The 57,039-nt window shown below is 71.2% G+C and carries 52 protein-coding genes (1 of these 52 cut by a window edge); 35 read left to right on the top strand and 17 right to left on the bottom strand.

Annotated elements, in window-relative coordinates:
* Positions 1-101: 101 nt before the first annotated feature.
* Positions 102-1,103 carry a CPBP family intramembrane glutamic endopeptidase gene (locus D458_RS0103150; protein ID WP_017585274.1) on the top strand — a complete coding sequence of 334 codons (1,002 nt, stop codon included), beginning with the start codon at positions 102-104 and terminating at the stop codon, positions 1,101-1,103.
* On the opposite strand, the gene D458_RS0103145 is transcribed toward D458_RS0103150, so the two are convergent.
* Positions 1,094-1,585 carry a GtrA family protein gene (locus tag D458_RS0103145; protein WP_017585273.1) on the bottom strand — a complete coding sequence of 164 codons (492 nt, stop codon included), beginning with the start codon at positions 1,583-1,585 and terminating at the stop codon, positions 1,094-1,096. The two genes, D458_RS0103150 and D458_RS0103145, sit on opposite strands and share 10 nt — an antisense overlap.
* Positions 1,586-1,782: 197 nt before the next feature.
* On the opposite strand from D458_RS0103145, the gene D458_RS0103140 reads away from it, so the two are divergent.
* Entirely contained in the window at positions 1,783-2,958 is a 1,176-nt protein-coding gene (locus D458_RS0103140) for a 5-(carboxyamino)imidazole ribonucleotide synthase (protein ID WP_040702075.1), read from the top strand.
* Positions 2,955-3,488, top strand: a complete 534-nt coding sequence (gene purE / locus D458_RS0103135) for a 5-(carboxyamino)imidazole ribonucleotide mutase (RefSeq protein ID WP_017585271.1) — start codon at positions 2,955-2,957, stop codon at positions 3,486-3,488. The genes D458_RS0103140 and purE overlap by 4 nt, the downstream gene beginning before the upstream one ends.
* A 100-nt stretch (positions 3,489-3,588) precedes the next feature.
* Here purE and D458_RS0103130 read toward each other — a convergent pair whose 3' ends face one another.
* Complete coding sequence (locus D458_RS0103130; protein WP_017585270.1) at positions 3,589-4,158, bottom strand: TetR/AcrR family transcriptional regulator; 570 nt, start codon at positions 4,156-4,158, stop codon at positions 3,589-3,591.
* A gap of 69 nt (positions 4,159-4,227) precedes the next feature.
* Between D458_RS0103130 and D458_RS0103125 the strand changes: the two genes are divergently transcribed.
* Positions 4,228-5,823 carry an MFS transporter gene (locus D458_RS0103125; RefSeq protein WP_017585269.1) on the top strand — a complete coding sequence of 532 codons (1,596 nt, stop codon included), beginning with the start codon at positions 4,228-4,230 and terminating at the stop codon, positions 5,821-5,823.
* Between the two features lie 113 nt (positions 5,824-5,936).
* Positions 5,937-7,304, top strand: a complete 1,368-nt coding sequence (locus D458_RS32830; protein ID WP_083936220.1) for an HNH endonuclease signature motif containing protein — start codon at positions 5,937-5,939, stop codon at positions 7,302-7,304.
* Between the two features lie 802 nt (positions 7,305-8,106).
* Here the strand turns inward: D458_RS32830 and D458_RS0103110 are convergent.
* The 4 genes from D458_RS0103110 to D458_RS0103095 all read right to left on the bottom strand — a co-directional run bounded on the left by D458_RS0103110 (position 8,107) and on the right by D458_RS0103095 (position 12,768).
* Entirely contained in the window at positions 8,107-8,808 is a 702-nt protein-coding gene (locus tag D458_RS0103110; RefSeq protein ID WP_017585267.1) for a TNT domain-containing protein, read from the bottom strand.
* Positions 8,809-8,921: 113 nt separating this feature from the next.
* On the bottom strand, positions 8,922-10,253 hold the full coding sequence (locus D458_RS0103105; protein WP_017585266.1) for a UDP-glucose dehydrogenase family protein: 1,332 nt from the start codon (positions 10,251-10,253) through the stop codon (positions 8,922-8,924).
* Between the two features lie 267 nt (positions 10,254-10,520).
* Positions 10,521-11,231 carry a hypothetical protein gene (locus D458_RS0103100; protein ID WP_017585265.1) on the bottom strand — a complete coding sequence of 237 codons (711 nt, stop codon included), beginning with the start codon at positions 11,229-11,231 and terminating at the stop codon, positions 10,521-10,523.
* Between the two features lie 22 nt (positions 11,232-11,253).
* Positions 11,254-12,768, bottom strand: a complete 1,515-nt coding sequence (locus D458_RS0103095) for an LCP family protein (protein WP_017585264.1) — start codon at positions 12,766-12,768, stop codon at positions 11,254-11,256.
* A gap of 284 nt (positions 12,769-13,052) precedes the next feature.
* Here D458_RS0103095 and D458_RS0103090 point away from each other — a divergent pair, with 284 nt between their 5' ends.
* The 4 genes from D458_RS0103090 to D458_RS0103075 all read left to right on the top strand — a co-directional run bounded on the left by D458_RS0103090 (position 13,053) and on the right by D458_RS0103075 (position 16,576).
* On the top strand, positions 13,053-13,292 hold the full coding sequence (locus D458_RS0103090; RefSeq protein WP_017585263.1) for a TM2 domain-containing protein: 240 nt from the start codon (positions 13,053-13,055) through the stop codon (positions 13,290-13,292).
* A 153-nt stretch (positions 13,293-13,445) separates the two neighbouring features.
* The gene (locus D458_RS0103085) at positions 13,446-14,453 is read left to right on the top strand and encodes a glycosyltransferase family 2 protein (protein WP_017585262.1); all 1,008 of its coding nucleotides are present in this window, start codon (positions 13,446-13,448) and stop codon (positions 14,451-14,453) included.
* Between the two features lie 105 nt (positions 14,454-14,558).
* Positions 14,559-15,464 (top strand): DUF4429 domain-containing protein, encoded by a 906-nt coding sequence (locus D458_RS0103080; protein ID WP_017585261.1) that lies wholly within the window; start codon positions 14,559-14,561, stop codon positions 15,462-15,464.
* Between the two features lie 23 nt (positions 15,465-15,487).
* Positions 15,488-16,576, top strand: coding sequence for a DUF4429 domain-containing protein (locus D458_RS0103075; RefSeq protein ID WP_017585260.1), 1,089 nt, complete (start codon positions 15,488-15,490; stop codon positions 16,574-16,576).
* Positions 16,577-16,585: 9 nt separating this feature from the next.
* On the opposite strand, the gene D458_RS0103070 is transcribed toward D458_RS0103075, so the two are convergent.
* Together D458_RS0103070 and D458_RS0103065 are read right to left on the bottom strand one after the other, a co-directional pair.
* Complete coding sequence (locus D458_RS0103070; protein WP_017585259.1) at positions 16,586-17,374, bottom strand: glycerophosphodiester phosphodiesterase; 789 nt, start codon at positions 17,372-17,374, stop codon at positions 16,586-16,588.
* 32 nt (positions 17,375-17,406) lie between these two features.
* The gene (locus D458_RS0103065) at positions 17,407-18,159 is read right to left on the bottom strand and encodes an IspD/TarI family cytidylyltransferase (RefSeq protein WP_026118947.1); all 753 of its coding nucleotides are present in this window, start codon (positions 18,157-18,159) and stop codon (positions 17,407-17,409) included.
* Between the two features lie 358 nt (positions 18,160-18,517).
* On the opposite strand from D458_RS0103065, the gene D458_RS0103060 reads away from it, so the two are divergent.
* From D458_RS0103060 to D458_RS36670, 9 genes are all read left to right on the top strand, one after another.
* Positions 18,518-19,363, top strand: a complete 846-nt coding sequence (locus D458_RS0103060; RefSeq protein ID WP_017585257.1) for an ABC transporter permease — start codon at positions 18,518-18,520, stop codon at positions 19,361-19,363.
* A complete protein-coding gene (locus D458_RS0103055; protein ID WP_017585256.1) occupies positions 19,363-20,274 on the top strand; it encodes an ABC transporter ATP-binding protein in 912 nt (303 codons plus the stop codon). The genes D458_RS0103060 and D458_RS0103055 overlap by 1 nt, the downstream gene beginning before the upstream one ends.
* Positions 20,275-20,475: 201 nt before the next feature.
* On the top strand, positions 20,476-21,210 hold the full coding sequence (locus D458_RS0103050) for a hypothetical protein (protein WP_026118946.1): 735 nt from the start codon (positions 20,476-20,478) through the stop codon (positions 21,208-21,210).
* Complete coding sequence (locus D458_RS0103045; RefSeq protein ID WP_026118945.1) at positions 21,207-21,908, top strand: DUF5941 domain-containing protein; 702 nt, start codon at positions 21,207-21,209, stop codon at positions 21,906-21,908. The genes D458_RS0103050 and D458_RS0103045 overlap by 4 nt, the downstream gene beginning before the upstream one ends.
* Before the next feature lie 33 nt (positions 21,909-21,941).
* Entirely contained in the window at positions 21,942-22,673 is a 732-nt protein-coding gene (locus D458_RS0103040) for a phosphocholine cytidylyltransferase family protein (protein ID WP_017585252.1), read from the top strand.
* Positions 22,674-22,678: 5 nt separating this feature from the next.
* The gene (locus D458_RS0103035; RefSeq protein WP_017585251.1) at positions 22,679-23,728 is read left to right on the top strand and encodes an iron-containing alcohol dehydrogenase family protein; all 1,050 of its coding nucleotides are present in this window, start codon (positions 22,679-22,681) and stop codon (positions 23,726-23,728) included.
* Positions 23,706-24,476 (top strand): CDP-alcohol phosphatidyltransferase family protein, encoded by a 771-nt coding sequence (locus tag D458_RS0103030; RefSeq protein ID WP_017585250.1) that lies wholly within the window; start codon positions 23,706-23,708, stop codon positions 24,474-24,476. Before D458_RS0103035 ends, D458_RS0103030 begins: the two co-directional genes overlap by 23 nt.
* A 294-nt stretch (positions 24,477-24,770) precedes the next feature.
* On the top strand, positions 24,771-25,601 hold the full coding sequence (locus D458_RS0103025) for a glycosyltransferase (protein WP_193374592.1): 831 nt from the start codon (positions 24,771-24,773) through the stop codon (positions 25,599-25,601).
* Positions 25,602-25,629: 28 nt separating this feature from the next.
* Complete coding sequence (locus D458_RS36670; protein ID WP_017585248.1) at positions 25,630-25,932, top strand: hypothetical protein; 303 nt, start codon at positions 25,630-25,632, stop codon at positions 25,930-25,932.
* A gap of 248 nt (positions 25,933-26,180) precedes the next feature.
* Here the strand turns inward: D458_RS36670 and D458_RS32825 are convergent, their stop codons facing one another.
* The gene (locus D458_RS32825) at positions 26,181-26,678 is read right to left on the bottom strand and encodes a MarR family winged helix-turn-helix transcriptional regulator (RefSeq protein ID WP_026118944.1); all 498 of its coding nucleotides are present in this window, start codon (positions 26,676-26,678) and stop codon (positions 26,181-26,183) included.
* 169 nt (positions 26,679-26,847) lie between these two features.
* Between D458_RS32825 and D458_RS0103010 the strand changes: the two genes are divergently transcribed.
* The 6 genes from D458_RS0103010 (at position 26,848) to D458_RS0102985 (ending at position 32,572) form a co-directional block, all read left to right on the top strand.
* Positions 26,848-28,014 (top strand): PP2C family protein-serine/threonine phosphatase, encoded by a 1,167-nt coding sequence (locus D458_RS0103010; RefSeq protein WP_017585246.1) that lies wholly within the window; start codon positions 26,848-26,850, stop codon positions 28,012-28,014.
* A gap of 82 nt (positions 28,015-28,096) precedes the next feature.
* Complete coding sequence (locus D458_RS0103005) at positions 28,097-28,969, top strand: STAS domain-containing protein (protein WP_017585245.1); 873 nt, start codon at positions 28,097-28,099, stop codon at positions 28,967-28,969.
* A 21-nt stretch (positions 28,970-28,990) separates the two neighbouring features.
* Positions 28,991-29,407, top strand: coding sequence for an STAS domain-containing protein (locus tag D458_RS0103000; protein ID WP_017585244.1), 417 nt, complete (start codon positions 28,991-28,993; stop codon positions 29,405-29,407).
* A complete protein-coding gene (locus D458_RS0102995; protein ID WP_017585243.1) occupies positions 29,404-29,841 on the top strand; it encodes an anti-sigma regulatory factor in 438 nt (145 codons plus the stop codon). The genes D458_RS0103000 and D458_RS0102995 overlap by 4 nt, the downstream gene beginning before the upstream one ends.
* Entirely contained in the window at positions 29,838-30,884 is a 1,047-nt protein-coding gene (locus tag D458_RS0102990; RefSeq protein ID WP_017585242.1) for a SpoIIE family protein phosphatase, read from the top strand. The genes D458_RS0102995 and D458_RS0102990 overlap by 4 nt, the downstream gene beginning before the upstream one ends.
* Entirely contained in the window at positions 30,881-32,572 is a 1,692-nt protein-coding gene (locus D458_RS0102985) for a PP2C family protein-serine/threonine phosphatase (RefSeq protein ID WP_026118943.1), read from the top strand. Before D458_RS0102990 ends, D458_RS0102985 begins: the two co-directional genes overlap by 4 nt.
* Positions 32,573-32,627: 55 nt before the next feature.
* Here D458_RS0102985 and D458_RS0102980 read toward each other — a convergent pair whose 3' ends face one another.
* The 4 genes from D458_RS0102980 to D458_RS0102965 all read right to left on the bottom strand — a co-directional run bounded on the left by D458_RS0102980 (position 32,628) and on the right by D458_RS0102965 (position 38,071).
* On the bottom strand, positions 32,628-33,233 hold the full coding sequence (locus tag D458_RS0102980) for a malonic semialdehyde reductase (protein WP_026118942.1): 606 nt from the start codon (positions 33,231-33,233) through the stop codon (positions 32,628-32,630).
* A 171-nt stretch (positions 33,234-33,404) separates the two neighbouring features.
* Positions 33,405-34,571 carry a glycosyltransferase gene (locus tag D458_RS0102975; RefSeq protein ID WP_026118941.1) on the bottom strand — a complete coding sequence of 389 codons (1,167 nt, stop codon included), beginning with the start codon at positions 34,569-34,571 and terminating at the stop codon, positions 33,405-33,407.
* A gap of 268 nt (positions 34,572-34,839) precedes the next feature.
* Positions 34,840-36,210, bottom strand: coding sequence for a nucleotide sugar dehydrogenase (locus tag D458_RS0102970; RefSeq protein WP_017585238.1), 1,371 nt, complete (start codon positions 36,208-36,210; stop codon positions 34,840-34,842).
* A 112-nt stretch (positions 36,211-36,322) separates the two neighbouring features.
* The gene (locus tag D458_RS0102965) at positions 36,323-38,071 is read right to left on the bottom strand and encodes a glycosyltransferase family 4 protein (RefSeq protein ID WP_026118940.1); all 1,749 of its coding nucleotides are present in this window, start codon (positions 38,069-38,071) and stop codon (positions 36,323-36,325) included.
* A 239-nt stretch (positions 38,072-38,310) separates the two neighbouring features.
* Here D458_RS0102965 and wecB point away from each other — a divergent pair, with 239 nt between their 5' ends.
* The 3 genes from wecB (at position 38,311) to D458_RS0102950 (ending at position 43,583) form a co-directional block, all read left to right on the top strand.
* Positions 38,311-39,420: a non-hydrolyzing UDP-N-acetylglucosamine 2-epimerase gene (gene wecB / locus D458_RS0102960; RefSeq protein ID WP_026118939.1), complete on the top strand. Its 1,110-nt coding sequence runs from the start codon at positions 38,311-38,313 to the stop codon at positions 39,418-39,420.
* Positions 39,421-39,528: 108 nt separating this feature from the next.
* Positions 39,529-41,283, top strand: a complete 1,755-nt coding sequence (locus tag D458_RS0102955) for a hypothetical protein (RefSeq protein ID WP_017585235.1) — start codon at positions 39,529-39,531, stop codon at positions 41,281-41,283.
* Between the two features lie 107 nt (positions 41,284-41,390).
* On the top strand, positions 41,391-43,583 hold the full coding sequence (locus D458_RS0102950) for a glycosyltransferase (protein WP_017585234.1): 2,193 nt from the start codon (positions 41,391-41,393) through the stop codon (positions 43,581-43,583).
* Positions 43,584-43,774: 191 nt separating this feature from the next.
* Here D458_RS0102950 and D458_RS0102945 read toward each other — a convergent pair whose 3' ends face one another.
* Complete coding sequence (locus D458_RS0102945) at positions 43,775-45,061, bottom strand: sensor histidine kinase (protein WP_017585233.1); 1,287 nt, start codon at positions 45,059-45,061, stop codon at positions 43,775-43,777.
* A gap of 65 nt (positions 45,062-45,126) precedes the next feature.
* Positions 45,127-45,795 (bottom strand): response regulator transcription factor, encoded by a 669-nt coding sequence (locus tag D458_RS0102940; protein WP_017570862.1) that lies wholly within the window; start codon positions 45,793-45,795, stop codon positions 45,127-45,129.
* A gap of 442 nt (positions 45,796-46,237) precedes the next feature.
* Here D458_RS0102940 and D458_RS0102935 point away from each other — a divergent pair, with 442 nt between their 5' ends.
* Together D458_RS0102935 and D458_RS36015 are read left to right on the top strand one after the other, a co-directional pair.
* Positions 46,238-46,819 carry a hypothetical protein gene (locus D458_RS0102935; protein ID WP_017585231.1) on the top strand — a complete coding sequence of 194 codons (582 nt, stop codon included), beginning with the start codon at positions 46,238-46,240 and terminating at the stop codon, positions 46,817-46,819.
* A gap of 175 nt (positions 46,820-46,994) precedes the next feature.
* Positions 46,995-47,546, top strand: a complete 552-nt coding sequence (locus D458_RS36015) for a hypothetical protein (protein WP_017585230.1) — start codon at positions 46,995-46,997, stop codon at positions 47,544-47,546.
* A gap of 96 nt (positions 47,547-47,642) precedes the next feature.
* On the opposite strand, the gene D458_RS0102925 is transcribed toward D458_RS36015, so the two are convergent.
* Positions 47,643-49,796, bottom strand: a complete 2,154-nt coding sequence (locus tag D458_RS0102925) for a bifunctional metallophosphatase/5'-nucleotidase (protein WP_017585229.1) — start codon at positions 49,794-49,796, stop codon at positions 47,643-47,645.
* A 382-nt stretch (positions 49,797-50,178) separates the two neighbouring features.
* On the opposite strand from D458_RS0102925, the gene D458_RS0102920 reads away from it, so the two are divergent.
* A complete protein-coding gene (locus tag D458_RS0102920) occupies positions 50,179-50,670 on the top strand; it encodes a hypothetical protein (protein ID WP_017585228.1) in 492 nt (163 codons plus the stop codon).
* Here the strand turns inward: D458_RS0102920 and D458_RS0102915 are convergent.
* Positions 50,655-51,746, bottom strand: a complete 1,092-nt coding sequence (locus D458_RS0102915; protein ID WP_017585227.1) for a serine/threonine-protein kinase — start codon at positions 51,744-51,746, stop codon at positions 50,655-50,657. The two genes, D458_RS0102920 and D458_RS0102915, sit on opposite strands and share 16 nt — an antisense overlap.
* 159 nt (positions 51,747-51,905) lie before the next feature.
* Here D458_RS0102915 and D458_RS0102910 point away from each other — a divergent pair, with 159 nt between their 5' ends.
* The 5 genes from D458_RS0102910 to D458_RS0102890 form a co-directional block, all read left to right on the top strand.
* Complete coding sequence (locus tag D458_RS0102910; RefSeq protein ID WP_017585226.1) at positions 51,906-52,988, top strand: hypothetical protein; 1,083 nt, start codon at positions 51,906-51,908, stop codon at positions 52,986-52,988.
* Positions 52,985-53,851, top strand: a complete 867-nt coding sequence (locus tag D458_RS32820) for a hypothetical protein (RefSeq protein WP_017585225.1) — start codon at positions 52,985-52,987, stop codon at positions 53,849-53,851. Before D458_RS0102910 ends, D458_RS32820 begins: the two co-directional genes overlap by 4 nt.
* Before the next feature lie 81 nt (positions 53,852-53,932).
* Positions 53,933-54,346, top strand: coding sequence for an MmcQ/YjbR family DNA-binding protein (locus D458_RS0102900; RefSeq protein ID WP_017585224.1), 414 nt, complete (start codon positions 53,933-53,935; stop codon positions 54,344-54,346).
* 19 nt (positions 54,347-54,365) lie between these two features.
* Positions 54,366-56,654 carry an SF1B family DNA helicase RecD2 gene (recD2, locus tag D458_RS0102895; protein WP_017585223.1) on the top strand — a complete coding sequence of 763 codons (2,289 nt, stop codon included), beginning with the start codon at positions 54,366-54,368 and terminating at the stop codon, positions 56,652-56,654.
* A 296-nt stretch (positions 56,655-56,950) separates the two neighbouring features.
* A protein-coding gene (locus D458_RS0102890; RefSeq protein WP_017585222.1) for a (deoxy)nucleoside triphosphate pyrophosphohydrolase crosses the window boundary here: on the top strand, positions 56,951-57,039 show its 5' end (the start). The gene runs 340 nt beyond the window's last position; the window shows 89 of its 429 coding nt (coding positions 1-89); its start codon is at positions 56,951-56,953; its stop codon lies beyond the right edge, outside the window.

The raw sequence follows: 57,039 nt of genomic DNA, 5'->3' as shown, positions 1-57,039 counted from the left end.
CCTGGGCCTGGCCGCCCGGCGGGGCGAGGTCGACCCCGCCCGGCGGGCACCCCGCGCTGACCCCGGACCCGTCGGTGTGGGCTTGGCCACCACCGCGTCCGGTGCGGTCGAGCCAGTTCGCCTGCGCGGAGATCCCCGAAGGTGAGTCCTATCACAGGCTCGCCCGGACCCCGCGCTTCCGCTGGTGGGTGTTCCCGCTCTCGCTCCTGGTCTTCACGGTCCTGCTGTTCTTCCTGTGGGTCGGCGTCCTGGTCGTGATGACGATCGTCGCGATCCTCGGCGGCAGCGGTCTGGCCCCCGACTCGGTCCGGGTGGGGGAGATCGCCGGACTGGCCTTCGGACTGTCGGCCATCGCACTGCTCGTACCGGTGACACTCTTCGTGGTCCGCGTGGTGCAGTGGCGCCGGACCGGCGCGCTGTTCTCCGTCGCGGGCCGGATGCGCTGGCGCTGGCTGGCCCGCTGCGTGTTCACCGCGGCGGTCCCCCTCACCGCGGGCGCCATGCTGCTCCTGGTCCTGTCCGGCGGTACGCCCGCCGACGGCCCGGTCTCCGTCAACTACGGGAGCGCCGAGGCCCTCGCGGCGGCGGTGCTCGTGATCGTGCTCCTGGTGCCGTTCCAGTCCGCGGCCGAGGAGATGACCGTGCGCGGGCTGGTCATGCAGCTCGTGGGATCGCTCGGATCACCCGGCGGCGACAGCTCCTTCGCCCGGGTGCTGCGCTCGCCGTGGCCCGCCGTCCTGGCGGGCGGGACCCTGTTCGCCGCCCTGTACGCGTCCACCCACCCGGGGCACCTGTGGGCCACGGTGTCCCTGGCCGTCTTCGGCCTGGGCATGGCCTGGCTGACCTGGCGTACCGGCGGCCTGGAGGCCGCGATCGGCCTGCACGTGGTCAACAGCCTCGTCCAGCTCTCCCTGTGCGCCGTCGAGGGCCGCCTGTCCGAGGTCGGCACGGGCGTGGTGATCGGCAGCGGCCTGCCGGTGGGCACCAACACCCCGACGACCCTGGTCCTGACGGTCGTCCAGGTCGGCCTCTACCTGCTGCTGGTCACGGGCCTGGCCCGCCGACACGGCGTCGCCCGCCGCAGCGCCACCACTCAGCCCTGAGTCCGGGGCACCCCGTCGCCCTCGGGGACGCCGTCCCCCGCTTCCGTCTCCGGCTGCGGAGGGAAGACCCAGGTGCGGTAGGAGAAGAAGCGGAACAGGGTGCCCAGGCCGACCCCCACGACGTTGCCGGAGATGTTCTGCGCGAGGGCGCCGTCGAGGCCGAGCACGTAGAGGGAGAAGGCCTGGCAGCCCACCTGGACGAGCATGCCCACGCCGTTCATCACCAGGAACAGGAAGGTCTCCCGGCCGTAGCCGGTACGGGCCCGGTCGCCGAAGGTCCAGAACCGGTTGCCGACGAAGGCCACCGCGATCGCGCACAGGGTGCCCAGCACCTGCCCGGTCATCACCTGCACGCCGCCGGCCCACAGCAGGTTGGTCGCGATCAGCTGCACGGCGTAGGCCACGGCGCCGACCGAGCCGAACTTGCCGACCTCGGCGGCCAGCCCGGCCAGCCGGGGGCGTCGGGAGAGGAACTCACGCATGGCCTGAGCCTTCCGGTCCTGGTGGGGGTCGCGGCGGTGGGGGAGTGGGCCTTGAGGCCGACGCACCCGCACGCTCTAGACTCTAGCCGGGGGCTTCGACAGACACCCCGGCCGCGGGTTCCGAGCCGAACGGCCAGGGTCCGCCGTGCGCGGATCCGCCCCGCATCCGCGGTTGACGAGCATTGAGTTGAGGAACTGTGAGCGAGCGTAACCGCATCGTCCCCCGCGTGGGAATGGTGGGCGGAGGGCAACTCTCCCGGATGACCCACCAGGCGGGCATCGGCCTGGGAGTGGACTTCTCCGTCCTGGCCGCCGACCCCGCCGACAGCGCGGCCCTGGTCTGTGGTGACGTCACCCTCGGCGACGACCGCGGGTTGGACGACGTCCTGGCCTTCGCCAAGGCCCACGACGTGGTCACCTTCGACCACGAGCACGTGCCCGAACCGGTCCTGCGGGCCGTGGAGGAGGCGGGCGGGCTGCTGCGCCCCGGCCGCGACGCCCTCCGCTTCGCCCAGGACAAGCTGCGCATGCGCACCCGCATGGCCGAGCTGGAGGCCCCCTCACCGCGTTGGCGGGCGGTGACCACCCTCGACCACGTCACCGGGTTCGCCGAGGGCGCCGAGGGCGAGGCGGGGACCGGCTGGCCGGTCGTGCTCAAGGCCGCGCGCGGCGGTTACGACGGCAAGGGCGTGTGGGTCGTCGACGGCCCCGAGGAGGCCCGCGAGGTCGTGGACCGCGCCGCCGCGGAGGAGGTGCCGCTCCTGGCCGAGGAGAAGGTGGACTTCAGCCGTGAACTGGCCGTCCAGGTGGCGCGTTCCCCGCACGGCCAGGTCGCCGTCTACCCGGTCGTGGAGACGGTGCAGCGCGGCGGGATCTGCCACGAGGTGATCGCCCCCGCGCCGAACCTGTCCGAGACCAAGGCCCTGCGCGCCCAGCAGCTGGCCATCGAGATCGCCCAGGCCCTGGACGTCACCGGTGTGCTGGCGGTAGAGCTGTTCGAGACCGCCGACGACGTGGTCGTCAACGAGTTGGCCATGCGCCCGCACAACTCCGGTCACTGGAGCATCGAGGGTGCCCGGACGTCCCAGTTCGAGCAGCACCTGCGCGCGGTCCTGAACCTGCCCCTGGGGTCGCCGCGCACCAACGCCCCCTACACCGTCATGGCCAACCTGCTGGGCGGTGAGGACCCCGACGTCTACCGCCGCTACCTGCACGTCATGGCCAAGGATCCCGAGGTGAAGGTGCACTTCTACGGCAAGGACGTGCGTCCGGGCCGCAAGATCGGGCACGTCACCGTGATGGGTGACGACCACCAGGACCTGCTGGAGCGTGCCCGCGACGCCGCCGGCTATCTGCGAGGAGATCAGAAGTGACCGAGAACAAGCCCGTGGTGGGCATCGTGATGGGTTCCGACTCCGACTGGCCGGTGATGCGCGACGCGGCCGAGGCGCTGAAGGAGTTCGGGGTCCCCTTCGAGGCCGACGTGGTCTCAGCGCACCGCATGCCGAACGAGATGATCGCCTACGGGACCGAGGCGGCCGGGCGCGGCCTGAAGGCGATCATCGCCGGCGCGGGCGGCGCGGCCCACCTGCCCGGGATGCTGGCCTCGGTCACCACCCTGCCGGTGATCGGCGTTCCCGTCCCGCTCAAGTACCTGGACGGCATGGACTCGCTGCTGTCCATCGTGCAGATGCCCGCCGGGGTCCCCGTGGCCACGGTCGCGGTGGGCGCGGCCCGCAACGCCGGCCTGCTGGCGGTGCGCCAGCTCGCCGCGCACGACCCGGAGCTGGCCGAGCGCATGGCCAAGTTCCAGGAGGAGCTCAAGGAGCAGGCGCACGCCAAGGGTGAGCGACTGCGCCGCGAGGTGTCCGACAGCGGCTCGACCATGGGCTTCGGTTTCTAGGACCGCCTGATCGGCCCCCGGGCCCCGGTGCCGTCGGCGCCGGGGCCCGGTCGTTTCCGCCCGTCCGCTTCCGGGGCGGGGCGCCGTGCGGGATCCGGCTTCAGTGTTCGGCCAGGAGGGTGCGCATACCCTCCATCGCCTGGTCGACGGTGGGCAGCGCGTCGGGGTCGATGAGGTACTGGAGCACGTATCCGGTGACGGCGTTGTAGATCGTCGAGCCCAGCCCGGTGACGACGTCCGGGGCGACCTGGTCGGAGGGCACTCCCAGGACCAGTGCGGCCAGTTCGCGGCGCCCCTCGCCGATCCCGGCCCGCAGCGCCGCGCGGACGTCCTCGTCGAACTGCGCCTGGGCGAAGGCCTGGACACTCGCCACCAGGAGGTCGCGCTGGTCGGGGAGGGTCGCGAACAGCGCCGTGAGCAGGACCCGGGCCCGTTCCTCGGGGCTCTCGGTGACGGCCTCCCGGACGGCCTTCTCGAAGACGTCGCCCCAGTCGCTGGTCGCTTCGAGGACCGCGGTGTTCATGAGGTTGTCCTTGGATCCGAAGTGGTATCCGATGGACGCCAGGTGCGCGCCCGAGGCCGCGGCGATGTCCCGGGCGGTGGTCTTGCTGTAGCCCTTCTCCGCCAGGCACTTCTTCGCGCCCGCCAGCAGGTCCTCACGTTGGCTCATGCGCACACCCTAGCATTTTGACGTACGTACATATTGACGGCCGATTTGTACGCACGTACGATCAAACACATGGACAAGACCACCCCACATGCCGCACCCGAACGCGCCACCGGCCGCACCTGGATCGGGCTGGCGCTGCTCCTGATCCCCGCGCTGCTGGTCTCCATGGACCTGTCGGTGCTCTTCGTCGCCGCGCCCGCCATCACACAGGACCTCGACCCCAGCGGTACCCAGTGGCTGTGGATGATGGACGTCTACGGCTTCGTCCTGGCCGGACTGCTCATCACCATGGGCAGCCTCGGCGACCGGATCGGCCGCAAACGACTCCTGCTCGTCGGCGCCCTGGCCTTCGGAGCCGCCTCCGCGCTGCTGGCCCTCGCCACCAGCCCGGAGCTGTTCATCCTCGGCCGCGCGCTGCTCGGTATCGGCGGCGCCACACTCGCCCCGTCCACGCTCTCGCTCATCCGGGCCCTGTTCACCGACCCCGCCCAGCGCCGCTCCGCCATCGGCCTGTGGACCGTCGCCTTCACCGGCGGCGCGGTCATCGGCCCGATCATCGGGGGCGTGCTGCTGGAGTTCTTCCGCTGGGGCTCGGTCTTCCTGATCAACCTGCCGTTCATGGCCCTGCTGCTCCTGGCCGCCCCGTTCCTGCTGCCGGAATTCCGCAGCCCCGCGAAAGCCTCCTTCGACCTGCTCGGCTCGGCGACCTCGCTCGTCGCGATCCTCAGCCTGGTCTACGCCGCCAAGCGCCTCGCCGAGTACGGCGCGGACGGAACCGCCGTGTCCGCCCTCGTCGCCGGGGCGGCGTTCCTCGCCGTCTTCGTCCTGCGTCAGAGGAGCGCTCGCAACCCGCTCATCGACGTCTCCCTGTTCACCCGGCCCGCCTTCGCCGCTTCGGTCACGGGCAACACCGCCGTCGCCTTCGCGATGGCCGGCCTGGGGCTGCTCGCCTTCACCTTCCTCCAGGTCGTGCACGGGCTCAGCCCGCTGACCGCCGCCCTGTACGCCCTGCCCACCATCCTCGGCACCGTCCTCGGAGCGACCTTCGCGGGCCTGCTCGCCGACCGCGTCCGCCCCGCCCCGCTCATGGGCCTGGGACTGGCTGTGGGAGCCGTGGGCTTCACGATCGTCGGCACGGTCGGCACCGGCGGTGGCGCGGTCCCCTTCCTGGCGGGATACGTCGTGGTCACCTTCGGCATCGGGGTGGTGGCGACCCTGGCCAACACCCTGGTCCTGGCCACCGCCCCGCCCGAGCGCGCCGGGGCCGCCGCCGGGGTGTCCGAGACCAGCACCGAACTCGGCGCGGCCCTGGGCATCGCCACCCTGGGAACCATCGCCACCTCGGCCTACCGCTCCGGCATGGAACAGAACCTGCCCGGTGCGGGCGACGCCGCCCTCGAAACCGTCGCCGGAGCCGCCGCCACCGCCGACCACCTCCCGGGCCCCGAAGCCGCGGCACTCCTGGACACGGCCTTCACCGCCTACACCTCCGGCATCGCCGCCGCCGCCCTCACCGGCGCGGCGGTGCTCGCCGGGGTGACGGTCCTGGCCCTGGTCGCCCTCCGGAGACTGCCGCCCGGAACCGAGACCCCGGCCCACGGCGATGCCGCGGCCGGCCACACGTCCCAGCGAAACAGTGACCCTTTGTTTAACACGCCGGAGTGACCTTTTTCGAGTTATCCACAGGCCCCGAGCGGGCTATTTTCGGGAGAACCGGCAATAGTTTCATATCCCTCAAGGAAGATCCTTTTCCAGGGCTGAATCCATACAATGGATCCATGACTTCTTCTCAGGCGTACGGCAGCGGAAAGGCGGGCGACGCGCCCGCTGTGGCCGCGATGCGCCACGCCGCCGAAGAGGTCACCCAGCTCATGGACGAGGAGCTGTCGGTCGGGGCTGTGGCCGGGATGCTGGACGTCACCTGCGAGTTGTGGGACCTGATGGACCAGTGCAAACTCCGCGTCCTGCTGCGCCTGGCCCGGATCCACGCCTCGGGCGACCTCGCCGAGGTCGGGGGACAGGGAACGCTGGCCCGGTGGATCACCCACGCCCTACGGGTACCCCAGCGCGAAGCCTACGCCCTGGCCGTGCTCGCCCAGTTGCTTTTCGGGGACAAGCTTCCCGAAACGCGCAAAGCATTGGACGCGCACTCCCTTTCCGTGGGGGAGGCCGCCACGATCGCGAAAGCGGTGGAGCGGGCCACCAAAAACCGCGACAAGCGCAAGTTCGAGGACGCGGACCGGTTCCGGCAGAGGATGGACGCCGGAATCATGGCCGCCAAGAAGAACAACCCGACGCTGTCCTCGAACGAACTGCTGCGCACGGGCCGGGACGTGGCGGCCGAGCTCGACCCCACCCGGGTGGAGGACCAGCACAGGAAGGCCTACGACAACCGCCGCGCCGATCTGGCCCGTACGTTCGAGGGCTCCTACTACCTGCAGACCTGGGGCCCGGACGCGGACGCCGAACTGATCGAGAAGGCTCTGGCGGCGTTCAGCAAGCCGCACGACTCCGACAAGCCCGAGGTGTCCAAGGCCGAGCGGGTCTATGACGGGTTCATGGCCATGGTCAAGGCCGCCCTGGGTCACCAGAACTGCACCAAGCCCCCGGGCCCGCTGGCGATGATCAACATCACCGTGCCGTTGGACGTGTTCAACGGCCGGCGCAAGGCCCGCGCCGAGGCCGCCGCTGCCCAGGACGGGAAGCCGGGTTCACCCGGGTTCGCGACCACCCAGGACGGCCAGGTGATGGCGATGGAGGCGGTGTGGAAGATGGCCCCGGACAGTGTCCTGCGCCGGGTCATCACCGACCCCACCTCCGGCAAGCCCCTGGACGTGGGGCACGGGGTACGCAGCGCACCGGAGCAGATCCGGACCGCGGCCAACCACGGCCACACCACCTGTGCCTGGGCGCAGGGGTGTGACGTGCCCATCAGCGGCACCGAAGCGGACCACATCCACTCCTACTCCCGGGGCGGGAAGACCAGCGCAGACAACATCCAGCCGCTGTGCTCCTTCCACAACCGGCTCAAGTACCGGCGGGAGAAGAACCCGCACCGCACCAAGTGGAACGGCCGCCCCCGCCGCCGACCCCCGGATCCGGACCCGCCCCCGGACGCCCCACCGGACCCAGCGCCCCGGGAATGAGAGCCAAATCCTCACCCCGCCGAGCCCACCCGAGAGGAGGCCGTCCATGCCCACCGCTCCGAACCTCCACCATCCCTGCCCCTGCGACACGCGTGCCGGTGCGCGCGGGTGTGGAGATCCTGCTGTCTTCGCCGCTGCTTTTTCGTTGCCCACTGTGATCAGCCGCGACACGAGACCCGGTGTGCGCGGGTGTGGAGATCCTGCTGTCTTCGCCGCTGCTTTTTCGTTGCCCACCGCGACCGGCCGCGACACGAGACCCGGTTCGCGCAGGTCTGGGGACCCTGCTGTCTTCGCCGCTGCTTTTTCGTTGCCCACCGCGACCGGCCGCGACACGAGACCCGGTTCGCGCAGGTCTGGGGACCCTGCTGTCTTCGCCGCTGCTTTTTCGTTGCCCACCGCGACCGGCCGCGACACGAGACCCGGTTCGCGCAGGTCTGGGGACCCTGCTGTCTTCGCCGCTGCTTTTTCGTTGCCCACCGCGACCGGCCGCGACACGAGACCCGGTTCGCGCAGGTCTGGGGGAGCTCGGCCCTTCGCCGCCGCTTTCCGTTGCTCACCTTGATCGGCCGCGACACGAGGTTCGGTCTGCGCAGGGCTGGAGGAGCCCGGGCTTTCGCTGCCGCTTTTCCGTTGCCCACCGCGACCGGCCGTGCCCCGGCCGGTCGTCGATCATCGACCGGGTCCGCCGGCTCGCCGGAGAGGGTCTGTAGCCCCAAGCTGCGTGGGTTCAGGACGGCTTTCTCGACGAGCTGGCGGACCGGGTGAGCTGGAGTCGCGCCCATCGGGCGCTGTTCACGCAGGGCTAGGCGCTCAGTTCGTAGCCCTCGGGCAGGACGCATTCCTCGGTGGGGCGCTGGTCGAGGTAGCCCCACTCGAGAAGGTCGTTGACCGGGACGTAGCCGTCTCCTTCGGCCTCGGGAACCTCCTCGGCCGGGACCAGGAGCTGCTCGCCGCCGCCGGGCTGTTCGAAGTGCGGGGCGATCGGGCCCACCCACGCGGAGACCGGCTGCGCGACCTCGTAGCAGTTGTAGTTGTGCTCGGCGCCGTCCGGCCAGGTGTTCAGGGAGTTCGGCGGGAGCGCCCGCTGCTCGTAGGGGGCGCCCGCCGGGGCCAGGAACGAACCCCACGGGGAGCCGAAGCGGTCCAGCATCCAGCCCTCGGGAAGCTCCTGGAGCTCCTTCAGCGGCTGGCCGTCGACCACCACGAAACCGTCGTGCTCGGGGTAGTCCCAACTGCCATCGACGGTCCACCAGCGGTCCAGGAACTCGACGGGGGAGAGGCCGCCGAACCGGTCGTACCCCTCGACCAGACTGCCCACCGGGCCGTCCTCGGGCAGCTCGGCCGGGCCGAGGCGGGTGTCGCCGCACAGGTAACGCTCCAGGTCCTGCGCGCTGGGCGGCGGGACCAGCACCGGGCACTCCGAGACGGTCTCGGCGGCGGTGGCCGGGCTCGCGGCCATCAGCAGGAGGAGAGCGGTACCTGCCAGCACGGAAAACTTCAGCATCGGACTCCGTTCATTTTGACTCAGGGTCAGTAAATGATTACGGAGAGAAGTTAATCATGTGCGTGCGAAAACGGCCGCCCCTCGCGGAGCGGCCGTTCATGAGTCAACGAGGGTTACTGGCGTCCGAGAGCGCGGTAGGTCCAGCCGGAGGCGCGCCAGTAGGTCGGGTCCAGGGCGTTGCGGCCGTCCACGATGCGCTTCTGCGCCACCACTGTGGCCAGCTCCTCCGGGTTGGCCTCGCGGAACTCCGCCCACTCGGTGAGCAGCAGGACCACGTCGGCACCGCGGGCGGCGTCCAGCATGGAGGTCGCGTAGTTCAGCTCGGGGTGCGCCTCGCGGGCCCGCTCCAGGGCCGCGGGGTCGTAGACGGTGACGTGCGCGCCCAGGGAGGCGATGGTCGAGGCCACGTCCAGGGCGGGCGAGTCGCGGATGTCGTCGGAGTTCGGTTTGAACGCCGCACCCAGGACCGTCACCGTGCGCCCGGCGAAGTTGCCGCCGATCAGCTGACGGGCGATGTCGGTCGTACGCGCCCGGCGGCGCTGGTTGATCGCGTCCACCTCGCGCAGGAAGGACAGCGCGGGCTCCACACCGAGTTCGTCGGCGCGGGCCATGAACGCCCGGATGTCCTTGGGCAGGCAGCCGCCGCCGAAGCCCAGGCCGGGGCCGAGGAACTTGCCGCCGATGCGGTCGTCGTAGGACAGCGCCTCGGCCAGCTGGATGACGTCGGCGCCGGCGACCTCGGACACCTCGGCCATGGCGTTGATGAAGGAGATCTTCGTGGCCAGGAAGGCGTTGGCCGACACCTTGACCAGCTCGGCGGTCTGGAGGTCGGTGACCAGGAACGGGACGCCCTCGTCGACCTGCTGCTGCCAGAGCGCGCGGACGGCCTTCTCGACGCGGGGGGAGTCGGTGCCGATCACGATGCGGTTGGGCCGCAGTGTGTCCTCCACACCGAAGCCCTCGCGGAGGAACTCCGGGCTCCAGCCGAGCTCGGCCTCCTCACCGATGGGCGCGAGCGCCGCGAGGCGGGCGGCCAGGGTGGCGGCGGTGCCCACCGGAACGGTGGAACGGCCCACGACCACGGTCGGTCGGGTCAGGTGGGGGGCGAGGCTGTCGATCGCCGCGTTGACGTACTTCAGGTCCGCGGCGCCGGACTCGTCCCGCTGCGGGGTGCCCACGCAGATCAGGTGCAGGTCGGCGAACTCGGCGACCTCCGCGAAGTCCGTGGTGAAGTGCAGCCGACCGGTCTGGAGGCTCTCGGTCAGCAGTTCGTCGAGCCCGGGCTCGTAGAAGGGGACCTTGCCGGAGCGGAGCAGGTCGATCTTGGCCTCGTCGACATCGAGGCCGATGACCTCGAAACCCAGCTCGGCCAGGCAGGCGGCCGTAGTGGCGCCGAGGTAGCCGGTTCCGATGACGGATACCCGCATGCGTTCCGCTTCGACCACTGGTGTTCCTTCCTCGCTTCCGCACGCGCCTCGTGTGCTGGTGTGCCCGCTCATGACGGATCACATCCCGCAGGAGGGCAGAAAACGGACATGGTTCGGCCGACGGGTTGTCCGTGGGGGACGGTGCATCACCCTACGCGTCGGGGTCTGGCGCGTGACCGAACAACACGTGAACAGTCAGGCGCACAGGTTACCGGCGAGTGGGAGGCGGTCCGCACCGGGGGAGGAGTCTCCGTGTGCCGTCCCGCGGCCAGGGGAACCCCGCGCTCAGTACCTGCCGTCGCCGAACGACGGGGTGTGGCCGGGGTCCTCGTCCACCGGGGTCCACACGGCGCCGGTCTCACCGCGACGAAACGGTCTCGTGGTCTTGTTCGGATCGTCATACTCGCGCACCGGTGAGGTGGGCGGGGGTACGTCCGGAACGGTGTCGCCCACCGGGCCGCCGTCGTTCCAGGGCCGGTCCGGTCCGGAGAGGGTGGCCGGTTCGCCGCCGGGCAGCCCGTCCCGCTCCCGGTAGTCCTCGCGGCTGGCGCTCGCCACCACGCGCTCCCGGGGCGGGGCGCCGAGCGGTCCGATGTCGTTCGCGGACCGCCAGCGAGTCGGCAGTGTCGCCGAACCCAGCAGCAGGACGCCCAGGGGCAGGGCCACACCGAGCCCCGCGCCGTCCGGGTAGAGGAAGACCTCGTCGTTGATCCAGTACAGGGCCGCGCCCATCGACTCCGGTGAGAGGACCGGCCACAGGCACAGCGCCACCAGCAGGAGCCCGGAAGCGCCCGCCACCAGCGGTGACAGCCTCGAAGCCACCAGATAGGCGCCAACGACCCCCACCAGGCACAGCACCACCACGGACAGCACCGTCGTCACGCTCACATCGCCCTGAGTGATCTTCGGGAAGAGGTCGGCCGACCAGGCGACGCCCACCCACAGCACGGGGGCGAGGGCGATACCGGCGAGCAGGCCGACCAGGTGGCGGAGCACGCGAACCCTTCCTTCGCGGGGATCACCCGCAGATGTTGTCCTCGGCGGTCGTGGTGGCCGGGTCGGTGTCGGCGGAGGGCTCCTCCTCCGGTTCCACCTGGGCCTCCTGGACCTCGGGGGCGTTGAACGTGGTGTAGTTGAATCCGATCACGACCTGGAGGCCGTCGTCCAGGGTGCCGTCCTCCACGGTCTCCGCACCCGGGAGCGTCTCGGCGAGGTACTCGGCGGCCCGCTCCTGACCCGGACCGTACCTGACCTCGGTACCGGCCACGTCCCGGCTGCTCCAGTTCTCCGCGCCGTCCGTGACCTCGAACCCGGCCGCGGCCAGCTGGTTGTCCAGCTGAGCTCCCAGGCCCGGGGTGGCCGTGCCGTTGAACACCCGCAGGCTGATGTCGCCCGGGACCGGATCGGCGTCCTCCTCCGCGCCCGTCTCGTCCTCGCGCTCCGGTTCCACCAGCGGGCGGTCGGCGTTGATCGCCGCGAACATCTCCCGGGAGGCCGTCTCGTCCCACAGCAGGGCGACGTCGCCGCGCGGGGTCCAGTGCTCCATGTCGGCGATGGGCACCTGGGCGAAGGTGACCTCACCCAGGTCGAGGTTGCGCATCTGGTAGGCGAGGTCGTTGATGGTGCTGGTGTCCAGACCCTCGTCCACGGTCACCGAGGACAGCGCGCTCTCCAGGAAGGCGGTCAGCTTGCCCGGGTCGGAGAGCGTCTCGGTGCTCAGTGCCCGGTCGAGCATGGACGACAGCACCTGCTGCTGCCGGTCGATGCGGTCGAGGTCGCCGCGGGGGGTGGCCCGGGTCCGGGCGAAGGCCAGGGCCTCGGCCCCGTCCACCCGGTGCGTTCCGGCCGCCATGTCCAGCTGGGCCTTGGGGTCGTTGATCGCCTCGGGCAGGCACACGTCGATGCCCTCCAGGGCGTCGACCACCTCCACGAACCCGTTGAAGTCCACCTCGACGTAGTGGTCGACCCGCACGTCGGTGACCGACTCCACCGTCTGGACGGCGAGCTGGGGGCCGCCGTAGGCGTAGGCGGCGTTGAGCTTGTCCTCGCCCTCGCCCGGGATATCCACCCACAGGTCGCGGGGCAGGCCCACCACGGTGAGGTGGTCGCGCTCGTGGTTGAGGCGCACCAGCATCATGCTGTCCGAACGCTGCCCCGGGGTGGACCCCACACTGAGCGCGTTCTGGTCCTCCTTGCTCATCTCGCCCCGGTTGTCGGAGCCGATGACGAGGAAGGTCAGGCCGCCGGTCTCCTCGGGGCGGTCCCCGTCGGCCAGGCCGCCGAACACGTCGAAGCGGTTCAGGGAGCCGGACATCCACCCCGTGATCGCCCACGAGGTGCCCGAAGCGAGCAGGACCAGCACCGAGAGCACACTCATCAGCACCAGGCCGTTGCGGTGGCGGCGCACACGCGCGTTGGGAACGGTGAACCGGCCCGACCGGGGGGAGCGCCGCCCGCCGGGTGGCTGAGGCTGCGAGCGCTTCCGCCGGAACTCGCCCGTCGTCCTCTGCCGTCCGGCGTCCTCGTCGCTCATCGACGTCCCCGTCCCACCCGTTCCACGGTGTCCTTGGTACCTAGGTTGTCACCCGATCGGCCGAAGGGCGCGGGATGTCAAACCTCGGCGTGTTGCCCCCCATATGTTTCGACCCGGAAACGGTCGTGATGGTTTCGGGAATCGCGTAAACCGCTCTGACCAGTACGGCGTCATTGGTCTCGCCCCACAAGGGGGCACCCCGGTGAACGCCCCCGCGCCCCCCGCGCCCGCGGGACCCTGCGTCCTCCCCTCAACCTCTCCCCCGGATCCAGGAGTCAAACGACATGACCTCGCAGCCCTACTCCGAACCCGTCTCCCCCAAGAGCTGGCTCACCACCGTCCTGCTCAGCTTCTTCCTCGGTGTCGTGGGCGCTCACCGCTTCTACACCGGCAAGATCGGGACCGGTGTCCTGATGATCTTCACCTGCGGCGGTGTGGGTGTCTGGGCCCTGATCGACTTCATCATGATCCTCATCGGTAACTTCAAGGACTCCGACGGCCTGCCGGTCAAGAACCAGTCCTGATCCCCGGCGGGTGTGACGGCGGAGGCGAGCGGTCCGGACGCCCGGGTTGGGTGCAGTACCGTTGAGCGCGCGCTACGCCCCCGTGCACTGCCCTCGAGAAAGGGCTCCGGGGAGCCGGCGCAGTCCCGACAGTCTTGACCTTGGGAAGTGCCCGTGTCCTGGCCGCCTGTCTCCGTCGTCATGCCCGTACTGAACGAAGAGCGCCACCTCGCAGCCGCGGTGGAGCACGTCCTCGCCCAGGAGTACCCGGGCGAGCTCGAGGTCGTTCTGGGCGTCGGTCCCTCCTCGGACCGAACCCGCGAGGTCGCCGACGGCCTCGCGGCCGCCGACCCCCGCGTCAAAGTGGTGGACAACCCCACAGGGAAGACGCCCGCCGGCCTGAACGCCGCCATCGGTGCCTCCTCGCACGACATCGTCGCCCGCATCGACGGCCACGCGATGATGCCCTCCGACTACCTCAAGGTGGCGGTGGAGACCCTCGATGAGACCGGGGCCGACAACGTCGGCGGCATCATGGCCGCCGAGGGCACCACCCCCTGGGAGAAGGCCGTGGCCGCCGCCATGACCTCCAAGGTCGGGGTGGGCAACGCCCGCTTCCACACCGGCGGTGAGGGCGGCCCCGCCGACACCGTCTACCTCGGTGTCTTCCGCCGTTCGGCCCTGGAACGGGTCGGCGGCTACGACGAGGCCTTCCTGCGCGCGCAGGACTGGGAGATGAACCACCGCATCCGCACCACCGGCGGAACCGTCTGGTTCCAGCCCCGGATGCAGGTCTCCTACCGTCCGCGCCGCAACGTCAGGCTCCTCGCCAAGCAGTACTTCCACTACGGCCGCTGGCGGCGCGTGGTCGCCCGCCAGCACAAGGGCACGATCAACCTGCGCTACCTGGCCCCGCCGGTGGCCGTGGCCGGGATCCTCGTCGGCCTGGTCGGCGGCGTGTTCTTCTGGCCGCTGTGGCTGGTGCCCGCGGCCTACCTGGCCCTGATCACCGCGGCGACGGTGCCGCTCACCCGCGGCCTGCCCGCGTCCTCGTGGCCGCTGGTCCCGGTCGCGCTCGCCACCATGCACATGTCGTGGGGCACCGGTTTCCTCACCAGCCCGCCCGGGCTCGGCGCCGACTCCCGGACCGCCCGGTCGAGCAGCGGCTCCACCAGCTCCTGACCCGGAACCGCCGCCAGGGCGGCCGCATGCGGACAACGTCCGCCCTCGATCGGGGGCGGACGTTCTGCTAGGCAGGGGAGGCAAAGGAGAACCGGAGAGGGCGTCATGGAGCAGTTGCGCGGGGACCAGGCCGTCTGGGTGTTCGACGGGCAGTCGATCTCCATCAGGTACGAGACCAAGGGCTGGTTCAGAAGCCACCTGCTCAAAGCCCTCGGCAGCCTCGAGGTGCCGGTCGACGTGATCGACACGGTGGACTTCCGACCCCGTGCCACGCGCAGGAACGGCTGGGTGATGAACCTGCGGCTGCGCGAACGCACTGACCCCTACGCCGCAGCCGGCGCCGCGACCGACGACAAGGCCCAGCCCTTCCGGATCACCGGCCCCGCCGACACCGAGCTGGTCGCCGAGTACCTGGCCGACCAGGTGCGGTTCGCGGCGAGCCAGGCCGGCCCCTCCGACCCCGTGGCCGCGACCCGTCTGGTCCCCGCCCTGCCCCTGCACATCAGGACCTGCGAGGGCACCGCGCGCCTGGAGACCGACCGCCTGACCCTGGCCTGGGAGGGCGCCTACGCCAGCGGCCGCGCCAAGAGGGGCCGGCGCCGCGAGTACGCCTTCGCCGACATCACCGGTGCGGAGTGGGCGCCCGTCAACAACACGGGATGGGGCCTGGTGCGTGTCTTGACCAGGGAGAACTCCCAGGACGTACTCAAACCCAAGGACGACCTGGGAACGTTGCGCACGGGCATGGACGGCAGCAGCGCTGAGAGCTACCACGCGTTCCTGCTGGCCGCCACGGTCATCGCCCACCTGTGGGCCAGGGACGCCGTGGAGGCGACCGGAGCCGTGGGCGCCGGCGCTGCCGTGCGCGCCCTGGAGGCCGCCTCGGGATCACCGGACGACGACGAGTGGATCTTCAGGCAGATCGAACGCCTCGGCGAACTGCACGCCAAGGGCCTGCTCACCGACGAGGAGTTCAGTGCCAAGAAGGCCGAACTGCTCGGACGGATCTGAACGGAAAGTCGGAGAGGGAAGTCATGGACGAGTTGCGTGGGGACCAGGCCGCCTGGGTGTTCGACAGTGAGTCGATCGCCATCAGGTACGAGACCAAGGGTTGGTTCAAGAGCCCGCTGTTCAAGCTCCTCGACAGCCTCGAAGTCCCGGTCTCCGCGATCCAGGACGTCGACTTCCGGCCCGGTGCCGGGCGCAAGAACGGCTGGGTGATGAGCCTGCGGCTGCACGACCGGATGGACCCCTACGCGGCCGTCGGCGCGATGCTCGACGACAAGGCCCAGCCCTTCCGGATCACCGGCCCGGCCAAGACCGAGCTGGTCGCCGAGTACCTGGCCGACCAGGTGCGGTTCGCGGCGAGCCAGGCCGGGCCGCCCGACCCCGCCACCCCGACCCGGCTGGTCCCCGCCCTGCCCCTGCACATCAGGACCTGCGAGGGCACCGCCCGGCTGGAGGCCGACCGCCTCTCCCTCGTCTGGGCGGGCGGTTACGCGAGCAGCTACAAGAAGAAGAAACAGCGCCGCGAGTACGAGCTCGGGGACATCACCGGAGCGGAGTGGGCGCCCCTCGACGACTGGGGTTGGGGGTTCGTCCGCATCCTCACGGAGAAGAGCGCCAAGGAGGCCTCGGCCAAGCCCAAGAACGACCTCAACGTGCTGCGTGCCGGGGAGGAGGGCAACGAGATCCACCAGGCGTTCCTGCTCGCCGCCACCGTCACCGCGTACCGGTGGGCCCTGGGCGGCTCCACCCGCCCCGGGCTGGGCTCCGGCGCGGTCACCGACGAGGACGCCGGGCCCGGCCCGGACGACCCGGAGTGGTGGAAGGGCGTGGCCCGCAGCACGTTGGAGGCCGTGCGCAGCCCCCGCCTCACCGTGAACCTGCCCGGGGTCGGAAGCGCCCGGGGCGACGACGGAGCCGACGACACCCCGGAGGGGCTGCCCGCCGGGGACGGACACAGGCAGGTCGAGCCCGCCCCGGCCGCGGGCGCTCAGCAGGGCAACGACACCTCGTGGATCTTCGAGCAGATCGAACGCCTCGGCGACCTGCACGCGAAGGGCCTGCTCACGGACGAGGAGTTCGGCACGAAGAAGGCCGAACTCCTCGACCGCATCTGACCGCTCCGGCTATCCGGCGCCTTCGGCACCCTTCAGGGCCGTCACCGCTCCGGGCACGTCGTCCACCACCACGGCGTCCATCCCGGCCGCCGCGAACCGCGCCGCGTCCACCGGGTCCGGGCACCAGGAGATCATCTCCAGTCCGGCCCGGTGCGCCGCCTCCACCGTGTACTCCAGCGGGCGGCGGCCCGGCCGGGGGGCCTCGCCCTCGAGCCCCAGCGCCCGGGCGTCCACCGCCACGATCGGGCAGCCCAGGCCCACCGCCCCCGGGATCGCGGAGTCCGCGGGGTTGCGCACGTACGGCATCCACGCCGTCGCCACCCCCGGAGCGCCCTCGTGCACCCCCGACAGAAGGCCGGGGTCGAACGAGCAGACGAACATTCGGCGGCGCTCGGCCTCCCGGCGCAGGAACGGCAGCACGAGGGAGAGGGTCCGCCGCGCCGGGGCGTCCACCCCGTCCTCCATCACCGTCTTGACGTCCACGTCGAGCCCCAGTTCGGGCGGGACGGCGGACAGGCCCTCCTCCAGCCCGGCCAGCCCGGCCTCCCGGCACTGCTCCTCGGTCAGGTCCACGACCGCGCGGCCGTCGTCCAGCGCCGCGTTGTGGAAGAGCACCAGCCGGTCGTCGGCGGTCCGGCGCACGTCGATCTCGATCCAGTCCGCGCCGGTCCGGGCGGCCAGCTCGAACGAGGCGGGCGTGTTCTCCCGGGCGCCGTCGACCACGCCCCGGCCCGCGCCCCGGTGCCCGATCACCTCGGTCGCCCCGAAGACCCGGCCCCCGCCGCTTCCCCCGCTCACACCGCGCACTCTGCCCACACCGCGCCCCCTGTTCACGAAGGGGCTCCCAGGTCGGCGTCGGCGCGCATCCGGCGCAGCAGCGTCTCGGCGACCTCCACGTCGCCGGGGTTGGTCACCTTGATGTTGGCCTCCTCGCCCGGCACGATCCGCACCTCCTCCTCGGGCAGGTAGCGCAGCACCACACCGCAGTCGTCGGTGGCCGCCAGCTCGGGGTCGGCCATCGCCAGCGCGTAGGCCCGCCGGGCCACGTCCAGCCGGAAACCCTGTGGCGTCTGCATCCTGCGCAGCCGGGACCGGTCCGGGGTCGCCGCGATCACCTCGCCGCCGCCGCGCCCCGGTGCCACCCTCACCACGGTGTCGGCGCTGGGCACCGCCACCCCCACGGCCCCGGCCGAGCCGAGCGCCGCCACACACGCCCCGATCGTCTCCCGGCTCACCAGCGGCCGCGCCGCGTCGTGCAGCAGGGCCAGGTCGGAGCCGGCCGCGTGGGCCATGGCGGACAGCGCCGCGTAGGAGGTGTCCGTCCGGGTCGCCCCGCCCGGCAGCACCCGCGAGACCTTGGTGAACCCGGCGTCGGCGACGATGTCCTCGACCCTGCCCACGTAGGCGTCCACCATCATCACGACGATCTCGTCCACCTCGGGACTGGCCTCGAAGGCCGCGATCGAGTGCTCGATGATGGGCCGTCCCTCCAGCGGCAGCAGCTGCTTGGGGGAGGGGCCGCCCATGCGGGCACCGACCCCTCCGGCCAGAACGGCCGCGATCACGCGCGGACCTGGGGACATGGCTTCCCAACTTTCCTGAGGAGGGGATGTCAGTCGCCGACCCTAGCCGAAGGCGGGTGGGCGCAGGGGGGGAGGACGCGGACGGGAATGGTACGGATGTGGGGTGCACGGCACGTGGTTGGCACGGTCTGTCCGATGCAGCGGTAACCTATGGACGCCTGTTGGGCGTGCCCGGTCCATACCTCCTCTGATTCGGTCGTGGAGCCGGGCGCGGTCGGAGACATCCCCCGGTCACCCGAAACTCCCCCGTTCCGGTCCGGTGAGGGTTCGGCCGCGTGACCGCATAGACGGCTGGTGCGCGCAGGCGAGTTCGTAGACGCGACTGTCCGGCACATCGTGAACCGGACGATCTCAAACCTTGGAGGTGGCGGTGGCGTCAAGGACGCTGGCCGTCTGGGAGCACCGGAAGGTCGTCGGCCTCCTGGTCCGGCGCGACCTGAAGGTCAAGTACCAGCAGTCTGTGCTGGGTTACGCCTGGACGATGTTGGAACCCCTCGCACTGACGTTGGTGTACTACTTCGTCTTCGGCGTCGTGCTCCAGGCGAACCGGGGAATGCCCGAGGACGCGGGGGCGTACGGTGGTTACGTCCTCTTCCTCGTCGCGGGCATCCTGCCCTGGACCACCTTCGGCGCGATCCTCAGCGAGGCGCCGCGCGCGATGATCACGCACTCGAAGCTGATCACCACGATGAAGGTCCCCCGTGAGATCTTCCCCATGGCCACGGTGGGCACCAAGTTCATCGAGTACGTGCTGACCTGGCCGGTCCTGCTGATCTTCGTCTTCTCCCTGGGCGGACGCTTCACGTGGGAGGGGATGCTCCTCTGGCTGCCGCTGGCGGTCGTGCTCACCTTCATGTTCGGTCTGGGCGTCACCCTGTTCCTGTCCGCGGTCAACGTGTTGCTCCGTGACGTGGAACGCCTGACGCGCATCCTGACCCGCATCCTGTTCTACGGGTCGGCGATCCTGTTCCCGGCCGCCATGGTGCTGGGCTCCGGTGCGCCGGGCTGGGTGAAGACGCTCTACGAGATCAACCCGCTGGTGGGCATCTTCCAGATGCACCGCACGGTGTGGTTCCCTGGATTCGAGGAACTAACGCCGAGTCCTCTGGCGTTGACCTCTGCGGTGGTCGGTTCCATCCTGATGTTCGTCATCGGATACTGGACGTTCCGCCGTCTGGAGATGTCCGTTCTGAAGGAGTTGTGATGGCGTCCACCTACGAGGCCGCGGTCACCAGTGGTCCGGTCATCGAGGCCAAGGGCCTCGGTGTGAAGTTCGCCGTGAACCGCCGCCGCAAGCGCAGCCTCCGTGAGATGTTCATCCACGGCAGCAAGCGCGACCCCAACGCCGAGGGCAACGAGTTCTGGCCGCTGCGCGACGTCTCCTTCGACATCGCCAAGGGCGACTGCGTGGGCATCGTCGGCAAGAACGGCACCGGCAAGTCGACCCTGCTCAAGATGATCGCCGGGGTACTCCTCCCGGACGAGGGCAAGGTCAGCGTGCACGGCAAGGTGGCCCCGCTCCTGGAGCTGCGTGCCGGGTTCAACGACAACCTGACCGGGCGCGAGAACGTGTACCTGGTCGGATCGCTGCACGGCATGTCCGAGAAGGAGATCGACGAGCGCTTCGACGACATCGTCGACTTCGCCGAGGTCAAGCCGAAGTTCATCGACACCCCGGTGCGGCACTACTCCAGCGGTATGAAGGTGCGCCTGGGATTCGCGCTCATCTCCCAGCTGGAGCACCCCATCATGCTGGTCGACGAGGTGCTCGCGGTGGGCGACAAGGCCTTCAAGCGCAAGTGCTACGAGGCCATCGACCGGATGCTCGCCAACGAGCGCACGATGGTGCTGGTCTCGCACAACGAGAAGGACCTGCGCCGCTTCTGCAACCGGGGTCTGTACATCAAGGGCGGCGCGCTGGCCCTGGACACCGACATCGACTCCGCCCTGGCCGCGTACAACGAGGACACCAGGGTGGAGATCGAGGAGCGCAAGAAGAAGGACGAGGCCAAGAAGAAGCGGGCCGAGGCCGCGGAGAAGAAGGTCGAGGCCGAGGAGAAGCCCGAGACCGGCTCCGAAGACACCGGGGGCAAGGACGGCGGCCAGGCCGCCTGACCACCGCCTGATTCACCCACAAGCCCGCAAAGAGCGCATCCCGGACTGTTCCGGAGGTGCGCTCTTTTGTGTCCGGACCTGTCCGGAACGCCTTCGGAGAGACCCGAAGCGGCAGGTGCGCAGGCATGCGCGTGTCAGTGGTTGATTGCGTACAGAGCGTAGGCGACGGTGACTCTCAGCTGAAACTGGGAGGGCACGGACATGGCAGGCACGGTGGCGCGGGTGACCGCGCGGATGTTGGAGCGCAGACGCGTCACCCGTTCGGGGGTGACGCGCATCAGCGTCGTGGCGGCGGTCGCCGCGGCGGTCTGGTTCAGCAGGGTCGACCTCGTCGGTGCCCTGGCCGGGTCGGCCCTGCTCGGCCTGGTCCTGTTCTGCGACGCGGTCCGCTCCCGGATGCGGGCCAACCGCAGGGACGCCCTCACCGTCTGGACCGCGTCCATGGCGGCCCAGCTCCGGGAGTACATCGTCTACGTCGGGCTCGCGTTCGGGGCGGCGGCCGCGGGGTTCGCCAGCGCCTGGGGGTGGGCTGCCGGGGCGCTGATCGCCCTGGCCCTGCGTGACGCGCTTCTGGTGGCCCGCTCGGCCCCTCCGGCGTCCTCGAACCTGAAACCTCTCGCTCTGCCCTCACAGCGTCGTCCTGAGGGCCTCCACGTGCCCGGGCCGCGCGAGCCCGGGCCTTACGCGTCCGCACGGCAGGCCACCGAGCACCGGGTGCTCCCACCCCGGTCCGCCGCGGTCGGGGCCGAGGGCCCCTCCCTGGCCCGGACGGCCCGCAGGGTCATGGCCTTCGGGCAGCCGACCCGCTTCCTCGTGATCGCCGTGGCCACCGTGGCCCTGGACGCGCGGGTCGCCTTCCTCAGCCTCGTCGTCGGCTGCGGCGTCGCGATCACCGGAGAGCTGGTCGATCCCTCGTCCCGGGAGGCCGGGCGATGAGTGAGGCCCTCAACCCGGCCGTCCCCGACCTGCGCTTTCTTCGTGATGACAGTCACATGGGGGTGCTGCTGGGGAGGATCCTGCCGGGGCTCGCTCCACCGCTGCTCACCGCGGTCGCCGCAGCCGTTGTCGTACTGGTGCCGACCGCGGCGGACCAGGGACAGCTGACAGGCATTACCCTGTTCGCACCGGTCGCTGCCCTGCTACTGTCCGGTCTGGCCTCGGGCCATCCCCACGACGGGCGGTACGACTGGCTCGTACCCCCGGTCCTGCGCGTCACCGAGTACAGCTACCTGGCGGTCGTCGGGCTCGCGTCCGGCGTACCCGGTCCTCTGGTGTTCGTACTCTTGGTGACGGTCGTCTGCCACCACCGCGACGACGTCGCACGTCCCGCTGTCGGTGTGAGCCGGCCGGCGTGGGTGCGGCGCGCCGCACTCGGCTGGGACGGCAGGATGATCGTCATCGCGGTCGGGGGCGCGTTTTCCGCCCTCACGCCCGCCTACGGCATACTCGCCGCATACCTGGCGATCTTGCTCGTCCGCGAGGCAGTGCGCACCTGGAGCGCCACACCGGTGGCCGACGTGCGCGTCAGCGCCGCCACAGAGGGCGGCGACGACACCGCCGTCCCGGGGGATGACCCGATCATCCACCGGGGAGACGGGGGCCAACCGGCCGCCGGAACGAACGGGGAGGCGTGAGAGCCTCCCCGAACTAAGGAGGAACACGCCCTCATGCTCGGAATGGTTCTCGCCGCAGGCGCGGGGCGCCGTCTGCGCCCCTACACCGACACCCTGCCCAAGGCCCTGGTGCCAGTCGACGGCGAGACGACCATCATGGACATCTCGCTGCGCAACCTGGCCGCCGCCGGGCTCACCGACGTCGTCGTCGTGGTCGGTTACCGTGCCGAGGCCGTGGAGGAGCGCAAGGAGGCGCTGGAGCAGCGCCACGGCGTCAAGCTCACCCTCAGCTACAACGACAAGGCCGAGGAGTGGAACAACGCCTACTCCCTGTGGACCGCGCGTGAGTTCTTCTCCGAGGGCGTCCTCCTCGTCAACGGTGACACCGTTCACCCGGTGAGTGTCGAGGAAACGCTACTCGCCGCCCGGGGTCCGGAACTGCTCCTCGCGGTGGACAACGTGAAAACCCTCGCCGACGAGGAGATGAAGGTGACCCTCGACGAGGACGGTCACCTCAGCACCATCACCAAGCTGATGGACCCCGCCACCGCCGCGGGTGAGTACATCGGCGCCACCCTCATCGAGGGCTCGCTGGCCCCGCGCCTGGCCGACGCACTCAAGGCCACCTGGGAGCGCGACCCGCAGCTGTACTACGAGGACGGCTACCAGGAGCTCGTCCGCCGCGGCGAGAAGATCTCCGTCGCCCCCATCGGCAAGGTCGACTGGGTCGAGGTCGACAACCACGACGACCTGGCCAAGGCAAGGGAGATCGCGTGCCACTACTAGCCCGAATGCTCCCCTCCCCTCTGGCGATCGACGTTCGCCGGGGAGCCATCGCCTCACTCGGATCGGTGCTGGCCGACCGCCGCATCGCCACCGAGGGACGCATCGCCGTCGCGGTGGGCCCGGGCCAGGGCGCACAGATCGCCGCTGACCTGGACCTGCCGAACTGTGAGGTCTTCCAGGTCGAGGAAGGCACCGTCGACGCGGCGACCGAACTGGGCAAGAAGCTGCGCTCCGGCGCCTACGAGGCCGTGGCCGGCATCGGCGGCGGAAAGACCATCGACGTCACCAAGTTCGCCGCGACCATGGCGGGCATCCCGATGGTGGCCGTGGCCACGAACCTGGCCCACGACGGCATCGCCTCCCCCGTCAGCTCCCTGGAGCACGAGGGCGGCAAGCCGTCCATCGGCGTCACCATGCCCCTCGCGATCGTCATCGACGTCGACTACGTCCAGGCGGCCCCCGCGCACCTGGTGCGCTCCGGCATCGGCGACGTGGTCAGCAACATCTCGGCCATCGAGGACTGGGAGCTCGCCGGCAGGGTGAACGGCGAGCCGGTCGACGGCATGGCCGTCACCTTCGCCCGCGTTGCCGCCGAGGCGGTCCTGCATCGCCCCGACTCGATCGAGTCCGACGGGTTCCTCAAGGTCCTGGCCGAGGGCCTGGTGCTGTCCGGCATGGCCATGTCGGCCTGCGGGTCCAGCCGTCCGGCCAGTGGTGCCTGCCACGAGATCCTGCACGCGATCACCCAGCTCTACCCCGGTACCAGCAACCACGGCGAACTCGCCGGTCTGGGCGCGCTGTATGCGTCCTACCTGCGGGTCAAGCACCTGGACTGGCCGCAGGCGCGCCTGGAGGAGATGCGGAACTGCCTGATCCGCCACGACCTGCCGATCGTCCCCTCCGACGTCGGCCTCGACGAGGCCTCGTTCGCGCGGGCGGTGGCACACGCCCCGGGCACCCGCCCGGGCCGGTTCACCATCCTTGAACACCTGAACCTCTCCGAGGACGAGATCGGGCGGAGTGTCGCGGACTATGTCGAAGCCGTCGGTCGCTGAGGTCCGCGCGGGCGGCCAGCCCGCGGGGATCAAGGAGCGCGTCAACGAGGAGCACTGGGCGGGCCGTCTCTACATGCGGGACATCTCCCCGTACCTGACGACCCTCTTCGTGCGCCTGCGCGTGCCGCCGAACCCCATCACCTACCTGATGATGGCGTTCGGTGTGCTCGCCGGTGTGATCGTGGCCTTCGGCGGTCTGTGGTCGGCGATCCTCGCCGCGGTGTTCGTGCAGATCTACCTTCTGCTGGACTGCTCCGACGGTGAGGTGGCCCGGTACACCGGACGCACCAGCGTCGCCGGGATCTACCTGGACCGCATCGGGCACTACGTGTCCGAGGTCGCCCTGCTGATCGGCCTGGGCATCCGTGCCCAGGGGGAGTTCGAGTCGGGCGGCTGGGTCATCTTGGGCATGGCCGCCGCGCTCGGTGTCGTGCTGATCAAGGCCGAGACCGACAACGTGGTGGTGGCCCGGGCCAAGGCGGGCCTGCCGGAGAAGATCTCCGAGGAGGCCATGAAGCCGAAGTCCTCGGGGCTGAGCCTGGCCCGTCGCCTGGCCTCCATGCTCAAGGTCCACCGCCTCATCCAGGCGGTCGAGCTGTCCCTGATCGTGGTGGTGGCGGCCGTGGCCGACCTCTTCCTCGGTGACCTGACGGCCACCCGGATCCTGGTCGTGGCCTGTACCGCCGTCGCGGTGCTGATGAGCTTCGCGCACTTCGTGAGCGTGCTCGCCTCCCGACGCCTCGAGTAACGCCTCGGTGACGTTCTCACGTCGCTACGGAGCCGTGGACGATACCCCGTCCACGGCTCCGTACACTTCGCTTTTATTCTTTCGTTAGTCTGTTTCTGCGAACGTTGACATGTGTCCACTTGTCAGCCGCACGTCGTCCACTGAACGGTCGCAACCATGGCCACTCCCGTGATCCCGCCTTCGCAAGGCTCCGGTACTCCCACGGCGCAGGACAACCGAGCGCCCCGAGCCGAACGGAGCAGCTCCCAGGTGCCCGGTACCGGAAAGCCCACCCTGTCCTGTGTGCTGCTCACCATGGGCAACCGTCCCGCCGAGCTGCGTCGTGCGATCACCAGCGTGTTCGAGCAGGAGGGCGCCGACGTCGAGGTCGTGGTCGTCGGCAACGGCGCCGACCTGCCCGAGCTCCCCGAGGGTGTCACCACCGTGCGCCTGCCGGAGAACGTGGGCATCCCCGCGGGCCGCAACGAGGGTGTCCGGGCGACCCGGGGCGATGTGGTCCTGTTCCTGGACGACGACGGCTGGTACCGCTCCATGGACCTGGCCAGGCACGTGCGCGAGCGCTTCGCCGCCGATCCCGCCCTGGGCGCGCTGTCGTTCCGCATCGCCGATCCCGACGGCGGTCCGGACCAGCGCCGCCACGTACCGCGGCTGCGGGTGGGCGACTCCCGCAAGTCGAGTGTGGTCACCACCTTCCTCGGCGGTGCCAGCGCCGTCCGCCGCTCCGCCTTCGAGGAGGGCGGGGGACTGCCGGGCGAGTTCTTCTACGCCCACGAGGAGACCGACCTGGCCTGGCGCATCATGGACGCCGGGTACACCATCGAGTACGACGCCGACGCCGTGATGTACCACCCGGCCGTCGCGCCGACCCGGCACGAGAACTTCTACCGGCTCAACGCCCGCAACCGGGTGTGGCTGGCCCGCCGCAACCTCCCGTGGCCCCTGGTCTTCGCCTACCTGGGCACCTGGGTGGGGCTCACGCTGCTGCGCGAGCGGGACCGCGCCGCCCTCAAGTCCTGGTTCGCCGGCTTCCGTGAGGGCTGGCGCGAGGACGCGGGCCGACGCACCCCCATCAGTTGGAAGACGGCCTGGCGGATGACCCTGGCCGGACGGCCCCCGATCATCTGAGCGCCCCACCTACCCCCCGGAGAACCTCGTGGCCTTCAGCGGTCTCATCCTGATGCTCGGTCTGCTCGTCCTGATCCTCATCGCGGTCGGGGTGGTGCTCGTCGTCGTGTTCGCCCGCCGAAAGCCGGCTCCGCGCCCCGGCCAGTACCCGCAGCAGGCGCAGCCTCCGTACGGCCGGTACCCGTCGCAGGGCGGGTCCCCGTACGGCCGGCAGCCCCACCCCGGTCAGTACCCGCCGTACCAGCAGCCCCCCGGCCAGTACCCCGGAGCCCCGGGCCCCGGCCCGCGGGGCCCCCAGGGCCCGGGCCCCCAGTACCCGCCCGGGAACTGAGCGCCCTGCAGGTGGAGGCACAAACGAACAGATGACACGCGGATGACCACATGAACGGTGTGGTCGCCCATGGACCGCTCCCCAGGAGCCGGACCGCCGTTCCCGGTCCGGATCCTGGGGAGCGGTCGTGTTTTCCGGAGTTCCGCCGTGCCGGGCATGTCGAGCACGTCACACAAACTGTTGCTTCTTGACAATAGTTGACGATGTGGGCATTGTTTCAGGGTGGGAGGGGTGCCGAGCGGCGGGGTTCACGCTGAGCGGAAGCCCCGCCGCTCGTGCTCGGCCTCCCCGGCCCCGGCGCCCATCCGGCCAGCCGCCTCCTGGAAGGCGGCGAGGCCCTCCAGGAGCATCGCCCGCTTCCGTGGGGGCATGTTCGAGACGACGGCGTGGAGCTCACGCTCTCGCCGGGCGCGGAGGTCGTGGATGAACGAGCGCCCGCTGTCGGTGAGCCAGACCCTCAGCTCACGGCGGCTACTGGGACTGGATGTCCTGTGCACGAAACCGACCGCCTCGAGGCGGTCGCACAGTCTGCTGACGGAGGGAGGGGTGGAGCCCAGACGCTCGGTGACGGTACGCAGGTTCACACCGTCCTCGCCTTCGAGGATGAACAGAACCTTCAGCTGAGACGCTGAGACCGGAGCGGTCGCCACCTCGCGCCCCCGCCCCCAGAGCACCTCGATCAACTCGGTCACTTCCGAGGCGGCCCGGGCCGTGTCACACGCCTGTTCCTGGGATTCAGCACTCACTTTCCAGTTTCACCACATCACGGTTGTGAGTTAAGCCCGTGCCCTGGTCGGCAGTCGGGTATCACCAAAACCATAACGGAACGCCCGGTTCCGTGTCCGCCGACCGTGTCCGCCGCAAACCCGGGCGGGTACGCAGAGATTCCCGTAGAGAAGACACAGGTAAACGACTTTGAACGGTTACGAGGCGGTCGCTCGGGCCCTGCGCCAGGCCAGGCCCGACAGGCTGCTGACGGCGCTCCGCGGCGTCCTGGGCGCGCACTACGACGCGCTGACGGTGGACCTGCTTTTGGTCGACTACGGCATGACGGCTCTGTGCCATGTTACGGAACCGCACCAGGAACCCAGACAGCATTCGCTGTTCAACAGCGAGGCCGGACGGGTCTTCGGTTCCCAGTCGTGCCGGGTGGAGAAGTTCGCGGGCGCCGAGCAGGTGATCGTGCGCCTGCCGGTGAGCGTGCGAGGGGACCGGTTGGGCGTGCTCGTGGTGGCGCTGCCCGGCCAGGACGTGAGCCAGGACCTCCTCGGCGAGATGGGGCGGATCGCCCAGACGCTGGGACACGAGCTCCTCGTCGCGGAGAGGGACACCGACTTCTACCGGGTGGTACGGCGCCGTGACCGCCTCACTCTGGCCGCCGAGATGCAGTGGGACCTGTTGGCAGGCCGTGCCTACGAATGCCTCGAATACAGCCTCGGGGCCCAACTGGAGCCCGCCTACTCCATCCGCGGCGACAACTTCGACTGGTCGGCCGAGAGCGACCGCCTGTGGCTCAGCGTCACCAACGGCATGGGTGAGGGCATCGAGGCGTCCCTGCTCACCAGCCTGGCGGTCAACGCCCTGCGCAACGCCCGCCGCGCGGGGATCCCGCTGGCCGACCAGGTCGCCCTCGCCGACAAGGCCGTCTACGCCCAGCACGGCGGCGAACGCTATCTCGACGTGCTCATGCTCTCCTTCGATCCCGCCACCGGAGAGGTGGAGGTGGTCGACGCGGGGTCGCCCCGCCTGTACGTCCTGAGGGAGGACACGGTGACCCGCTACCCCTTCGAGGCGCAGATGCCGCTGGGGATGGCGGAGGACACCGTCTACACGGTGCAGCACTTCACCGTCCAGGCGGGCGACCGGTTGGTGTTCGTCAGCGACGGGGTGTTCGAAGCGCACGGCGCGGATTCCGTTCCCTTCGGTGACCGGGCGCTGGCACGCTCGATCCTCTCGACCCGGCTGCTCCCCGCGGCCTCGGTGCCCCACGAGGTCCTGCGCAACCTCGCCGAGTACCGGCAGGGCGCCCCGGGCGTGGACGACGCCCTGGTCGTGTGCCTCGACTGGAGAGGCAAGGACTGACTGCTTCTGGGCGCGACCCGGCGAAGACGACAATGCTCTGGTAAACATTTGTCGTGCGGCAAACAAGCGATGAGAGGAACACATGACCGACGTCCCCCCGGTCGGGACCGCGACATCGGTCGTGGCCCGGCTCCTGAGGGAGAAAAAAGAGCATATTGCCCAGCTTTGGGCGGACCAGCCGCTTTTCCAGGCGGTCTTCACCGTCACCCGCGACGAGGCGGTGGAGGCTGGCCGCGCCGTCCTGGAGGCCCTGGCCCAGGTGGCCGAGAGTGGCCGGGTGGACGACATCGCGGCCCCCGGGTTCGCGATGATCCGTCAGCAACTGGCCGCCATGAGCACCTCCCGCACGCGTTCGGGACTGTCCATCGGGCAGATCGACCGCGAGGTCGGCGCGCTCGGTGCCGCCCCCGCCGAGTTCCTGGAGGACGCGTCCGGCGACACGGACGAGCGGGTCCGAGCCCGGTTGCTGTGGAGCGAGCTCCTGGCCACCCTCAGGGTGGTGGTCATCGAGACGGCGCTCCAGGAGAACCGTGAGATCGTCGAGCGCCAGCGCCAGCAGCTGCTGGAGATGGCCACCCCCGTCGTCAAGCTCTGGGACCGGTTGGTGGCCGTACCGCTGATCGGCATGCTCGACAGCGCACGCAGCCAGGTGGTGATGGAGAACCTCCTGGAGGCCATCGTCGAGCACAACGCGACCATGGCCATCCTCGACATCACGGGGGTGCCCACGGTCGACTCCCTCGTCGCCCAGCACCTGATGAAGACCGTGGCCGCCGCGCGCCTCATGGGAGCCGACTGCGTGATCTCGGGCATCCGGCCCGCGATCGCCCAGACCATGGTCCAGCTCGGACTCGACCTCGGCCCGGTCACCACCCGGGCCACCCTCGCCGACGCGCTGGAACTGGCGCTGGAACGGCAGAGCGAACAGGCCAAGGGAATCGCGCCCCGTCACTGACAGACCGATCGGACCAAAACCGTGCAACCTGGAGCATCCTCCGTCCCCGTTCTGGACCTGGGTGGCATTCTGCTCATCAGTATCCAGGGGGAACTCCCCGACGACGCGGCCGTCGACCTACGGACGGACGTGACCCTGGCCGTGTCCGAAACCGGGGCCCGCGGGGTCATCATCGACATCAGCGGGCTCGACATGGTCGACTCCTTCCTGGCCCGTGTCCTCGCGGAAGTGGCCGCCAGCGCCCGGCTACTGGCGGCCCAGGCGGTGCTCGTGGGCATGCGTCCCAGCGTCGCCATCACCCTGGTCGAACTCGGACTGGCCCTCCCCGGCCTGGAGACCTCCCGAACCGTCATCGAGGCCGCCTCCCGGTTCGGGGTCGAGATCCGGGACAGAGGGGACCAGCCCGCCGCCAGGGGTACCGATCGGACCCCGACGTGAGCACCGACGAACGAGCCACCGTCAGCCTCCCGGTCCGCAACGACGCGGACCTCATGACCGTGCGTCAGCGCGTGCGCACCCTGGCGCAGGAGCTCGGGTTCGGCCTGGTCCAGCAGACCAAACTGGTGACCGCGGCCAGCGAGCTCGCCCGCAACACCCTCATCCACGGGGGCGGGGGCTCCGTCACCGTGGACGCGGTGTCCGACGCCCAGGGCCGCGACGGCCTCACCCTGACCTTCCGCGACGAGGGGTCCGGCATCACCGACGTCGACCGCGCGCTGCGCGACGGCTACTCCACCGCCGGCGGGCTCGGCATGGGGCTGAGCGGCTCCAAGCGGCTGGTCCACGAGTTCTCGGTGGACACCGCGCTGGGCGAGGGCACCACCGTCTCCGTCACCCTGTGGCGGGGGCACGCGTCCCACGGGCCCCGATGACCAGGGTCTGGGACGTGGCGGTCAGCGACTCCACCCTGGTCCGCGAGGCGCGTCAGGCCGTCGGGGAGGCCGCCGCCGCGGCGGGTTTGGACCGCGCCAGAGCCGGTGACGCCGCCCTGACGGCGACGGAACTGGCCACCAACGCGGTCAAGTACGCGGGCGGGGGCAGGATCGTCGCCGAGGTGGTGAGCGACAGCTGGGGCAACGCCCGGGCCCTGCAGATCCTGGCCCTGGACCACGGCCCGGGTATCGGTGACGTGGACCGTGCCATGGCCGACGGCTATTCCACCGGCGGCTCGCTCGGCACCGGACTGGGCGCCTGCGCGCGGGCTTGCGACCACTTCGAGGTGGACGGTGTCCCGGGCCAGGGAACCCTTGCCCTGGCCCGGATCGCCGCACCCGAGCACCGCGCGCTGTTCGCCGCTCCCGCCGTCACCGGCGGCATGCACCTGGCGTTGGGCGGCCGCCCCGAGTGCGGCGACGGTCTGGCCTTCCGCGGCGGTCCGGGGCACCGCACCGTCATGCTGGCCGACGGCCTCGGACACGGGGCCGGGGCGGCCGAGGCCAGCGACACCGCGGTGCGCACGGTGCGGCACCGTGCCGGGGAGTCCCCCGAATCGCTGCTGCGCCTCCTGCACACAGAACTGCGGCCCACTCGCGGCGCCGCCGTGGCCGTCGCCGACATCGACGAGTCAGCTCACCGGCTGACGTTCTGCGGCGTCGGCAACGTCAGCGCCCGGCACTACAGCGGCGGCCGCTGGGAGACACTCCTCTCCCAGCCCGGCATCGTGGGCGCCTTCGGGCTGCGCACCCCGGTGCCGCTGCGCCGGGAGTGGAACCGGGGCGACCTCCTGGTGCTGTACACCGACGGGCTGCCCAGCCGATGGTCCTCCGAGGGGATCGAACGCCTGGTCGACAGGGACGCCGCGCTGATCGCCGCGCGGGTCTTCCGGAACGCGGGCAGCGCGGCCCGTCCCCTGCGGGACGACACCGCCGTCGCTGTCGTGCTGCACACCGAACACTCCGCAGGGGAGAGGGAATGAGTCATCAGCTCCTGAGTGAACGTGTCCGGTCCTCGGTGGACGTGGCACTGACCCGTGCGCGTATCGGGCACTTCCTGCGAGCGGGTTCGTACGACTCGGAGGAGGCGGTGGAGTTCCTGTCCGCCGTCACGGAGCACGCCCGGGACCACGTCGAGTCCGGTCGCCACGGCGAGGTCCGCCTGGAACTGTCGAGCGACCACCGGTCGCTGCGGGCCACGGTCGTGGGGGAGGGGCGCGAGGGTGAAGCCTGGGCCGGGGCTCTGGACCTGGAGCGACCGCCTCCGGACGCGGGAGAGGGGCAGCCGGACCTCGGAACGGGGGAAGGGGCCTCCGCGGTCGAACTACTGGCCGCCCAACAGCTGGCCGACGACCGCCGTCACCTGAGGACGGTCCGTCTGGCCCGGGAGCGCGCCGACGAGCTCGCCTCCCACCAGAGGGAACTGGAGGAGACCAACCAGGGAGTGCTGGTCCTGCACGCCGAGCTCGACCAGGCCAGCGACGAACAGCAGCGCCTTCTGCGGGCCGAACGCGCGGCGCGGGACGAGGCCGAGACCGCCCGCAACCGGCTGACCTTCCTGTCCGCCGCCAGCGCCCAGCTCATGGCCACACTCCAGCGCCCGGAGATCTACGGGCGCCTGGAGAAGATGCTCGTCCCCGCGTACGCGCTGGCGGTCGAGCTGTGGATGTTCGACGAGGAGGGCACGCTCGTCGCGCTCAGCGGTTCCGGCGGATCGGAGCCGCCGGCCGCCGCCGTCCGGGCGGTCACCGGGCGCCGTCCCGCCCGCGGTGAGCCCGGGCCCGACGGGGTGTGCGTCACCGCGTTCCCCCTGCTGCTCCCGGCCCGCTCGTCGGGGGTGATGGTGCTGCAGCGCGTCGCTGACCTCGAGGACGACGACCTGATGCTGGGCGAGCTCGCCCGCCGTGTCGCCGCCGCGCTGGACAACGCCCAGCGGTTCGAGCACGAGCGCGACACGGCGTCCGCTCTCCAACGGGCGATGCTCACCCAGTTGCCACGGGTCTCCGGGGTGGCGTTGACCGCGCGCTACCTCCCCGCCGAGGACGGCATGAACGTGGGCGGTGACTGGTACGACGTCTTCCCTCTGGGGGACGGGGAGTACATCGGTGTGGTCGGAGACGTCACCGGGCACGGCATCCATGCCGCGGTCACCATGGGCCAGCTGCGGACCGCCCTGCGGGCCTACGCGGTGCACGAGCGCAGCCCGGCCGCTCTGCTGGGGCTCCTGCACCGGCTGCTCGACCGCCTGGAACCGGACCTGTTCGCCACGGCCGTCATCATCCGGTTCCGGCCGGGCAGGTCCAAGGTGACCATGGCGTCGGCCGGGCATCCGCCGCCGCTGCTGCGTACCGCTTCGGGTGAGGTCTCCGCTGTGGAGGCTCCCGCGGGCGGCATGCTGGGCCTTCCGGTCGACCTCTCCTTCATGGACCACCGTGTGGACGTGCGCCCCGGCAGGTCGCTGCTGCTCTACACCGACGGTCTGGTCGAACGCCGCGGGGAGTCCATCGACGACGGAATCCTTCGCCTGGGCAAGGGCTTCGGCGCGGCCTTCCGGGCGGGTGGGGACACGGAGTCGGCCGCCGACGAACTGCTGGCCTCGGCCCTTCTGGGCCACTCCTACGACGACGACGTCTGCATGCTGGTCCTGAGCCCGTCCTCGGACACCGGCTGAGACGGGAAGGGGGCGGGCGCCGCACGGCGCCCGCCCCCTCTCTGCTGTTCCGGGATCAGATCTCGGTGACGGCCTCTTCGTAGTCGAGGCGCGGCAGGCGGTCGAACCAGGCGTCGGGGCCGGGCTTGCCGATGTTCATGACGACGACCGGGGTCTGGCTGGAGTCCTCGCCGAAGAACTCCTTGCGCACGCCCTCGGCGTCGAAGCCGGTCATCGGTCCGGCGGCCAGGCCGGCGGCGCGAACACCCATGATCAGGTAGGCGACCTGCAGGAACGCGTTCTGCAGGGCCATGGAGGCACGGGCCTCGACCGGCATGCCGGAGAAGTTGTCGCGGGCGTCCGGCACGACCGGGAAGGTCTTCGGGAAGTGCTCGTGGAAGGAGCTGTCCGCGCTCAGGACCAGGGCCAGCGGGGCCGTCGCGGTCTTGGGGGCGTTGTTGCCCGCCATGTGCTTCACGAGCCGTTCGCGGGCCTCGGCGGAGCGGACGACGGTGACCCGCAGCGGCTGGTTGTTCATCGCCGTGGGGCCGTACTTGACCAGGTCGTAGATGGCGCGCATCTGTTCGTCGGTCACCGGCTCGCCGGTGAAGGAGTTGGCGGTGCGGGCGCCGCGGAACAGCAGGTCCTGGGCGTCCTTGTTCAGGACCAGTGCGTCACTCATGTCGTCCACCTCGGCGGTGCTCGTGCGGGTTCGGGGCATGCCGTCCGGAGACGGCTAACGGGCACAACCTAGTTGACTAGGAAGATATTTCTCAACAGAACGATATGTGAGCTCCTTCACCGGTCCGCCCAGGTCCTGGCCGTGCGGCTCCCCGTGGCCGGACCACGGGGTTCATTCGCGGAGCGCGGTGCGCCTGCGCCCGCTCTGGCGGGGCGCCCTGGGGCGGGGGACCGAGGGCACCGGGCCGTTGGCCTCGGCGACCCACTCCTCCAGCTGCTTCACGAACAGCCGTGCCTGTACCGGCCAGTGGTAGGAGGCCTGTGCGATCCGGTGCCCGGTGTCGGCGTACTCGTGGCGGAGCTTCTCGTCGCGTCGCAGCTCCAGTACGGCCCGGGCGGCCGCGGCGGGGTCCTCGAACGGCACGACCGTACCGGCGGGGCCCTCCGGGCGCTTGGTCACCAGGGCCGCGGCCATCGGGTTCGGCGTGGTGACCACCGGAAGCCCGTGGGCCATGTACTCCACGACCTTGGTGGGCATGGAGTGCCGGTAGTTGTCGGTGTCGTGCAGCAGGCTGATCCCGGCCAGGGCGCCGGCCGCCATGCGCAGAGCCCTGTCGTTGGGCACGAAGCCGTACCAGTGCAGCGCGTTCTCCTGGTGGGCGTCGCGCAGCAGCGGGCGGACCACGTGGTCGGCGCCGCCGATCACCTCCAGGCGCACCCCGTGGTCGCGCAGCCGGCGGCCCATCTCGATCAGGTCCTGTGCGCCCCGCGCCTTCGAGAGCTGCCCCAGGTAGACGACCCGGTCGTCGCCGGGCGGGCGGAGCGGGGTCTCGGGGACGTCGGTGGTGTTGGGCACCACCGGGTGGTTGCCCCTGAACCGGGACCGGTACCCCTCCTCGGCCAGGATCAGGCGCATCCGCTGTTCGGCGCGGCGTTCGAAACCGCGGACCACGCCGCCGAGCGGGCGCCGCAGCGGCTGCGGGATCCACGGCTTGGTGCGCAGGGCGGCGGGGGTGTCCTCGTGGACGTCCCACACCGTCACCGGTCGTTTGGTGGGCAGGGCCAGCATCAGTTCCGGGTCGTGGAAGAGCAGGAGGTCGGCCTCCGGGGCCAGCCGGGCCAGAGCCGCCCGGGCCGCCTGGATGGAGGACATCCGGTCGCGGCCGGAGGCGCGGGGGACGTCCACTGCTCGCACCTGGTCCCAGGGGATCACCCCGCACTCCCGGAACGGGGCCACATAGGTCACTGTGTGTCCGGCGTCCACGAGCGCCCGGATCTGGCGGTGCAGGATTCGGGCGTCCTCGGGGTGGTGCACAATCGTGGCCACAAGCGCATGCATCGAGATCACCTACGTGTGTCACCGTTTTGGTACGACTGGTCCGTATTCGATGATCCGCTGTGAAGGTGCGGTATCAGCTGTACGACACGGTATTCACCTGCGGAAACACACGGAGGAAAGCCGAGTGGACACGGGGGGTGGTTCCAGTGAACCTTCGGTTGGGCGCGGGTGAACGCGCGAAGGCACGCCGTCGAACGCCGTATGGCGTCCGGGTCGACGTGCCTCGTGGCGGGCCTGTTCGGGGCCCTGTTGACCTGTTCGTCGTCGGTTAAAGGACCTGGATCCCCTCACGCTGGACGCGGCGGCGCATCTGTGCGGGCACCTCGGCCACGGCGTCGGACTCGGGGTCGGGGCGGCGCAGGACACCGCGGGTGTCCAGGAGCAGCCGCGCGTACTCGGTGAGCAGCTTGGGCCGGTATTCGGTGTGGTCGGTCAGCAGGATGGTCAGGTCGGCGTCGGCCATCGCCTGCTCCAGGTCGGTGGAGCGGGGCACGTCCACACCGTCCACCTGCCAGGACTCCACGTGCGGGTCGTGGTAGGTCAGGGTGGCGCCCTTGGCGGCGAGTTTGCGGGCCACCGGCCGCGCCGGCGACTCGCGCTGGTCGGCGATGTCGGCCTTGTAGGTCACACCCAGCAGCAGGACCTTGGACCGGGAGAGCGCCAGACCGGAGTCGTTGAGCAGCTCCTGGGCGCGCTGGGTCACGTAGGCGGGCATCCGGCCGTTGATCTCCTGGGCCAGCTCGACGAACCGGAACGGGTAGCCGAGCGTCTTGACCTTGTAGGAGAGGTAGTTCGGGTCGATGGGGATGCAGTGTCCGCCCACGCCCGGGCCGGGGTAGAACGCCTGGAAGCCGAACGGCTTGGTGGCCGCGGCGGCGATCGAGTCCCACAGGTCGATGCCCAGCTCCTGGCAGAAGACGGCCATCTCGTTCACCAGGGCGATGTTCACGTGCCGGTAGGTGTTCTCCAGCAGCTTGGCCATCTCGGCCTCACGGGTGCCGCGGGCCCGGACCACGGTGTCCACGAAGTTCTCGTAGAACGTCGCGGCCGCCTGTCCGCACTCCTCGGTGAGTCCGCCGACCACCTTCGGGGTGTTGGCCACGCCGAAGGTCGGGTTGCCCGGGTCGATCCGCTCGGGTGAGAAGGCCAGGTGGAAGTCGGCACCTGCGACCAGGCCGGACTCCTCCAGCAGCGGCCGGACGACCTCCTCGGTGGTGCCCGGGTAGGTGGTGGACTCCAGGATCACCAGGGTCCCCGGGGACAGGTGGGCGGCGATGGCCTTGGAGGCCGAGGTGACCGCGCCCAGGTCCGGGCCGCCCTCCGGGGAGAGCGGTGTGGGAACACAGATGACGATGGTGCGCGCGGTGGTCAGGCACCCCGGGTCCGTGGTCGCGCTGAACCCCTTGTCCAGCATCGAGGTGACGTCGCCGGACGACAGGTCGTCGATGTGCGACACGGCGTTGTTGAGGCCTTCGACCACACGTGTGCTGACGTCGAAACCGGTCACCCTCAGTCCCGCCGAGACGGCCTCAGCCGCCAGGGGTAGACCGACGTAACCGAGGCCGAGGACGACGAGGTCGCTGGCCGAGCCGGAGCTCTGCTCGGGGACAGTGGCTGGGTTGGAGGCTGCGGCATCCACTTCGTGGTCACACTCGCATTCATTTCGTGAACGGGCGTAAATCTTCGAGGACTGCCGTGGGACGGCCATTCAGAGTGCTGGACGTCTGAGTCTAGGCACGTCTTGTCCTCGTTTACGGGTTCTGTCCTGGTCCGGACATTTTCCGAATAAGAACCCGGTACGCCTGGTTGTAGCGGTATACGGCCTCGGTCCACGTTCGGTTGGCTCCGACACGCTCTTGACCTGCTTGGCCGTAGGACGTCCGCTTTTCACGACTGTAAGCGAGTTTTGTGAGTACATCAGCTAGACGTGCCGATTCGCCTGCCGGAATTAACTCTCCGGTCACCCCTGGTTCCACGATCTCTCGCAGTGCGGGAAGATCACTGGCGACAACTGGGAGCCCTCCAGCCATAGCCTCCACCGGTTTCAACGGTGTCACCAACCGACACACGCGTTCATCAAGTCGTGGGACGGCGAACACGTCCAGTGCGGCGTGGTGGTGCCGGACCCGGTCGGCAGGGACCCGCCCCGTGAAGTGCGCCGCGCCGGTCAGTCCGAGCCGCTCCGCACGGTCACGAAGCGTGGCCAGCTCCGGGCCGTCACCGACGATCAGGGCGTGGGCGGGCTCCCCCTGCCCACGCATCAGCGCCACCGCCTCGAGGAGCACCTCCAGCCCTTCGTAGCCGAAGCAGCTCGTGGTGGTGCCCACCACGAACTCCTCCTGTCCGATGCCCAGCCCTTCGCGGACCCCGGCCCCGGACGGAAGCGGGTCCAGGAACGAGACGTCCACGGCGTTGGGGACGACCAGCAGCCGTTCCCGGGGCACCCCGCGGGCCTCGATGTCGGCGCGCATCGCCTCCCCGAGGGTCACCACCAGGTCGGCGGCGAGCATGCACTCGGTCTCGCTGGCGCGTTCGGCCTGGTAGAAGGCGTCCTCGACACTGCGGGAGGGGTCCCGGGACAGCCAGGACTCCTCCAGGAAGCCCCGCACCTCGTAGACCACGGGGATCCCGTACCGGCGGCCCAGCTCCAGGGCCAGGCGCGCGTTGTGGTGGTTGCTCGCCGCGTGCAGCACGTCCGGGCGCAGCGCCTCCACCAGCTCCGACCCCAGCCGCAACCCCGCCCGGAGCTCCTCGGCGTGGTCCCCGGGCGCGGTCCAGGGCAGGAGCCGGTGATAGGGGATCCCGTCCACGCGCACCAGCGTGCGCGGGTCCAGGACACCCTTGGTCAACGGGTACCCGGCCCGGGTGGCCACGTGCACGTCCATCCCGGCCTCCTGCTGCGCGACCGCGATGCGATGCGTGCGCTGGGTGTAGCCGGCGTTGGTGTGCGGCAACGCGTTGGTGACCAGGTGCAGTACCCGGACCCCCGCCCCGGGGCGCCCCGGATCCGTGGCCACCCGCCAGCCCTCGCCGCGGGTCTCCGCCGGTCGCTGAGCGTTCACCGTGTCGTCAGGCCGCGTTGGCGCACCGCGGGTTAACGTGAACCCGTGACGGTCAGGCGAAACGGACGGGGACGCGGGGACGGCGCGCCCCGTGGCCAGGGCCGTCCGGTACTCCGCCGCGGTCCGATGCGACCCCGACGGGATACGTTCGACCAGTTCACGTGCGGTATCGGCGTCCCCGGCGGCGAGAGCCGCCGAGACCAGGCGCCCCACCCTCCGGGGCGAGGCGCCCCGGGCGGCGGACAGCAGCACCTCGCGCGCTTCCTCGCGTCGCCCCTGGTCCCACAGGGCGTAGGCGCGCGGCAGGGCACCCGAGCGGGACGCAGCGGCCCGCGCCGCGCTCCGCACGGGGCCGGGCATCAGCCGAGGTACCAGCAGCGGCAGCCGAGCGGGTTCGGAACGCAGATGGTGCCAGGCCAGGGACACGGTGAAGGTCACCGCCCTCGGCCAACGGGCACGCGGACGCGGAACTCGGGGTTCGGAATTCTGGGAGTCATGCACGGTCAGTCACACAACCACGTGGACGTGGCCAGGTGGTGACAACACGGCGTCGCGTTCGGGACGGCTGGGGCAAGGAACTCCGTCACCCGAAGCGTGCGCCGGCCCCGTCGCCCCACCGCACCCCGGACCCGCACCAGCACAGCAGTCACCCCCACCGAAACCAGAAGGAAACAGCCGTGGCAACGAGTGCCCCTCTTGGCAGCCAGGACACCGGGATCGTGCACGTGGTCGGGGCCCGCCCCAACTTCGTGAAGGCCGCGCCCGTGGTCTCCGCCCTGCGCGGGCGGGGCGCGCACCAGACGGTCCTGCACACCGGTCAGCACTACGACGACCGCATGTCCGCCGTCTTCTTCCGCGACCTCGGCCTGCCCACCCCCGACGTCGACCTCGGTGTCGGCTCGGGCTCGCACGCCGCGCAGACCGCCGCGCTCATGGTCGGCCTGGAGCGGGAGTTCACCGCGAACACCCCCGGCATGGTCGTGGTCTACGGCGACGTCAACTCCACCGTGGCCGCCGCCCTGGTCGCCGCCAAGCTCGGCATCCCCGTCGCGCACGTCGAGGCGGGCCTGCGCTCCTTCGACAACACCATGCCCGAGGAGATCAACCGGCGGGTCACCGACCAGCTCAGCGACGTGCTGTTCGCGACCAGCCCCGAGGCGATCGGCCACCTGGCCGCGGAGGGCGTGTCCCCGGACCGCGTCCACCTCGTCGGCAACCCGATGATCGACACCCTCCTGGGCAACCTCGACCGCTTCGACGCCGACGCCCTGCGCGCCCGCCTCGACCTCCCCGAGCGCTACGTCGCGGCCACCCTGCACCGGCCCGCCAACGTCGACGACCCCGCCAACGTCGCCCGCCTCACCGAGCGCCTGCACGAGATCGCCGACCTCACCGACGTCGTCATGCCGGTGCACCCGCGGGGCAAGGCCGCCTTCGACCGCGCCGGGCTGGGCGACCACCCGCGTGTGCGCCTCCTCGAACCGCTCGGCTACCTCGACTTCGTCGCACTCACCCGCGGCGCCGCGGCCGTGGTCACCGACTCCGGCGGCGTCCAGGAGGAGACCACCGTACTCGGCGTCCCCTGCCTGACCCTGCGCCCCAACACCGAGCGCCCCGTCACCATCACCCACGGAACCAACCAGCTGGTCACCGAGGCCGACCTCCTGCAGACCCTCGGCAAGGTCCTGGACGGCCGCACCGCGGAGCGGATCGGCGACGTGCCGCCGCTGTGGGACGGCCACGCGGGGGAGCGCATCGCCTCCGTCCTCACCCAGTGGTCCCGATGACCGGCGTGGACTCCGTCCGCGCGGGCGCCCCCCGACACCCAGACCGACCGACGGGCACCACGGTGCCCCGACCCGAGGTTTCCCGAACCGAGCACAAGGTGGCAGACCGTGAAACGGCGTGAACAGAGCCAGACCGAACAGCTTCGGCAAGCCCTGGCCGAGCGCGAGGCCCAGCTCCAGGAGGCGCAGGCCCGGCTCGCCACACTCGAGGGTTCCACCTCACTCCAGGTGGGCCGCGCGCTCACCGCCGCCGCCAAGCGCCCCGGCCGCTCCCTGGTCAAGCTCCCGCGCGACCTCTACCGCCTCTGGCGGCGCAGCGGCAGCACCAACCACGCCGAGCGCCGCCGGGTCGAACCCGTCCGCTCCTTCGACGCCGAGCGCCAGGAGGCCCGGCTCCTGACCGGGCTCAGCGGTGGACGCGAGGACCTGCTGGTCGTCGCCACCGTCCTCAGCCCGGCCGTGGAGAAGGCCGTCGCCCCCTACCTGCGCTCGGTACCGCTGCGCCCGCACGACGCCCAGATCGTGATGGACGCGGTCGACGTCGACCTGCTCCTGGTGTCCGCGTCGGCGGCCGCACCCGGGTCCCCCTGGGCCCACGTGGGCGATCCCGCCGCCGTCGACCGCACCCGGGCCCTGCACTGGGTGCTGGAGTCCGCGTCGGCGCGCGGCATCCCCACGGTCCTGCTCGACGACGCGCCCGCGTCGCCCGCCCTGCGCCAGCTCGGCTTCGACCGCGTGCACAAGGGCGACGCGGGCGTGCCGCTGCACCAGTTCAACCCCGTCGCCGCCGAACTCGTCTCCGGGCCCGAGGCGGTCTTCGTCCGCACCGCACCGGACCAGCAGGTCCCCGACGTCCTCCTGGACCTCGGGGTGGGCGTGGTCGACGCCGACTCCCCGGACCTGCCCGACGCCCTGCGCGCCGCCAACGTCGCCGTGATCCCCGAGTCCGGCCACGGCGACCTGCGCCTGCGCCGACGCGCCTGGGCCTGCGGCACCCGGGTGGTCTCGCACCCGGCCGTGCCCGTGCCCGACGCCGAGGACCTGGCGGTCACCGTGCCCCGGCTGCGCGCGGACCAGCCCACGCCCCGAGAGGTGCGCGCCATGCTCCGGCAGGTCTTCCTCGACGAGGCCGCCCCGGTCCGCCTGGCCGCTCTCCTGGACGGGCTCGAGTTCGCGGCGGGCACACCCGGTACCGAACTCCCGCTGAGCGGCCGCGGTGTCGCCGTGCTCGCCGACCCGGCCTCCGAGGCCGACGCCGAACGCCTGGCCGAGGACCTCCTGTCCTCCCGTCTGCGCCCCGCCGAGCTGGTCGTGCCCGACACCGCCGCCCGGATGCCGGGCGTCCAGCGCCTGCGAGCGGAGGGCCTGACCGTGCGCACGGTCCGCGCCACCGCCCCCGACACCCCGGAGGAACTCACCCGGGGCGGGGTCCGTTCCCAGGTGGGCGGGTTCGAGCCGGAGCACTGGGCGGCTCTGGCCGAACGCGCCACCTCGCCGTGGGCGCACCTGTGGACCGGGCCGGTCGGACGACACCGGCTGGCCGACCTCGCCTGCGCCGCCGAGTGCTCCGGGGCCGACGCCGTCGGCACCCCGGACACCGCGGTGCCGGACGGCCCCGGCACGACCGCGGCGGGGGAGCGGGGCTTCTTCGACCGTGACACGGGGGGCCGGCAGTACGTGTTCGTCACCTCGGTCGCCCCCGAACTGGCCCGGACCGACCTGCTGCGGCGCGGCTGGCGTCCGGCGGAGTGGAACCGGCGCGGCACCCGGCTGCTGGCGCTGGGCCCCGACCACGGCTCCGGCAGCGACGGAGACAACGAGGGCCCCGCCCACGCCGACGCCTCGACCGGCGCACTCGGGTGACCAGCCCCGACGAGCACCGCTCGTCCGTTGACCAGCCGTCGCCCGCCACGGGCCAGTCATCAGCATCCGAAGGGAAGAACGTGAGCACACCTCCTCCGCGCGCACTCTTGTACGGGGACGTGGACCTCAACATCATCGACGGCTCGGCGATCTGGGCCCAGTCGATGGCGCAGGCCCTGGCCGCGGCCGGATGCGAGGTGACCCTGCTGCTCAAGGCCCAGGTGCGTACCGACCGGCTCACGGCACCCCTCACGGAGACGCCCGGGGTCCGGGTGGTGCGCCCCTACGAGGACAGGATGCTCCCCGACCTCGGCCCGCGCGGACTCACCCCCGAGCAGGCCGTGGAACTCATGGGCAGGCTGCACGCCCGCAAACCCTTCGACCTCGTGGTCGTCCGCGGCCGCCGCCTCGCCGGGCTGGCCGCCCAGGAGGAGGCCCTGTCCGGGAAGCTGTGGACCTACCTCACCGACTTCCCGCACAGCGTCGGCGAACTGACCGCGACGGCCACCGCCGAGCTCACCGAGATCGCGCTCGCCTCCCGGTTCGTCCTCTGCCAGACCGAGGAGCTGCGGGCGTTCCTGGAGTCCACGGTCCCCGCGGCCTGCGGCCGCTCCGTGCTCTTCCCGCCGGTCGCGGCGGTGCCCGAGGGGGTCGCCGCGGAGGGCCGGACGCACGCCCGCACCCGGCTGGCCTACACCGGCAAGTTCGCGCCCCGGTGGAACACCCTGGAGATGACCGGGCTCCCCGAGGAGCTCGCCCGTCTCGGGGTGGACGCCGAACTGGTGATGATCGGCGACAAGATCCACGCCGAACCCGCCGACTGGGCCAAGCGCATGCGCAAGGCGCTGGAGAGCACTCCGCACGTGGACTGGCGCGGCGGCATGGCGCGGGCCGACGCGCTCCGCCAGTCCGCCGAGTGCGACTTCGGGCTGTCCTGGCGCGACCCCGACATGGACGCCAGCCTGGAGCTGTCCACCAAGGTCCTGGAGCTGGGCGCGCTCGGCCTGCCGGTGGTGCTCAACCGGACCCCGATGCACGAGGCGCTGCTCGGCGCCGACTACCCGCTCTTCGCCGGTGAGGACGCCGCCTCGGTGGCGGCGGTGGTCGCCCGGGCCTACCACGACCGGGCCGTGTACGCGGAGGCAGCCGAACGCTGCCGGGCGGCCGCGGCCGACCACACCCTGGAGCGGGCCGCCGAACGCCTGCGCGGCTACCTGGCCGAGGCGGTTCCGGCCGCTCCCGCGGGCGCCGACCCCGAACGGCCGCTCAAGGTCGTCATCGCCGGCCACGACCTCAAGTTCTTCACCCGCCTCGCCGAGTACCTCGACTCCCTGCCCGGGCTGGACGTGCGCGTCGACGAGTGGGAGGGGCTGAGCACCCACGACCAGTACCGGTCCCGGGAGCTCGCCGGCTGGGCCGACGTCGTCATCTGCGAGTGGTGCGGGCCCAACGCCCTGTTCTACGCCAAGTGGAAACGCCCCGACCAGCGACTGATCGTCCGCCTGCACCGCTTCGAGCTGTACGCGGAGTGGCCGCGCCGCCTGGACGTCTCCAAGGTGGACGCGGTGGTGTGCGTGAGTCCGCACTACGCCGACCTCACCCGCGAGCTCACCGGCTGGCCCGCCGACAAGGTGGTCGTGCTGCCCAACTGGGTGGACGACCGCCAGCTCGACCGCCCCAAACTCGCCGGTGCCGAGTACGCGCTGGGCATGATCGGCATCGCGCCCTCGCGCAAACGCCTGGACCGGGGCCTCGACGTGCTCTCGGAGCTGCGCCGCATGGACCCCCGCTACACGCTGTCGGTCAAGACCAAGCAGCCGTGGGAGTACTGGTGGATCTGGAACCGGCCCGAGGAGCGCGCCTACTTCGAGCGGGTCTACCGTCGCATCCAGCGCGACGAGTCCCTCGCCGCCGGGGTGGTCTTCGACCCGTTCGGACCGGACGTGGCCACCTGGCTGCGCCGGGTGGGGTTCATGCTCTCCACCAGCGACGACGAGTCCTTCCACCTGGCACCCGCCGAGTGCGCGGCCTCCGGCGGCGTCCCGGCGCTCCTGCCCTGGCCGGGGGCGGACACCATCTACGACCCGCACTGGATCCACGACGACCCGGTGGCGATGGCCGAGGCCGTGCACGCCACGGTCTCCGAGGGCCGGTTCGCGGAGGAGAGCGAGCGGGCCCGCGCGGAGGTGACCTCGGTGTACGGCCTGGAACGGGTCCGGAGCCTGTGGAGCGATCTGGTGGTCCGCGGCGAGGTCCCCGAGGGCCAGGGCTCCAACGCCCACGCCGGCGCCGGGAAGTAGGGGCTTTGGGAGTGTTCCGCGGATGCTTTCGGTGGGCTCGGCGCTTGCGCCGATGTCCGTGAGCGGCCGTCCGGGCAATCTCTCGCCAAACGATGAACGAAGGTCAGCCCGGGTTTGGCTGTCCGAGTGATATCGGCGCAGCGAGAGGCAGCCCGGTGGTCGCGAACCCGAAATGATCCAAGGAACACGACCTAGACCGGGCCGGTCATCTTCGACAACCCGCCCGCGCCGGCGGGCAGGAACAGCGCGAAGGTGGTCGGCCTGGTCTGCACCAGCTCGATGCGCGCGCCCTCGGACTCGGCGATGTGGCGGGCCAGGGCCAGCCCCAGGCCGGTGCCGCCGCCCCCGCTCACCTCGCGCTCGAAGATCCGCCCGGACAGGTGCTCGGGGACGCCCTCTCCCTCGTCGCTGACCTCTATGCGGACGGACTGGCCGGTGTCGAGGCGGCGGATGGTCACCGTCCCCGCGCCGTGCTTGTAGGCGTTCTCCACCAGGGTCGCCAGGATCTGGGCGAGGTCGGTGGGGACGGTCATGGCGGTCAACCCCGGGTCGCCGGTGACCAGGAGCCTGCGCTGTTCCTGCTGGAAGACCGGGGACCACTCCGCCTGGAGGTGGTTGAGGACCGGGTCGACCTCGACCGGTTCGACCTCGGGGTTCTGGCTCTTGCGGGCGCGGCCGAGCAGGCTCTCGACGGTCTCCACGAGCCGTTCGGTCTGGGCCAGGGCCGCCTCGCCCTCCTCGCGGACCACCTCCGGGTTGCCGGACTCGGCGATGATCTCCTCCAGTCGCATGGTGAGCGCGGTCAGCGGTGTGCGCAGCTGGTGTGAGGCGTCGGTGGCGAAGTGGCGCTCGGTGGCGATGAGCCCGGCGATGCGTTCGGCGCTGCGGTCCAGCACCTCGGCGACGCGGTCGGCCTCCGGGATGCCGTAGCGATGGCCCCACGGGGTGGTCACCCCGGAGCCCAGGCGTTCGGCGGTGGCGGCCAGGTCCACCAGGGGCAGCGTGAGCCTGCGGGCCTGGAACATCGACAGGCCCACGGCGACCCCGATGGCGAGCAGGGACAGCGAGGCGATCCCCAGCCAGGCGCGGACCACGCTCTCCTGCACGTGCTCGCTGCCGGTCCACACCTCGACCCGGGTGCCCCGGTTGGTGGTGGCGGATGCCTTGAGCAGGCGCGGGGAGTCCGCGGCCTCGGGGTTCAGGGCAGGGTCGCCGGCGGTCATGGCGGTCGGTCCGCCCGCGGGCGTGATGCGGACGAACCGGTCCGGGTGGTCCCGGTCGAACTCCGCCAGGTCCAGCTCGTTGTGGAGTTCGAGCATGTTGTCGCTCTCGACACCGATGAGCTCTGCCTCGCCCTCGAGCTGCCGACTGGCCTCGTCGTGCACCAGTTTGTAGGTGAGCGCACCCAGGGGCAGCCCGAGCAGCATGACGGCGATGACTGTCACCACCAGGGTGGAGAACACCATCCGCCTGCGCATGTCACCTCACGTCCGTCCGGCCCCCGGGGCGGTCGACCGGCAAGCGCGTCGAACCCAAGGCCGTGTCAGTCTCGTTCGAACCGGAACCCCACGCCCCGGACGGTCGTGATGTAGGAAGGCTGGTTGGCGTCGTCGCCGAGTTTGCGGCGCAGCCACGAGATGTGCATGTCCAGGGTCTTGGTCGACCCCCACCAGTTGGTGTCCCACACCTCCCTCATGATCTGCTCCCTGGTGACCACCTTCCCCGCGTCGCGTACGAGCACGCGCAGCAGGTCGAACTCCTTGGTGGTCAGCTGGAGTTCCCGCTCGCCCAGCCAGGCGCGGCGCGAGTCGTTGTCGATCCGGACCCCGTGGACCACCGGGACCTCGGCCCCGCCGCGGCGCAGGAGCGCACGGACGCGGGCCAGGAGTTCGGCGAGTCTGAAGGGTTTGGTCACGTAGTCGTCGGCACCGGCGTCGAGGCCGACGACGGTGTCGACCTCGTCCGCCCGGGCGGTCAGAATGAGGATCGGCGTTCCGTGACCCTCGGCGCGAAGCCGACGTGCCACCTCAAGGCCGTCCATTTCGGGGAGCCCGAGATCCAGGACCATGAGGTCGATGTCTCCCGCACGGGCGCGGTCGAGTGTCTCAATGCCGTTGACGGTCACGTCTACCGTGTAACCCTCGCGTCGGAGTGCGCGCGCGAGAGGCTCGGAGATCGAGACATCGTCTTCGGCCAGCAAAACGCAGGTCATGGAGCCGATCGTAGGTCCAGGGTGGCGCATTTCCCTATTATGCGCGCCGGATGCCCCAAGGTTGGCTGAAAATACGCTAATGACATACCGGTCAAATGGTGTAATTGGCCATCATGGGCCTTTTCTTTGCACGTTCTTGGTGAAACTGGGAAGCTGTAACGCGGGGGTGCGCGAGCATCCCTCGACAAGCCTTCCCGGACACCAGAGGAGCCCGCACGTGAACCCCAACCCGCCGCCCCACGGCGGAGGCGAATTCGGCTTTCCTCAGCAGGGACGACAGCAGGGCTATCAGCAGGGTCCGCCTCCGCAGGGCCCACCCCCGTCGCAAGGGCCGCCTCCGCAAGGGCCGCCTTCGCAGGGTCCGCCTCCGCAGGGTCCACCCCCGCCGCAGGGCCCTTTCCCGCCGCAGGGGCCGCCGCCCCGGGGCAGGTACGGGGCGGGGGTGGTCGCGGTGATCGCCGTCGCCGCGGTGCTGGCCGGGGCGTCGTTCCTCGGCGGCGGCCTCGCGCTCGGCGGCCTGGCCACCGACCGGATCGCCGCCGGGCGGGAGCCCGAGCCGGAGCCGCTGCCCTCCGTGTCCCCCTCGCCTGAGGAGTCCCCGAGCCCGACCGAGGACCCCTTCCCCAGCCCCGAGCCCACCGAGGAGGCGAGCGAGCCCCCGACGCAGGAGCCGGAGGACCTCGCGTCCGCCGAGGACGTGGTGGAGGAACTGAGCGGGGACTACGACCTCCAGTCGGGCGTGGACGCCTCCGGCGACCTCTGCGAGGCCGAGGACGAGGAGGACGCCTTCGTCTGCACGAGCGCCGTGGACACCAACCTCGTCCGCATCATCGCCTTCGAGAACATGTTCACGGCCACGCTCGTCGTCGCGGGTCTGCAGTCCCAGGTCGGGGAGGACGACAACGACATGGCCGACGTCCAGAGCGCCTGCCACATCGTGTTCGTCTGGTTCGAGGGCGGAGACATGGACCAGGGCGAGCGGGACAGCATGGTCAGCGACACCGAGGCCTTCACCGGCTGCTGACGGGGGCTGCGCACCCGTGTCGAGTCATTGCGTGTCTATTTGAACACTCTGAGTCAGAATAGGGGTGGCAATGGGGCGTTGGTGGTGGTTGGCGGGTCTCGGGACCCGGGCTCCCACCGGGCCTTTCCACTCATCTCGGACCCCGAATCCGGTCCGGGGCACGTGAGGAGCGTTGATGGCGCGGCGGAACGACGGTGCGGGGAACAGCCGCGGTGCGGACCACGGGGCGGAGAGCCGGCTGGAAGCCGGGAGGCGGAGACCCCGTGCGCGCCGGGGCGTGCGACTGGGCGCACTGGCCGCGCTGGCCCTGGTCCTGCCGATCGCCCTCGCGGCACCGGCCGCCGGGCGCACCGGGGCCGAACCCGTCGCGGTCGAGTCCGCGACGGCCGGCGGGACCGGGGACCAGGCGGCGCGGGGCCCGGCGCTGCCTGACGCGGAGGCGGGCGCGGCCGAGTTCTCGCACCGCCACTACTACTCCACCTGGCGCGACGCCCGGACCTACTGGTCACAGGAGAGCCGCTACCCCACCGGCGGCTGGTTGTGGGCCGGGCGGCACTACTTCTTCTGCCAGGCGGAGGGGGAACCCCACTCCGACGGCGAGGGGGGTTATTCGACCTGGTGGGCGCTGACCGACGACGACACCGGCAACCGGGACGTCTTCGTCAGCGCCACGGCCTTCGGGAGCAGTGAGCCCTGGCAGCCGATCGAGGGTCTTCCGCGCTGCTGAGCGCCGCTCCCGGCCAGGGGAACAGGAAGGCCCGTGACCGGGGTGCCGGTCACGGGCCTGGGGCGTGTTCCGGGAGAACGCCCCCGGGGCGGCGGATCAGCCGTCGGTCTCCCCGGCGTCCGTGGCCGTCCGGCGCTTGCGGCTCAGGTAGAGAGCACTGCCGCCGGCGACCACGGCGACCAGGGCGGCGATGACCAGACCGGTCAGGGCGCTACCGGTCACCGGCAGGGACCCCTTGTCGTCCCTGCTGTCCTTGTCGTCGCCCTTGCCGTCCTTGCCGTCGGAGTCACCGGGCTTCCCGCCGCCGGGCCCGTCGGTGGGTCCGTCGGTGGGTCCGTCGGTGGGCCCGTCGGTCGGGGCCGGCGAACCGGGCGGGTCGGTGGGGGTGCCGCCGCCGTTGCCGGGGGGCGCGGTGGCCTCCTCGCCGACCACGATGCGGCCGGCACCGCCCTCGGGGTAGTCCGCGGCGGTGATCCGGCCCTCGAGGGTGCCGGTGACGAAGCGTTCCAGGGCGCCCTGGTAGGTCGAGCCCACCACGGTGAAGCCGGCGTCGCGGAACGGGTACGTGTCGCCGCCGCGGGCGGAGAAGTCGTTGGTCGCGATCGTGATGGCGTCACCGTCCACCACCTCGCCGTCCTCGACGATCACCGTGCCGTCGTGCAGGATCGCGTTGCGCACGCGCTCACCCGGGACGAGCACCTCGCCGCCCTCGTCGACCTCCTGGGCGGTGTTCTCCGGGTCGTACGCGAAGTTGACCCCGGCGACCTGCATGAATCGGCCGTCGGCCGTGGGCGCGGCGGAGACACCGTGCTCCAGGAGCTCCTTGACCTGCGAACGCGGGATCTCCGGGACCACCGCGACCTGGTTGGCGAACGGGGCGATCGAGTAGGTGTCGAGCGCGGTCACCGGACCGGCCGGGATCACCGAGGAGTTGCGGATGCCGCCGCCGTTCTGGATGCCGATCTGCGGTACGGGGACCCCGTACTCCTCGGCGTTGCGCGCGCCGGTGTCCAGCAGCGCGTCCGCCACCAGGCTGCCCAGGTTGGTCTCCTGGGTGCGCACACCCGGGTCCCGGGTGCCGTCCAGGGCGACCTCGCTCCGCGCCACCTCGGTGTCGGCGAGCTCGGCCACGTAGTCGGTGACCGGCTTGGTCACCTGGGCCTCGACCTCGGGGTGCGGCTCGACGGCGTCGTCGCCGGTGCCGGAGACCCGGACCGGTCCGGAACGCTCGCCGACGGAGGCGAGGTCGCCGTTCGCGTCGAAGTTCAGGACCAGGCGGCCGACGTACTTGTAGTCGGATCCGGCCGTCACGACGGGCACCTCGTCACCGTCGTCGTCGACCACCAGCAGCGGGTAGGACAGCGGCTCCCCGGTGCCCGGGTGGACGGTGACCTCGTCACCGGGGACCAGGGGGTCGCCCGGGCCGGCCATCACCTCGTGGCCGCCGCCGGAGACCACGGCGTCGACACCGCTCAGCTCCTGGGCGACCCGCTCCTCGTAGGTGATGTCCTGGAGGTGGGAGATGAGGATGATCTTGTCGACGTCCTCGCCGGTGAGCCGGTCGACCTCGGCCTGGACTGGGCCGACGACCTCGTCCACCACGACGTCGCGCGGGCTCGTGATGGTGGCCAGCGGCGGGAAGAGCGCGCCGACGATGCCGACCTTCTCGCCCCGGACCTCGGCGACGGTGCTCGGGGCGATCCGGCCCGCGTCCTCCAGCGCGGCCAGTCCGGCCTCGCCGGACACGTCCACGTTGGCGGCGACCACCGTGGTGCTCTCGGGCAGGCCGCCGACGAACTCGGCGTACAGGTCGGGGCCGAAGTCGAACTCGTGGTTGCCCATGGAGACCGCGTCGTACTCCGCGTAGGAGGCGGCGATCGCGTCGTAGAAGGGCGCGCCCTCCTCCTGGGAGGCGGCGAACTCCGGACCGGGGAGGTACATGTCGCCGGAGTTGACGGTGACCACCCCGCGGTCGGCGGCCTCGTCGGGCCCGATCCCGGTGCCGTCGTTCTCACTGTCGCGCAGCTGGTGGAGCAGCGTGGTGTAGCGCGCGGCCCCGCCGAAGTCCGGCTCGGCGGAGGCGTGCAGGAGAGCGGACTCGGGGTCGTTCCCGTGCAGGACCGTGAGGGTGAAGGCCGCCTCGCCCTCGGGGGTGTCCATGGGCGCGGACGCGCCGGCCGCCGGCGCGAAGGGCACCACCAGCGCGCTTGTCAGGAGCAGTGCGCCGGATGCGCGCACGAGTCTGGACATGTCTGCTGTGACTCCTTCGGGGGATCGTTCGGGGTCTTCGCCCTGGGGCGGTTGGGGGTCGGAGTTCGTTCACCCTAGACGGGGACGGGTGTTCGGGCACGGGCCTCGGGGTTACGATTTGCAGAATCTCCCGTGTGCACGCAGGTTTTCGTCGCCCGCGTGTCGCTCAGGGTCTCCAGGGGCGGATTTCGGTCGCCCTGTGTAACTTTTTTCGGACCGGGTTCTCGCGAACGGGTGCGCGGGCCCGCGCCGCCACGGCCGTGCGCCCCTACCATGGAGGGGACAGTCGGCTCGAACCCCTCGGAGGACGTCCGTGTTTCCCTCTGGCCAGGACCCGTACGACCCCGACGCGGGACAGGGCGGGGTTCCCTCACCGCGGGGAATGCCCGACTTCAACGCTCCCCACTACGAGGCGCTGCGCCCCGACGCGCCCATGCCCAAGCGGGTCTCCACGGTCCGCACGCTGATGTACATCGGCGGTGTCAGCGGGATCCTGCTCGCCCTGCTCTTCGTCATGGGCCTGGCCGCGCCGACCGACGCGATGAACGAGGCCCTGGACGAGCAGGCCGCGATCGCAGCCGAGCAGGGCGTCGCCCTGGCCATCGACGCCGACATGATGCGCTCGATGATGGCCTCCCTGGCCCTGGTGACCGGGCTGTACGGCGCACTGTCCGTCTTCATCGCCACCCGCCTGCGCAGCCGCACGGTGGGTGTCTTCTGGGGCACCATGCTGTTCCAGGGGGCGGCCGGCGGCATCCTGCTGTGGAGCCTGCTCTCCGGCGAGCTCCTCGCGATCGTGCCGCTCGGCTTCGCCGCCACGATGCTGGGCTTCATGTGGTCCAAGGAGAGCCGCGCCTACTACGGCCTGCTCTGATCCTCTCCCCCGGAGGCGCGGCCGAAGAGGCCGCCCTCCTTCGGGGGCAGGGGCGGCCGCACCGCCACCTTGGTCCACTGGCGCTCCAGCAGGCCGCGTACGGCCCGGGCCCCGGTGCCCTCCGGCGGCTCCGAGGGGGAGCGGACACCGCCCCGCGGCCCCTCCAGGGCCAGGAGGGCGGGGAGCAGCTCCCCGGAGTCGGGCCGGTCGTCGGGGTCCTTGCTCATCGCCGCCTCCACCAGCTCCTCCAGCCCCTTCGGCAGGTGCTGGAGGTCGGGCTCCTCGAACATGACCCGCCGGGCCATCTCCTTGGGCGCGGCCGTCCCGAACGGGTCGTGCGCCACCGAGGCGAAGGCGACCGTGGCGCCCCACAGGAACACGTCGGACCTCTGTGTGGTGGGCTGGCGCTGGTACTGCTCGGGGCTGATCCACCCCGGGGTGCCCAGCTTGTCGCGCTGCTGCGCGGGGCGCTCGTCGGGCAGGGCGTCCGGAGAGGGCAGCCTGAGGTCCCGGTAGGCCCGCCGCATCCGGCGCAGCCTGATCCACTTCGTGGGGTCGGGGTCCTCGACGGCGTGCGCGATTCCGAAGTCCAGCAGTTTCGGGCCCTGCCCGGACAGCACCACGTTGCTCGGTTTGAGGTCGCGGTGCACCACCCCCGCAGAGTGGATCCCCCGGAGGGCCTCGGCCACGCCCACCGCCACCCCGAGCAGCATGCCTCCGCGCATCCGGCCGAACCGCTCCACATGGTGGCGCAGGGTCGGGCCGGGCACGTACTCGGTGATCATCCACGGGAGTTCGGCGCCCACGTCCGCGCGTACGAACCGCGCCACCGAGGGGCTGTTGACCTTCGCGAGCAGGCGCGCCTCGTGCGCGAACCGATCCCGGAACCGTTGGTCGCCGGCCTGCTCCGGGTGCACCACCTTCACCGCCAGGTAGCCGTTCACCCCGGGCGAGTCGGCGGCGTAGACCGTGCCCATACCGCCCGACCCCACCCGGCCCCGCAGCCGGTGCCCCCCGATCTCGCCGGGGTCCCCCGGCTCCAGCGGGGCGAGTCTGCGTACACCGCGCGCCTTCATGGGCACTCCAACCGGCAGTGGGGGAGGGTCGTGCCGGATCTTATCCACAGACCTCCCGTTCACACCGTTCCCGCGTCCGCCGTTCTGTTTCCGAGACCCCGGAAAACGGACGTTAAGGGTGATATAAAGTCCCCGTTGGCAGCGGCTGTGAGGACCCCCATGAAGCTCACGCTCCCCTCCGGGGAGACCGTCCACCTGACCCCCGCGATGATCCGCTCTCTCGAACAGGCCACCCTGTTCCCCGGCAGCACGGACGCCTGGCGTCCCAGCCTGCTGACCGCCACGACCGAGGCCGACCTGATCCGCTGGGGCCTCGTCGCCCCCGAGACCACGGGCCTGCCGGTCCTCACCGCCCGGGGGATGCTGGTCCGGGATCGGCTCACGGCGTCGGAAGCCCCTGAGACCTCCGAAGAGCCAGCCGGTCCGGGACGCGCCACGATCGACCCGGCCCTGGGCCCCGAGTCCACCCGTCGGCTGGCCTCGGCCCTCAACGGACGCCGCCCCGACGGCCGTCCCGCCTGGGCGGTCGAACACCGCGAGGGCCCCGGGACCGCGGCCCTGGCGCTCTACACGGCCGCCTGGTGCCTCCTGCTGTGGGCGGTCGTCCCGAGCATGACGGTGCCGCTGGGGCTGGCCGTGGGCACGGTCTCGGTCGCGGCCGTGGGGACCGCCTCCCTGCTCGGCGAGCGCAGGCTCCGCAAGGAAGCGGAGGACGACCCCGAACGGCTCGTCACCGGCCTGGCCGACCACCACGTCACCGGTGACCGCCTGGACGCCCCCGCCGCGGACCTGCTCGGTCGCGCCCAGCGCTCCGTGGACGCCGTGCTCGGCTCACCCCTGCACGGTGAGGGACTCCTCCTGGACACGGCGCGCAACCGGGTGGTCCTCACCGACACGGAGTGGTCGCTGGCCCAGGACCTCCTGCGTCAGACCCGCACCCGTGAACGGATCGCCTCCGTGCCCGCCGAGGGCGCACGCAGCCGCGAGGCCGCCGACCGGGCCCGGAGGGCGCTGGCCGAGGACGTCGACCGCACCGCGGAGCGGGTCCGGGTCCTGGAACGGTACGCGGCCACCGTGCGCGCCGCCGAGATCGAGGAGAGGGAGCGCCGCACCGCCCGGGAACTGGAGGGCATCGCCGCGGAGACGGCCGGGCACGGACCGCCCGACGACGGTCTCGACGCCCTCGTGAGAGCCCAGGAGCTCGCCCTGCGCCTGGCCGCCGAAGGCGGGGGAGCCGCGTGAAGCTGGTTCTGGAGGGCGGGCACACCGTCGACCTGAGCCCCTGGCTGCTGCGCGCGGTTCGCGGGGCCTTCCCGCTCCCCGGCGGGCAGGGGCGGCTGGCCCCGTTCGTGCCGGACGGGACGGTCGGCGAGGTGCTCATCCGTGAAGGCGTGGCCGCCCACGACGGGAACGGCGACCTCGTGCTCACCGATCGGGGGAGGGAGGTCCACCGGCTGGCGACCGCGCCCGAGGACGGCGCGGAGAGCGGGGGCGGCCGGCTCACGTACTCGTCCGAGCTGGCCCCGGAGGAGCTGGCGGAGGCCCGCGCGGCCGAGCAGCAGCTGAGGTCGGGTGTGCGGGCGTTCCGGTGGGCAGACCCGCTGCCGACCTCCGTCCGGCTCGCGCTCCTGACCGCGATAACGCTGCTGGCGGCCGTTCCGCTCGTGATCGAATGGTATTTCGGGTGGTTCGGTGCGCAGATGATGGCCATGGTTCTGCTCGTCCTCGTGGGCGAGGCCGTGCTCCTGGGCAGGGTCGAGCGCTTCCGCCGGGCCAGAAGGGACCGCGCCCCCGGCGCGGTGCTGCGCAAGTACGCGAGGCGCTGCCTGGCCCCCGCGGCGCTCGATCCGGTCGCCCGCGGACTCCTGCTCAGGACTCAGCGGGCGGTCGACGCCTCCCCGGACCCGGCGGCGCTGCTCGGGCAGGAGTGGGAGCTGGCCCGTGAACTGGCGCGGCACAGCCTCCGCCGGGCGGAGATCGAGGCCCGGACCGACCCCGACGAGCGGGTTCTGGGCCTGGTCGACCTGCTGCCCGCGCTGGCCCGCACCGAGGCACGGGTCCGGGAACTGGAGGCGCTCGGGCGGGGGGAGCCGTCCACAGGTTGAAGGGCGGGGCTCCCGAAGGTCGGTGTCTTCTGGCACGCTCGAAGCCGGCACCGGTAGCGGTGACGCGGGCGGGGGAGAGGTATGACACCGGAACAGTTCATCGACGCGGCCCTGTGGTTTCCCGAGGCGGAGGAGAGCGAACCCTTCGGCCCGGGACCGCTGGTCTACAAGGTGGCGCGGCAGAAGATGTTCGCCCTGCTCACCGGGGGCGCGGAGGGGGAGTCCGCCACCGTGAACCTCAAGTGCGACCCCGAGCTCGCGCTGGAGCTGCGCGGGCAGTTCCCGGCCGTCACCCCCGGCTGGCACATGAACAAGCGGCACTGGAACTCGGTGCTGCTGGACGGCTCCGTGCCCGACGACGAGCTGGTGGAGATGCTCAGGCACTCCTACGTCCTGGTCGCCCGCAGCCTGCGCAGGGCGGACCGGGACCGGGTGCTGGCGGTCCTGGGGGAGGACACCCCGGAGCTCCCGGCCGAGACCGGCGCGGAGAGCTGAGAGAGGACGGCGGTACACCGTGCCCACCCCATCCGGCCCCTCGAAGCCCGACGCGCCCAAGGGTGCGGTGGTCCAGGGCGTCCTGGAACGGGTCACCTACGCCAACGAGGAGACCGGCTACACCGTCGCCAAGGTCGACACCGGGCGCGGCGGCAGCGACCTGCTCACGGTGGTCGGCTCCCTGCTGGGCGTCCAGCCGGGCGAGGCGCTGCGCCTGCGCGGCCGCTGGGGCTCACACCCCCAGTACGGCCGCCAGTTCCACGTGGACGACTACACCACCGTGTTGCCGGCCACGGTGCAGGGCATCCGCCGCTACCTCGGCTCCGGGCTGATCAAGGGCATCGGCCCCAAGATGGCCGAGCGGATCGTCGAGTACTTCGGCACCGACGCCCTGGAGGTCATCGAGGAGGAACCCGGGCGGCTCGTCGAGGTCCCCGGCCTGGGCCCCAAGCGCACCAAGCTCATCGCCGACGCCTGGGAGGAGCAGAAGGCCATCAAGGAGGTCATGGTCTTCCTCCAGGGCGTCCAGGTCACCACCTCGCTGGCGGTGCGCATCTACAAGCGGTACGGGGACGCCTCCGTCGAGGTGGTCCAGAAGGAGCCCTACCGGCTGGCCTCGGAGGTGTGGGGGATCGGCTTCAAGACCGCCGACACCATCGCCCAGGCGGTCGGCATCCCGCACGACAGCCCTCAGCGGGTCATGGCGGGTATCCAGTTCACCCTCTCGGAGTCCGGCAACGACGGTCACTGCTACCTGCCCGAGGAGCGGCTCATCTCGGCCGCCGTGAAGATCCTCCAGGTGGAGGCGGGCCTGGTCATCGAGTGCCTGGCCGAACTGGTCGCCGCCGAGGGGGTCGCCCGGGAGACCGTCCCGGGGCCCGAGGGGGAACTGGTCCGGGCGGTCTACCTGCTCCCCTTCCACCGCGCCGAACTGGGCCTGGCCGCGGGCCTGCGCTCCCTGCTGGAGACCCCCGAGGAGCGCATGCCCGCCTTCGCCGACGTCGACTGGCCCGCCGCCCTGGAGTGGCTCGACCGGCGCACCGGCTCCTCGCTCGCCGAGGCCCAGCAGCGGGCGGTCCGTGAGGCCCTGTCCCAGAAGGTGTGCGTGCTCACCGGCGGCCCCGGCTGCGGCAAGTCCTTCACGGTCGCCTCCATCGTCACCATGGCGATGGTCAAGGACGCGAAGATCATCCTGGCCGCCCCCACCGGTCGCGCGGCCAAGCGCCTCACCGAGCTCACCGGCTTCGAGGCCTCCACCGTGCACCGCCTCCTCGAACTCCGCCCGGGCGGCGAGGCCGCGCACGACCGGGACAACCCGCTCGACTGCGACCTCCTCGTGGTCGACGAGGCCTCCATGCTCGACCTGATCCTCGCCAACAAGCTGGTCAAGGCGGTCCCGCCCGGGGCGCACCTGCTGTTCGTCGGCGACGTCGACCAGCTGCCGTCCGTGGGGGCCGGGCAGGTCCTGCGCGACCTGCTGGACGAGGGCTCGCCCATCCCCAACGTGCGGCTGACCCACGTGTTCCGCCAGGCCCAGCAGTCCGGCGTGGTCACCAACGCGCACCGGGTCAACCAGGGGGAGCCGCTCCAGCTCCAGGGGCTGTCCGACTTCTTCCTCTTCCCCTGCGACGAGGCCGAGGACGCCGCCCGGATGACCGTGGACGTGGTCGCCCGGCGCATCCCCCGCCGCTTCGGGCTCGACCCGCGCCGCGACGTCCAGGTCCTCACCCCGATGAAGGGCGGCCCCGCCGGGGCTGCCAACCTCAACTCAGCGCTCCAGGAGGCGGTGACCCCGCCCGGCGACCAGATCCCCGAGCGCAGGTTCGGCGGCCGCGTCTTCCGGGTCGGGGACAAGGTCACCCAGATCCGCAACAACTACGACAAGGGTGAGAACGGGGTCTTCAACGGCACCCTCGGGGTGGTCACCGGCATCGACCAGGTGGCCCAGGAGGTGTCCGTGCGCACCGACGAGGACGAGGAGATCAGCTACGACTTCGCCGAACTCGACGAGCTCACCCACGCCTACGCCATCACCGTGCACCGCTCCCAGGGCAGCGAGTACCCCGCGGTGGTCGTCCCGGTCACCACATCGGCCTGGATGATGCTGCAGCGCAACCTGCTCTACACCGCGATCACCAGGGCGAAGAAGCTGGTCGTTCTGGTCGGCTCCCGCAGGGCCCTGGCCCAGGCGGTCCGCAACGCCACGTCGGGGCGCCGGCACACCGCCCTCGCCCACCGGTTGCGCCGACCCCTCGCGGAATCCCGCCCCGGACCCTCCGACGGCCCCCGCGCCGCAGGCCCCGCCTGATTGTTCCCAAGTGCACGGAGCGCCCGTTTCGGGACCCGGAAAGTGCGGGAACCTTCACCGATTCCACCCCACGGGACCTCACCTGTGCATAGGCTCTCGGTCAGTCACCTTGTTCTTCCTGGCGAGAATCTTCCAACGGGTGATTTCTGAGACCAACCCGGAAGCCGGCGCTCTTTCCACTCCCCCCGGAGAGCGGCGGCGCCCCGGGTGCCGGCCCGAACGGACCGGCACCCGGGGTTCACCCCACCGGTATCCGGGGTTCGTCCCCCCGGAATCTCCGCCTAGGCTGGGTTCTCGTGCGACAGACTCTGATCGTGGTGGGCGCCGCCATCATCCGGGACGGACACGTCCTCGCCGCCCAGCGCGCCGAACCCCGGGCCGTGCG

It is taken from the genome of Nocardiopsis ganjiahuensis DSM 45031 (genome assembly GCF_000341085.1).
GTDB lineage: Bacteria > Actinomycetota > Actinomycetes > Streptosporangiales > Streptosporangiaceae > Nocardiopsis > Nocardiopsis ganjiahuensis.
Note: the sequence above shows the minus strand (reverse complement) of the source record. Positions and strands in the feature narration are given on the sequence as shown.

What these genes read in the sequence shown, in the direction of transcription:
- D458_RS0102925 (WP_017585229.1), bottom strand. Translation starts at nt 49,796, where the DNA reads ATGTCCAGACTCGTGCGCGCATCCGGCGCACTGCTCCTGACAAGCGCG.
- D458_RS0103005 (WP_017585245.1), top strand. Translation starts at nt 28,097, where the DNA reads ATGACCGACGTCCCCCCGGTCGGGACCGCGACATCGGTCGTGGCCCGG.
- D458_RS0103075 (WP_017585260.1), top strand. Translation starts at nt 15,488, where the DNA reads ATGGACGAGTTGCGTGGGGACCAGGCCGCCTGGGTGTTCGACAGTGAG.
- D458_RS0103050 (WP_026118946.1), top strand. Translation starts at nt 20,476, where the DNA reads ATGGCAGGCACGGTGGCGCGGGTGACCGCGCGGATGTTGGAGCGCAGA.
- D458_RS0103080 (WP_017585261.1), top strand. Translation starts at nt 14,559, where the DNA reads ATGGAGCAGTTGCGCGGGGACCAGGCCGTCTGGGTGTTCGACGGGCAG.
- D458_RS0103035 (WP_017585251.1), top strand. Translation starts at nt 22,679, where the DNA reads ATGCTCCCCTCCCCTCTGGCGATCGACGTTCGCCGGGGAGCCATCGCC.
- D458_RS0103145 (WP_017585273.1), bottom strand. Translation starts at nt 1,585, where the DNA reads ATGCGTGAGTTCCTCTCCCGACGCCCCCGGCTGGCCGGGCTGGCCGCC.
- D458_RS0103110 (WP_017585267.1), bottom strand. Translation starts at nt 8,808, where the DNA reads ATGCTGAAGTTTTCCGTGCTGGCAGGTACCGCTCTCCTCCTGCTGATG.
- D458_RS0103130 (WP_017585270.1), bottom strand. Translation starts at nt 4,158, where the DNA reads ATGAGCCAACGTGAGGACCTGCTGGCGGGCGCGAAGAAGTGCCTGGCG.
- D458_RS0102945 (WP_017585233.1), bottom strand. Translation starts at nt 45,061, where the DNA reads ATGCGCAGGCGGATGGTGTTCTCCACCCTGGTGGTGACAGTCATCGCC.
- D458_RS0102915 (WP_017585227.1), bottom strand. Translation starts at nt 51,746, where the DNA reads ATGAAGGCGCGCGGTGTACGCAGACTCGCCCCGCTGGAGCCGGGGGAC.
- D458_RS0102985 (WP_026118943.1), top strand. Translation starts at nt 30,881, where the DNA reads ATGAGTCATCAGCTCCTGAGTGAACGTGTCCGGTCCTCGGTGGACGTG.
- D458_RS0103055 (WP_017585256.1), top strand. Translation starts at nt 19,363, where the DNA reads ATGGCGTCCACCTACGAGGCCGCGGTCACCAGTGGTCCGGTCATCGAG.
- D458_RS0102900 (WP_017585224.1), top strand. Translation starts at nt 53,933, where the DNA reads ATGACACCGGAACAGTTCATCGACGCGGCCCTGTGGTTTCCCGAGGCG.
- D458_RS0103095 (WP_017585264.1), bottom strand. Translation starts at nt 12,768, where the DNA reads ATGAGCGACGAGGACGCCGGACGGCAGAGGACGACGGGCGAGTTCCGG.
- D458_RS0102980 (WP_026118942.1), bottom strand. Translation starts at nt 33,233, where the DNA reads ATGAGTGACGCACTGGTCCTGAACAAGGACGCCCAGGACCTGCTGTTC.
- D458_RS0102975 (WP_026118941.1), bottom strand. Translation starts at nt 34,571, where the DNA reads ATGCATGCGCTTGTGGCCACGATTGTGCACCACCCCGAGGACGCCCGA.
- D458_RS0103030 (WP_017585250.1), top strand. Translation starts at nt 23,706, where the DNA reads ATGTCGAAGCCGTCGGTCGCTGAGGTCCGCGCGGGCGGCCAGCCCGCG.
- D458_RS0102940 (WP_017570862.1), bottom strand. Translation starts at nt 45,795, where the DNA reads ATGACCTGCGTTTTGCTGGCCGAAGACGATGTCTCGATCTCCGAGCCT.
- D458_RS0103025 (WP_193374592.1), top strand. Translation starts at nt 24,771, where the DNA reads ATGGGCAACCGTCCCGCCGAGCTGCGTCGTGCGATCACCAGCGTGTTC.
- D458_RS0103065 (WP_026118947.1), bottom strand. Translation starts at nt 18,159, where the DNA reads ATGTCCCCAGGTCCGCGCGTGATCGCGGCCGTTCTGGCCGGAGGGGTC.
- D458_RS0103045 (WP_026118945.1), top strand. Translation starts at nt 21,207, where the DNA reads ATGAGTGAGGCCCTCAACCCGGCCGTCCCCGACCTGCGCTTTCTTCGT.
- D458_RS0102990 (WP_017585242.1), top strand. Translation starts at nt 29,838, where the DNA reads ATGACCAGGGTCTGGGACGTGGCGGTCAGCGACTCCACCCTGGTCCGC.
- D458_RS32830 (WP_083936220.1), top strand. Translation starts at nt 5,937, where the DNA reads ATGACTTCTTCTCAGGCGTACGGCAGCGGAAAGGCGGGCGACGCGCCC.
- D458_RS0103090 (WP_017585263.1), top strand. Translation starts at nt 13,053, where the DNA reads ATGACCTCGCAGCCCTACTCCGAACCCGTCTCCCCCAAGAGCTGGCTC.
- D458_RS0102920 (WP_017585228.1), top strand. Translation starts at nt 50,179, where the DNA reads ATGCCCGACTTCAACGCTCCCCACTACGAGGCGCTGCGCCCCGACGCG.
- D458_RS0103040 (WP_017585252.1), top strand. Translation starts at nt 21,942, where the DNA reads ATGCTCGGAATGGTTCTCGCCGCAGGCGCGGGGCGCCGTCTGCGCCCC.
- D458_RS0103125 (WP_017585269.1), top strand. Translation starts at nt 4,228, where the DNA reads ATGGACAAGACCACCCCACATGCCGCACCCGAACGCGCCACCGGCCGC.
- D458_RS36015 (WP_017585230.1), top strand. Translation starts at nt 46,995, where the DNA reads ATGGCGCGGCGGAACGACGGTGCGGGGAACAGCCGCGGTGCGGACCAC.
- D458_RS0102910 (WP_017585226.1), top strand. Translation starts at nt 51,906, where the DNA reads ATGAAGCTCACGCTCCCCTCCGGGGAGACCGTCCACCTGACCCCCGCG.